We start from the raw sequence: 56,802 nt of genomic DNA on the forward strand, positions 1-56,802 counted from the left end.
GCAGCTGGCGCGCGGGATCGAACTCACACAACTCATCGATCGGGCCAATCGCCCCCAAGCGGGCGTGTCGGAGATTCCCGAGCTCGAAGACCCGGACGGCCAGCCCTGATAGGGCAGTCGTCACTCATCTGGACGGATTGAACGATGGCTTCCCGACGCGGGCAGATGCTCGACGGTGTCCTGTTGCTGGACAAACCGGAGGGCCTCTCCAGTAATCACGCATTGCAGCGTGCCAAAAGAACTGTGGATGCCCGCAAGGCGGGCCACACCGGTACGCTGGATCCTTTTGCCACCGGATTGCTGATTTGTTGCTTTGGTCGTGCGACCAAGATTTCGGCTGCCATGCTGGAGGCCGACAAGGTGTACGACGCCACCATCACCTTTGGTGAAGAAACCGACAGTGGTGACCTGACCGGCCATATCGTGGCGCGATTCGAGCAGACCCCAGCAGTGACCACCACCCAGCTGGAGGACGTTTTGGTGTCTTTCAGGGGAGAAATCCAGCAGATTCCGCCGATGGTGTCTGCCTTGAAACGCGATGGCAAGCCGCTGTACGAATACGCTCGCCAGGGCATCGAGCTTGAACGCCCTCCGCGTCAGATCACGATTCATGCCCTTGACGTGCTGAGTTGCGAAGGCAATCAGGCGCGGGTGCGGGTGCATTGCAGCAAAGGCACGTATGTGCGTACCTTGGCTCAGGATATTGGCCGTCACCTGGGGTGTTTCGGCCATCTGTCAGCCTTGCGTCGCACCGCGATCGGGCCTTTTTCGATCGAGCAGGCCATTGGGCTGGAGGCCTTGCAGGCCATGCCCGCGCCACAGTCGGCGCTGATCCCTTTACACGCCTTGCCTGACGGCCTGCGTCCGGCAAGTGTCACTACCGAGGAAAACATCCTATGAAGCGAGCTTTGCGTAACGTGGCGATTATCGCCCACGTCGACCATGGCAAAACCACTCTTGTCGATCAGCTGCTGCGGCAGTCCGGCACCTTTCGCGACAACCAACAGGTGTCCGAGCGGGTCATGGACTCCGGCGATATCGAACGCGAGCGCGGCATCACCATTTTGGCCAAGAACTGTGCGGTCGAGTACGAAGGGACGCATATCAACATCATCGATACCCCGGGACACGCGGACTTCGGTGGTGAGGTAGAGCGTGTGCTGTCGATGGTTGATGGCGTGTTGCTGCTGGTGGATGCTGTTGAAGGCCCGATGCCGCAAACCCGCTTTGTCACCCGCAAGGCATTGGCCCTGGGCTTGAAGCCGATCGTTGTGGTGAACAAGGTGGATCGCCCGGGCGCGCGTCCCGATTACGTAGTGAATGCCACCTTCGATTTGTTCGATAAGCTGGGCGCTACCGAAGAGCAGCTGGATTTCCCGGTGATCTACGCATCTGGCTTGGCCGGCTATGCAGGCCTGAACAGCGATGTGCGATCGGGCACCATGCGGCCCCTGTTTGACGCGGTCATGCAATATGTGCCTCAGCGTGATGATGATGCCGATGGCCCCTTGCAGTTCCAGATCATTTCTTTGGATTACAGCAGTTACGTGGGCAAGATCGGCGTGGGCCGGATCAACCGTGGCCGCCTGCATGCGGGCCAGGATGTGGTGGGTATGTTTGGTCCGGAGGGTGAGACCTTCAAGGGTCGCATCAACCAGGTACTCAAGTTCAAGGGCCTGGATCGCGAGCTTGTGGATTCCGCCGAAGCTGGCGATATTGTTTTGATCAACGGGATTGAAGAGATCGGGATCGGCTGCACGCTGATGGATCCGGCCAACCCCGAAGTGCTGCCCATGCTGCATATCGATGAGCCTACCTTGACGATGAACTTCATGGTGAATACGTCGCCTTTGGCTGGACGCGAAGGCAAGTTTGTCACCAGCCGCCAGCTGCGTGATCGTCTGGATCGGGAGCTGAAGTCCAATGTGGCCTTGCGGGTAAACGACACAGACGATGACACTGTATTTGAGGTGTGTGGTCGTGGCGAGCTGCATTTGACGATTCTGTTGGAAAACATGCGTCGCGAGGGCTATGAACTGGCCGTGTCGCGCCCGCGCGTGATGTACAAAGAGATCGACGGCGTCAGGTGCGAACCTTATGAGCTCCTGACGGTAGACGTTGAAGACGGCCACCAGGGCGGCGTGATGGAAGAATTGGGCCGTCGTAAAGGTGATTTGCAGGATATGGTGCCGGATGGCCGTGGCCGTACCCGCCTCGAGTACCGAATCCCGGCCCGTGGGTTGATCGGTTTTCAGAGCGAGTTCCTGACCCTGACCCGCGGTACGGGCCTGATGAGCCACATTTTTGATGATTATGCTGCTGTACGCGAAGGTGGTGTCGGCGAACGTCGCAATGGTGTGCTGATCAGCCAGGATGATGGCACGGCAGTGGCCTACGCCTTGTGGAAGCTGCAAGAGCGCGGTCGCATGTTCGTGTCTCCCCAGGATCCTGTGTATGAAGGCATGATCATTGGGATCCACTCGCGTGACAATGATCTGGTGGTCAACCCCATCAAAGAAAAGAAACTCACCAATGTGCGGGCGTCCGGCAAGGACGAACACATCGATCTGGTGCCACCGATTGCGCTTAATCTTGAGTACGCCGTCGAGTTCATCTCTGATGATGAACTGGTTGAAGTCACGCCCAAGTCCATTCGCTTGCGTAAACGCTTCTTGCAAGAACACGAGCGCCGCCGTAGCCAGCGCGAATCGGCCTGACACTGAGATTGGGCGAATCGCCCGGTAGCAGGTTTTAAAATTCCCGGGGCTTGGATGTGTATCCAAGCCCCGGGTTTTTATGTGGATTTCTGTCTGATAGTATTTATCTAATAATCGATAATAGAGAATCAATTTTATCAATATTTAAATCTTGTTTAGACTGCCTGTCAGGGATGGCTCAAACTGAGGGTATGGACTTTGCACTCAAGGCCATGATCAATCTTGTCACCAGGAGAATTCCATGAAGAAACTGACGACAGCCGCCGGTGCGCCGGTGGTCGACAATCAAAACATCCTCACTGCGGGTGCTCGTGGGCCGGCACTGCTGCAGGATGTGTGGTTACTCGAGAAACTCGCGCACTTCGATCGTGAAGTGATCCCCGAGCGCCGGATGCATGCGAAAGGTACGGGCGCCTATGGCACGTTTACTGTCAGCCAGGACATTACCCGCTATACCCGGGCAAAGGTATTCGGGCAGGTCGGCAAGCAAACCCCCGTGTTTGTCCGTTTTTCGACAGTGGCTGGAGAGCGTGGCGCGGCAGATGCCGAGCGTGATATTCGCGGTGTAGCCATGAAGTTCTACACCGAAGAAGGCAACTGGGATCTAGTGGGCAACAACACACCAGTGTTCTTTTTTCGAGACCCGCTCAAGTTCCCTGATCTGAACCACGCAGTGAAACGTGACCCGGGTACTGGCTTGCGTAGTGCCCAAAATAATTGGGAGTTCTGGACAGGCCTGCCTGAGGCCCTGCACCAGATCACCATCGTGATGAGCGATCGCGGTATCCCTGCAGATCACCGTCATATGCATTTATTTGGCAGCCATACCTTCAGTTTTATTAATGCGCAACAAGAGCGCTGTTGGGTAAAGTTTCATTTCAAGTCGCAGCAGGGGATTCGCAACCTGACAGACGCTGAAGCAGCCGAACTGATTGGGCGTGATCGTGAAAGTGCCCAACGTGATTTATATGAAAGCATTGCACGCCAAGAGTTTCCGCGCTGGACACTCTTCGTGCAAATCATGCCCGAGCACGAGGCCAGTGCGTATCATCTCAACCCATTTGATCTCACCAAGGTGTGGCCTCATGGTGATTATCCCCTGATCGAAGTTGGTACTCTCGAGCTTAATCGCAACCCGGAAAATTTCTTTGCAGAGGTTGAGCAGGCCGCCTTTACGCCTGCCAACGTGGCGCCTGGTATCGGGTTCTCGCCCGATCGCATGCTGCAGGCCCGCCTGTTTTCGTATGGAGATGCCCAGCGTTATCGCCTGGGGGTCAATCATCACCAGATCCCGGTCAATGCGCCTCGTTGCCCGTATCACAGCTTTCACCGGGACGGCGCGATGCGGGTGGATGGTAACTATGGCGGCCTGACAGGCAATCAGCCCAATAGCTCGGGCCAGTGGCAGGAACAGCCCGAATTCCAAGAGCCGCCACTCAGCCTTGAGGGGGCAGCAGATCACTGGAACCATCGTGAAGACACCGATTATTTTTCGCAGCCTGGTGATTTGTTTCGCTTGATGACACCAGCGCAGCAGCAAGCGCTTTTTGACAATACCGCCCGAGCCATCGCGGGGGTGACGCCGGAGGTGCAGGCCGTGCATATTCAGCATTGCACCCAGGCAGATCCTGCCTACGGCGCCGGGGTTGCGGCAGCCATCCGTACATTGGGTGTCTGAGGCGATGATTCTTTATTTGCACGGGTTCCGGTCTTCACCAGAGTCCTTTAAATCCAGTTTGCTGGCTGCGGCCCTGGCTGATCGGGGCCTGGCCACGCAGTGGTGCTGCCCGCAGTTGCCGGCCAGCCCGGCCGCCGCCATGCGGCTGGGCCTGGCATTGGCCCGGCAGGCCTTGGCAAATGCCGAGACACTCACCGTCATTGGCTCATCGCTTGGTGGGTTTTATGCCACTTGGCTGGCCGAGCAACTGGGGTGTCGCGCCGTACTGCTAAATCCCGTGGTGCATGCCTCGCGGGATTTGGCCACTCAGGTAGGGTCACATCGTACTTTTCATGGCAACCATGCGTTCGAATTTCTGCCTGAATACGTGGATGAACTGGCTCGGGCAGAAGCAGATATTCCAGAGTTGACGCACCCGGAGCGTTACTTTTTGTTGGCGGCCACCGGAGATGAGGTACTGGATTGGCGTGAGATGCAAGAACGCTTTTCGGGTGCCCGGCAACATGTCATCGAGGGCAGCGATCATGGACTTTCTGATTTTTCCCAATGGCTCCCAGAGGTGCTGGCCTTTAGCCTGACGGGCCCGGCAGTGGCCAGCCAAGAGGGTGCCAGGCCCGGTATGCGAGCCAAGCAGGCACCCGTGGTCATCACCGGCACCTGGAACGAACTCAGCGATATAGCCGGTCCGATTCGCCTTGAAGTCTTTGTGCGCGAGCAAGGCGTCCCCCCGGCAGAAGAGATGGATCTTCAGGATGCACAGTGTGTGCACGCTGTGGCATACGCAGGTGACGGACAGGCGCTGGGTACAGGCCGCTTGCTGCCTGATGGCCATATTGGTCGGATGGCGGTGCGCCGCCCGTGGCGGGGTGCCGGGGTAGGGTCTTTATTACTGAATGCCCTGATGGATGCCGCGCGCCAGCGCGGCGATACCCAAGTGGTGCTGGCCGCACAGCTGCAGGCCCGGCCCTTTTATGCACGCCACGGGTTTGTCGAAGAGGGTGAAACCTTTATGGACGCAGGGATTGAGCATCGGCAGATGCGGCTGCGGTTCTGATCAGGCTCTTTAGGCAGCTCTGACAGGTGAGCTGCCTGAGGGTGGCAAAGGCCCTCGCCTGCCTATTTGAGATTACCTGACAAAAACTGCTGTAAGCGCGGGCTCTGAGGATTGTCGAAGATGTCGGTAGGTGTGCCAGTTTCTTCGGCAACACCCTTATGCAGAAACATCACCTGTGAGGCCAGATTGCGGGCAAATCCCATTTCGTGGGTAACAACCAGCATCGTGCGGCCTTCTTCGGCCAATTTCTGCATAACCTTCAGTACTTCGCCTACCAGCTCCGGATCCAGTGCAGAGGTGGGTTCGTCAAACAGCATCACTTCGGGCTCCATTGCAAGCGCCCGGGCAATGGCAACGCGCTGTTGTTGGCCGCCAGACAAAGAAGATGGGTATTGTGTTTCAGTTCTGGGATCCAGCCCTACCTTGGCCAGGTAGTGTCGGGCGCGTTCGGTGGCTTCTGCGCGGCTCAGTTTAAGCACCTGCATGGGCGCTTCGATGACATTGCCCAGGACATTCATGTGTGCCCACAGATTGAAGTGCTGGAACACCATGGCTAGTTTGGATCGTAGCCTGCGAAGCTGGTCGAGGTCGGCGGCGTGGGGCTCACCGTGCTTGTCATGCACGATTTTCAGCTCTTCGCCGTTAAGGGACACCGAGCCCTTGTTGGGTTTCTCTAGAAAGTTGATACAGCGCAGAAATGTGGATTTTCCCGAGCCACTGGAGCCGAGGATACAGATCACGTCGCCCGCATTGGCCTGCAAGGAAACGCCCTTGAGGACTTCGTTATCGCCGTAGCGCTTGTGGATATTGAGTACGTCGAGTTTGGACATGTTCTTATCGATGGGTAGCCAGATAGGCCAGTGTACGGTGCTCGTACCAGCGGAAGATACCAATCAGGGTAAATGAAAGACCCAGATAAAGCACGGCAGCAATCCCGTACGAAGCAAAGGTTTGATAGGTGGCCGAGTTTGCATCCCGGGCAACCTTGAGGATGTCGGGTACCGTGGCGGTAAACGCCAGCGAGGTGGCATGCAACATCAGGATGACTTCATTGCTGTAGGCGGGCAGGGCCCGGCGCAGGGCGGATGGCAGGATGATGCGGCGATACAGGGCAAAGCGTGTCATGCCGAAGGCCCGGGCAGCTTCGATTTCGCCGGCGTTGGTGGCGCGGATAGCACCAGCGAAGATTTCGGTGGTGTAGGCAACCGTGTTTAAGGTAAGCGCCACCACCAGACAATTAAAGCCGTTTTGGAAAAAAGTGGCCAGTGGTGGCACGCCCTTGACGAAATCCAAGCTGTAAATGCCCACATAAATAAACAGAATCTGGACATACAGCGGAGTGCCGCGGAACACATAGCTGAATATCCACAGAGGCACCGAGAGCCATTTTCGTGAAGAGACCCGGCCTACTGCCAAAAAAATAGAAATGAAAAAGCCCGTGGAGACGGACAGCACCAGCAGCCACAAGGTAATGGCCATGCCTGAGAAGCTGCCGTTACTGCTGAATAGGTAGGCACGCCAAAATTGCTCGAGGACATCCATCATAGGAGGGCCTCGCGAACACCGACGTTATAGCGTTTGTACAACCAGAAAAGCACGCCGTTGGATACGGTCGTGAGCATCAAATAGATCAGGCCCGTGATGCTGATGAACAGAAACACTCGAAACGTGACATTGCCGGCATCCTGGGCCACTTTAACCAGGTCTGTCAGGCCGATCAGGGACACCAGGGCAGTGGATTTCAGGAGCACCTGCCAGTTGTTGCCGATGCCTGGCAAGGCATGGCGCATCATCTGGGGAAACAGTACCCGGCGAAACACCTGGAATTCGCGCATTCCGTAGGCCGTGGCGGCCTCGAGTTGGCCATGCGGTACCGCCATGAATGCACCGCGAAAGGTTTCGGCAAAATAAGCGCCATAGATAAAACCCAGGGTCAGCACACCGGCCCCGAAGGGGTCGATATCGATGGGGTCGGTGCCGAGGAGATCCGTGACGTCATTGAGGTAGATCTGCAGGCTGAAAAAAATCAGCAGCATGAGCACCAGATCAGGTACTCCACGGATCAGCGTGGTGTAGGCGGTAGCCAGTACTCTGGCACCCCAAGCCTCTGACAGTTTTGCCCAGGCACCCAGCAGACCCAGGCCAATGGCAACCAGCAGAGACAGGATCGCCAGCTGGATGGTCACCCAGGTGCCAGCCAGCAAAAGTGGGCCATAGCCGTTTAGAAACATGAAAAGAGGACTTCAGACGGAAATGCCGCCCGGCGTACTCGGCAGGGCAGAGTGACGCTGGGCGGGGGGATTATGCGGCAGGCCGCCAATCCGGTTATTGAGCGGGAAACTGGATCAGGCCTTCGGCAAAGTATTTTTTGGCATAGCCCTGGATGGTGCCGTCTGCCAGCATGGACTTCAGTGCTTTGTCGACCTCGGTCTTGAGCTTGTTGCCCTTGCGCATGCCCATGGCGATGGGGTCGTTGAGGATGGGATCGTCGAGCGTCATTTGGGCGAGTTCGTAGTCAGCACCCTCGGGCTTGCTGAGGAAGCCCTCGACAGCGCTCTGTGCCTCTTGGAAGGTGGCATCCAGGCGGCCTGCTGTGACGTCGACGTAAGCATTGGTATAGCTGGGGTACGAAACCACCTTGACGCCCTTGGGTGCCCAATATTTGCGTGCGTAGGTTTCCATGGTGGTACCTTGCTGCACACCGACGCGCTTACCCTTGAGGGATTCGGCGGTGGGCTCGAGGCCGCTGCCCTTTTTGACCATCAGCTTGACGGGCACGATATACAGGGGGGTGGTGAAGTCGATGACCTTCTTGCGTGCTTCTGTGGCCGTCATGGTGGAGTTGGCCAGATCAAACTTGCGGGCCTGCAGGCCGGGGATCAGACCATCGAAGGATTGGTCGATCCAGACACACTGGCGCTGCATGCGTTTGCAGAGTTCGTTGCCGATATCGATGTCGAAGCCTTCAAGCTGCCCGTTTGGGTTTCGGTATTCGAATGGCGGGTAGCCGGCTTCGGTTGCAATTTTGAGTTCGGCGGCGTGGGCGGTTGAACCCACCGCAGGGATCAGCCCGGCTGCGATCAGCAGCGCGGCGCCCAGGAATGTCGGTTTCATCGAATAGTTCTCCTGTGGGGCTGGCCTGCCATACGGCCAGCCAGCGGTAACAAGGCGTGATGTTAACCCAGGTCTTTATCAGGCCGCATCAAGCATTACCCGTAGAAGTGCTTATTCGGGCAAGGCGGGTTCGCGATTAGGCTCGATCTGCAGCGACTGCTGAATAAGGCTGATCACTTCGTCAAGGTTGTCGGTGACCGTGATCAGATCGACATCGAAGGGGCTGACCGTGCCATTGGGTACTAGTTGGTCACGAACCCAGTCGATCAGGCCAGACCAAAATGTTGTACCCACCAAAATGATGGGCGCAGGTGGTTGCTTGAGCGTTTGTATCAGGGTGACCGCTTCGAAGAGTTCATCGAGCGTGCCAAAGCCGCCGGGCAGCACGACGTACGCCAGGCTGTGCATGAAAAATGAAGCTTTGCGTGAATTGAAGTACTCGAAGTGCAGGCTATCGGTTTGGTAGGGATTGTCTATGTTTTCGCGCGGCAGGCGGATATTGAGCCCGATGCTGCGGCCGCCGGCTTCGAAGGCGCCACGATTGGCGGCCTCCATCAGGCCTGGGCCACCGCCTGCGATGACTGGTACGCCCAGCTGGGCCAGGCGGTGGCCAAGCTCGCGACCCATCTCATAGAAAGGATGGCCGCGCGGGATGCGGGCACTACCGAAAACGCTGACACCCAGGCCGATTTTTTGAAAAGCCACGGCGGCGTCGTGCATCTCTGCAATAATCGTAGGAATCTGTTGTTCTGCCGATACACGTTTTGTTTTATTGTCTGTCATGAAAAAAACCTTGTTGCTTGTCGATGGTTCTAGCTACTTATACCGGGCATATCATGCCATGCCTGATTTGCGCAATGCGCAGCAAGAGCCCACCGGTGCCCTGTACGGCGTCATATCCATGTTACGGAGGCTCATGCAGGATTACAAGGATGCTGCGCAATACGGGGCTTGTGTCTTTGATGCGCCGGGTGGCTCGTTTCGAGAGCAAATGTACCCTGAGTACAAGGCCAATCGTCCCTCGATGCCGGATGATTTGAGGCGTCAGATTGCACCCATCCACGAGGCGGTGGCCGCCCTGGGCTGGACGGTAATTTGTGAGCCCGATGTCGAGGCAGATGATGTGATTGGCACTTTGGCCACTCAGGCCGCCAAAGAGGGCTTTTATACCATTATTTCCACGGGCGACAAGGATTTGGCGCAACTGGTCAACGATGACGTCGAGCTCATAAACACCATGACCAATGATCGCCAGGATCACGATGGGGTAGTGCGCAAATTTGGTGTGCCCCCCGAGCGCATCATCGATTACCTGATGCTGACTGGCGATACTGTGGACAACGTGCCCGGGGTGGATAAGGTGGGGCCCAAGACAGCGGCCAAATGGCTTGCCGAGTATGGCAGCATCGAAGCCATCATCGAGCATGCGCACGAGATCAAAGGGGTAGCGGGGGCCAATTTGCGGGCGGCAGTGCCTCAGTTTGCAATGACACGCGACCTCCTGACGATTCGCGTTGATTGTGACCTGGGCGGCCGGTTTGGCGTACCCAGCCTGCAACTGCGCCAGCCCGATACGCCGGCACTCACGCGTTTATACGAACATTACGGGTTTCGCTCGTGGCTGCGTGAGATCACCAGAGACCCCGGCCGCATCCCTGAGCAAGATGCCCGGGCGGCACAAGCAGACGCCGCCCCCGCGGCGCCGGCAGGAATCAAATACGAAACCATCCTCGACAAGCAGCATTTTGCAAGCTGGTTGAAGCGGCTTGAGTCTGCCCCCCTGGTGGCGCTGGATACCGAAACCACCAGCCTTGACCCCATGGTGGCGCGCCTGATTGGCTTATCAGTATCAATAGAGCCCGGCCATGCGGCGTATATCCCGGTGGGGCATCGTGCGCCGGGTACGCCCGAGCAACTGGATCGTGCCTGGGTATTGGAGCAACTACGCCCCTGGATCGAGAATCCAGCAGCCGCCAAACTGCTGCACCATGCCAAGTATGATGCGCATGTACTAGCCAACGAGGGCTTGCATCTATGCGGTATCCGGCACGACACCATGCTGCAGGCGTATGTATTGCAGTCTCACCGGCGAGTCAATCTGCAAGATCTCTGCATTCAGTGGCTGGGTGTTACCGGCACCACCTACGAAGACCTCTGTGGCAAAGGTGCCCGGCAGATCGGCTTTGATGAAGTCGATCTCGAGCGTGCTGCCCACTATGCGGCAGAAGATGCTGATTTCACCCTCCGCCTGCATCAGGTGCTGTGGCCCCGCGTGCAGGCTGGGGCCGGGTTCAAGCGGATTTACCAGCTTGAAATCCAGACGTCCGAGGTACTGACGCGCATCGAGCGTAACGGTGTAGCCCTGGATGTGAATGTGCTGGCGCGCCAAAGCCACGAGCTGGGCGAACAAATGATTGCGCTTGAGGCGCAGGCCCATGTGCTGGCGGGACAACCCTTTAATTTGAATTCACCCAAGCAGCTGGGCGAAATCCTGTTTACGCAGATGCAGTTGCCGGTGGTGCGCAAAACGGCCAGTGGTGCCCCGTCCACAGACGAAGAAGTTCTTACCCGCTTGGCGGCAGATTATCCCTTGCCGCGCCTGCTGCTGGATTATCGCGGGATCGCCAAGCTGAAATCCACCTACACCGACAAGCTACCGCGGATGATTGATGCCCGGACTGGGCGTGTCCATACGCGCTATGCGCAAGCTGCCGTGGTGACTGGGCGGCTGGCTTCATCCGACCCCAATTTACAAAATATCCCGGTGCGTACCGCTGAAGGCCGGCGTGTGCGCGCTGCCTTTGTGTCCAGTCTTGGCAAGATTCTGTCAGCTGATTATTCTCAAATCGAGTTGCGGGTGATGGCGCATGTGTCTGGCGACGAAAATCTGCGTCAGGCATTTGCCCACGGGCAAGACATCCACCGGGCTACTGCGGCCGAAGTCTTTGGCGTAGCGCCCGATCAGGTGGATGCCGAGCACCGGCGTGCCGCCAAGGCGATCAATTTCGGGCTGATCTACGGGATGGGCGAATTTGGCCTGGCAACCAATCTGGGTATTACCCGTGCTGCGGCCAGGGCTTATATCGATCGCTATTTCATGCGTTATCCCGGGGTGGCCGATTACATGGATCGCATCCGTCGCCAGGCGCGCGAGCAAGGCTATGTCGAAACCGTCTTTGGTCGCCGCCTGCATTTTCCCGATCTTGCCGGCGTAAAGGGACCCCGGGCGGCAGCGGCCGAGCGCGCAGCCATCAACGCCCCCATGCAAGGCACCGCGGCCGATCTCATCAAGATGGCCATGGTGGCCGTCCAGCAATGGATGCAGGAAAAGCAGCTGGCCAGCCTGATGGTGATGCAGGTGCACGATGAGCTGGTTTTTGACGTGACGCCAGACGAAGTGGAATTATTGCGCGCCGAGGTGCCTCGTCTGATGGCGGGTGTGGCAGAACTGGCCGTGCCGCTGATTGCTGAAGTGGGGGTTGGCAACGATTGGGGTCAGGCTCATTAAGGGTAGTGCCTAGGCCGCGGGGTGCTGGTGATATGGGGGTATCAAAGCAAGGTTACCTTGTTTACCCCCGATTGCTGCAGATCAGTCGGATTCACGAAGCCGGTTGGGTAAGAGCTCGCCGTAATGGGCCAAAATAGGGTAGGCCGCAGCGTTTACCAAGTAGGCGCTGACACCACCCGCATCACGCAAGACCTCCAGATAAAACGCACCCACATCGGCCGCCTCGATCTGGCCTGTTTTGATGCGCTCAAGGTGGCGGTCGGCTGCTTCGGCCTCGAGCGTTCGAAAATAGTCTTTCTCAAACGCCAGGGTGCGCGCCACATGGCGATCTCCGGACACAAACAGGGAGGCTGCCTGACGCAGATTGCGTTGCAGGCGATCCATCGTTTGCTGTAGTTCTTGCTGTTGCCCGCTTTCCAGTACCCAGTGTTTTTTTTGCAGCCGGCTGGCGTGCCCCAGCAATCCCATGCCTGAGACACTGGCTGCGTGTGCAATGTTTGTGGAAAATGCCAGAATCGTTTTCAGGTATTTTTCGTCTTCGGCGCTCAGGCTTTCCTGGTCTTGGGTGGCCAGGTACGCCGTGATGGATTGGTCGAGCTGGCTGATGGCTCCGTTAAGGTAACGGGCGCGCCCGATAGCCGGGGTGTCTTCGTGCAGCAGTGCGCGTTCGGTCAGTTGCAGGGATTCGCGCAGGAGGTCAATGAGGCGCAGCGCTTCGCGTGCAGCCTGCCCCAGGGCGACAGCCGGAACCTCGCGGGCTGAGTCGTCCAGGTAACGGGGGCGGGCGGGGTCGTCTGGATTGATGCGCTGAGGCAGGAACCGCTGCAGCAGATTGGCATATGGCCGCACTATCGGCATAAAGCATGCCGCCACCACCAGATTGAAGGCCAGATGAAAATTGGCTACCCCATGGGCGGAATCCTGGCCCAGCACTGTCATGATCTCGTTTGCCCATGGCAGCAGGGCCATCCCGAGCAGACATCCCACCACCCGTGTGCCCAGATTGCCTACCGGCAGCCGGCGGGAGGCGGGGTTGTCGTCGTAGCCGCCTTCGAGAACGGGGTTGATGGCGGTGCCCAAGTTGGCGCCCAGCACCAGGGTATAGGCCAGTGTGGGGTCTGCCAGCCCGTGGTGTGCCAATGACATGATCAGCACAACCACGGCCACGCTGGAGTGTGAGGCCCAGGTAAGCGCGGTGCTGGCCAATAGCGCGAGCAAGGGAGCGGCACCCAGTGCATCCAATGCCGTACCCAGCATTGGGGCGTTTTTGAGTGGCTCGAACATGGTGACGAGCTCGTTTAGCGACAACAACACCAGCCCGAGGCCGATAAACGCGCGCCCGAGATCCCGTGCGCGCCCAGGCGCGTAGTGGCGAAACATCCAGACCCCGATCAACACCAGCCCCGGCGCAAGCGCGGTGGGATTGAAGGACAGGGCCTGTACGATCAGGGTGGTACCTACGTTGGCGCCCAACATGGCGGCCAGCCCGGGCACTAGCGATACCAGGCCATCCATGGCAAAACCAGTGATCATCAGACCTGTGGCCGTGCTGCTTTGAATGGCTGCCGTGATGATCAGGCCCGTGCCAAAGGCCCGGGGCAGGGAGCCCATTGCGCGGCCCATCCAGACCCCCAGCGTTTTGCCAAAGGCCCGCTGGACTCCGGTTTGCACCATATGCACGCCCCACAGCAGCAGGGCGATAAAGCCACTGAAGGCGATGATGACCTGGAGTTCGCGCATGTGTCAGCCGTGTCAGGCTTGCTGGCGCAAGGCGTTGATGCGCTGCTCGATGGGGGGGTGGGAGGCGAACAAGGCGCCCAATGCTTTACCGGCGATGCCCGAAGCCTGGAACGTTTTTGGCAACTCGCCGGCATCCACGCCGCCCAGACGGGCCAGGGCATGAATCATGGGGTCTCGGGACCCCAGCAGACGTGCCGAGCCGGCATCCGCCCGGAATTCACGTTGGCGGGAAAACCAGGCCACGATAATGGATGCCAGGACGCCAAAAAGGATCTCGCACACGAAGACGCTGATGTAATACCCCATGCCGACACCGCGTTCGTTCTTGAGAATGGCGCGATCAATGAAGTAGCCCACAATGCGCGACAGGAAGATGACGAACGTGTTGACGACGCCCTGGATCAGAGTAAGTGTGACCATATCGCCGTTTGAAACGTGAGTGATTTCGTGTCCCAGCACTGCGGTGACTTCTTCTTCTGTCATTGACGATAACAGGCCCGTGGAGACGGCCACGAGTGCGTTGTTGCGGAAGGCTCCGGTGGCAAATGCGTTGGGTGCGCCTTCGTAGATGGCGACTTCAGGATGACCGATGCCTGCGCGGTCGGCCAGTTGGTGCACGGTATCCACTAGCCAGGCTTCGCGCGCATTACGGGGTGCCTGGGGGTCTATGACATGAGCACCTGTGCTGGTTTTGGCCATCCATTTGCTGATCAGCAACGAGATAAACGCGCCGCCAAAACCAATGACGGCAGCAAAGACCAGCAAGGCGCCGGGATTGATGCCGTTGGCGGTGAGATAGCGCCCGACGCCCAGCAGGTTCATTGTGATGCTGAGGATCGCAACGACGGCAAGGTTGGTGAGAAGAAACAGGATGATGCGCTTCATAAGAGAGACGGCTCCGGGAGTCGTGTACAAATTGGGGATGTGCCCAAAGTGTATAGTATCGGCTCTGTAAACTGTATCCCCGTGTGGCAGGTATTTTGGGCCCCGGGCCCTTGCTCTGTGCGCGAAGACACGCTTGCTACACGCCAGGATGTTTTCACCCAGGAGGTTCAGCGCCATGTCCGATTTATTGATTCAGGCGGATGAGTTAAAGGCACGCTTACAACGGCCCGGTTGTCTGGTCTTCGATGTGCGCCATGATCTGGCCAAGCCCAATGCCGGGCGCGAGGCCTATCGGCAAGGACATATTCCGCACGCTCTTTACCTCGACCACGAGATGCAGTTGTGCGCCCCGTGCACAGGCCAAAATGGTCGCCACCCCTTGCCGGATCGCGCCGATTTTGCTGCCTTGATGCGGGCGCAAGGCCTTACGGCACGTTCGGATGTGGTGGTATACGATGCGGGCAACAGTATGTTTGCCGCCCATCTGTGGTGGATGTTGCGTTGGCTGGGCCACGAATCCGTTGCCGTGCTGGACGGCGGCTGGGCGGCGTGGCTGGCTACGGATGGGCCCGTAGAATCGGGCCTGCGCGAAGCATCCATCAGCGAAGCCCAAGCCTTGCAGGGCCTGGTACAAACGCGTCAGCCATCAATGCCAACAGTGGACGCCCGTGCCGTGTTGGGCAATCTGGACGAGCCGCGATTTACTGTGCTGGATGCCCGTGCCCCCGAGCGCTTCAGCGGCCAGGTTGAGCCCATGGATCCGGTGGGTGGTCATATCCCGGGTGCGCTCAATCGTCCGTTTGTGCAAAACGTGCAGGCCGATGGCCGCTTCAAGCCGGCATCGCAACTGCGGGCCGAGTTCGAATCTTTGCTGGGCGACCGCCTGGATCGCGGGATTGTGCACCAGTGTGGCTCGGGTATTACGGCTTGCCACAATCTGTTTGCAATGGAGCTGGCGGGCTTTAGGGGTTCTGCCTTGTATCCGGGCTCCTGGAGCGAATGGTGCAGCGACCCCGATCGTCCGGTGGCCCGCGGCGTGGCGCCTAACCGCCCGCAAGGGGCGCGTGCAGATAGCCAGCGTCCGAGCATTGCACTCCAAAATCTGGATATTGAGATATTACGCAGTACGTACGAGGCGAAGCAAGTTGCCCATTGGATCTATCAGGAATGGGCGCGGTTTGAAACGGATGCGGTATGGCAAAAGAACCGCCAGGATCTCGATAGATCCTTGAACGAGGCGCTATCGATCCCTAAATTCTTTGTGGCACGCCAGGCCGGTCAGTTGATCGGGATGGCCAGTATTGTTGAAAATGATTTACCTAGCCATCCCGAACTGCACCCTTGGCTGGCCAATGTGTATGTGTCACCGGAATGGCGGAGCCGCGGTGTCGGTAGCAGATTGATCCGGCGGGCGATGGATTGGTCCAGTACATTGGTCTCCACCGTTTACCTTTACACCACCAGCCAGGTGGAACTCTATCTGCACCTGGGCTGGGAAATCCTCCAGGAGGATCTCTATAACGACCGCAGAATTACGCTGATGTGTTGTCGTGCGGCTGCGATGACAAAGGATCGTACCGTGTGATCCACGCGTTGGATCCTACCTCGGTCTTGGCCCCTTCGGACAGAATGACGAGCAGTTCGTGGGAATAGCGGTAGCCTTCATTTTCCTTGCGCAGGAATTCCTGCATGGTGGGACAGCGGTTATAGAGCCCCTGCATGTAGATTTTCCAGACGCGGTAGGTTTCGTCGTCTAGCGCATTGACATGCAGGACGATGTTTTCCATGTGATCGCAGATTAGTTCGTTGACTGCCAATATCGTGCTGCGTAGCGGCTCGTCCGGCGGCAGTGGTTTGTTTTCGTAGAAATATGGCCGGCACTCCGGGTGGTTCACGAACGTCTGTAGTACCGCCGCCCCAACGTTATAGATTTGCCAGCTCGTTTGTGTTTCCAGGGTCTGCCGATCTGCACTGAGCTGCCGGATGACCAGAATAAAGCCCACTATTGTGACGACGGGGCCCAGCCAAGTGCCGATGGTTGCCCAAAAGGTAAGGTTGCTGGTGATGTCTGGCATGCTGATCTTCAGAAAGGTCTGGATGAGTAGCCTGAATTCTAACTTGGTTAGGCCGATTGTCTGGATTTGGGAGATGGGCCGAGTACATGTCTTCAGTTCTCGTACAATTCAGTCTGGAACTAGATAACAGAATCCCATGGCCAAGGAAAAAACCACAGTGCGCCCAGAGCCGTCAAAGGCCGGGCCGGCATTGCCACAAGACTTCGAAACCGCATTGTCCGAACTCGAGTCCATTGCCTCGCGTATGAGTGATGGCGATTTGGGGCTTGATGAGTCGATTGCGCTGTATCAGCGGGGGGTTGCGCTGGCTCGGGTTTGTCAGCAACGTCTAGAAGCTGCCGAGCAGCAAGTGCAGGTTTTGCAGGGACAACTGCTTGAGCCTTTGGATGACCACGCCGGGCAGGATGAGCAATAATGTCCGCGACAGGCTGTTTTGATCAGTGGTTGCAGGATGCTGTCGGCCGTATTGGTGGGGTGCTCTCCGAGCTGCTTCCCGAGGCTGACGAAAGCCCTGTGCGCCTGCATGAAGCGATGCGCTATGCCGTGTTGGGTCCGGGAAAACGGGTGCGGGCTGCCCTGGTGTACGCCGCGGGTGAAGCCAGCTGTTCCTCAGGTGGCGTTTCTTCTGCCCAGGGCCTGGCTCTGGATGGTGCGGCCGCTGCGGTAGAGCTTGTGCACGCGTATTCCCTCATCCACGATGATCTTCCGTGCATGGATAATGATGATTTGCGACGTGGTCGGCCTACGGTGCATCGGCAATTCGACGATGAAGCCTTGGCAATGCTGGCGGGAGATGCCTTGCAACCCTTGGCGTTTGATTGTCTGGCACAGATGCCGATCGCTCCGGCATTGGTGGTACAGGCTGTGCAATTATTGGCACGGGCGGCGGGTGCTGACGGCATGGTGGGCGGACAGGCCATCGATTGTGCCAGCGTGGGTCATGCCCTCACTATCGATGCACTGCAACGCATGCATCGCATGAAAACCGGAGCCATGCTCGAAGCCAGCGTGTTGCTGGGCGGGGTCGTGGCGGGTGCCAGCTCGACGGCGCGTAATGGGCTGGAGTCCTATGCGGCCGCGATGGGGCTGGCGTTTCAGATTGTGGATGATATTCTGGACGTTACGGCAGATTCGGCTACTCTGGGGAAAACGGCAGGCAAGGATGCTGCACAGGGCAAACCTACCTATGTCTCGATTCTCGGCCTGGACGCTTCGCACAGTTTGCTCAACGACCTTCGAGAGCAGGCTCACGAGGCGCTGTTGCCTTTGGGCCCGTCGGCCTGCCGCCTGCGCGAGCTTGCGGATTACATCATTGGCCGAACGCACTGATATAGCCAGACCCAGGACACCAGAAGCACAAGATGACGATATTGGACACCATTGATTCTCCTGCGCAATTGCGTAAGCTGGATCGTCGGACACTCAAAGAGCTGGCGACAGAGCTACGCAGTTTTCTCGTGCAGTCGGTTGCTCAAACGGGCGGGCATTTGTCCTCCAATCTGGGCACGGTCGAGCTCACGCTCGCTTTGCATTATGTCTTTAACACGCCCCAGGATCGTCTGGTCTGGGACGTCGGCCATCAATCGTATCCGCACAAGATCCTGACGGGCCGGCGCGAGGGTATGGCAGGCTTGCGTCAACAAGGCGGTATTTCAGGGTTCCCCAAACGCTCCGAGTCTCCCTACGATGCCTTTGGCACTGCACACTCGTCCACCTCGATCTCTGCAGCATTGGGCATGGCCGTGGCTGCGCGCAATGCGGGCATCGATCGCCAGCATATTGCCGTGATTGGCGATGGGGCCATGACGGCCGGCATGGCCTTCGAAGCGCTTAATAATGCAGGTGTGACACCAGACGTTAATTTGCTGGTGATCCTGAACGACAACGACATGTCGATTTCGCCGCCGGTTGGGGCGCTTAACTACTACTTTGCCCGTCTTCTGTCTGGTCAATTTTATGCGCGTGCCAAAACCATGGGGAGGGCCATGCTGCAGCACGTGCCTCCGGCATTGGCGCTGGCGCGCAAACTCGAGGGCCATGCCAAGGGCATGCTGTCGCCTTCTACGCTCTTCGAAGAGCTGGGCTTCAACTACATGGGCCCCATCGATGGTCACGACCTCGAAGCGCTGCTGCCCACCCTCGAAAATATCCGGGCATTAAAGGGTTTGCAGTTTCTGCATGTGGTTACCCGCAAGGGGCAGGGCTACAAATTGGCGGAGGCCGACCCCGTCCTTTATCACGGGCCTGGCAGGTTTGACCCCTTGGTGGGCATCCAGAAGCCTGCCCAGCCTGGACGGCAGTCGTTCTCACAAATCTTCGGCCAGTGGTTGTGCGATATGGCTGGGGCCGATGACAAGCTTATTGGCATTACGCCTGCCATGCGCGAGGGCAGTGGCCTGGTTGCCTTCGAGCGTGCGTTTCCACAGCGTTACTTTGATGTGGGCATTGCCGAGCAGCATGCGGTTACTTTCGCGGCGGGGCTGGCTTGCGAGGGCTATAAACCCGTGCTGGCCATTTACTCTACATTTTTACAGCGTGGCTACGATCAGCTGATCCATGATGTGGCATTGCAAAATCTGGATGTCACTTTCGCGCTGGATCGTGCCGGCATTGTGGGTGCTGATGGTGCCACACACGCGGGTAACTATGATATTGCCTATCTGCGCTGTGTGCCCAATATGGTGGTGGCCACACCCTCCGACGAACACGAGGCGCGCCTATTGCTGAACACCTGCTATCGTCATCCTGGGCCTGCTTCGGTACGATATCCTCGTGGCCCGGGCTGTGGTGCCCCGCCTGGCGATACACTCGATACGGTCGATATTGGTCGTGCCGTGGTGCGCAGGCAAGGGCAAGCTATTGCCATTCTGGCGTTTGGCACGCTGTTGCAGTCCGCCATGCAGGCTGCTGAGGCGCTGGACGCCACGCTGGTGGATATGCGCTTTGTGAAGCCGCTGGATGAATCCCTGTTATCGCAATTGGCAACTAGCCATCAGCTGTTTGTCACCCTCGAAGAAGCGGCCATCATGGGCGGGGCGGGCAGTGCGGTTACCGAATACTTTCATCGGGAGGCGATCATGCGCTCGGTTCTTCAGCTTGGGCTGCCGGACGAATTCATCGATCACGGGGACCAAAAGGCGATCCTGGCAAGCTTAGGCCTGGATGCTCAAGGGATCGAGGCGTCAATACGCCAGCGTTTGCAAGGAAATCATTCATGAACACGGTGCTCGACCCGGTGTTGGTAGCCATGCCGGATGTGCAAAGTAGTGCGGATACACGCCATATTGCCATCCAGCGTGTTGGGGTTCGGGGGGTGCGTCACCCGTTGCTGGTTGCCACGGCAGCACAGCCACAGGCCACGATTGCCCAATGGGAAATGACAGTTGCGCTGCCTGCCGAAGAGAAAGGCACGCATATGTCGCGCTTTATTGCGCTGCTCGAGGCTCGGCGGGCTCAGGCCCTCAGCCCGGCAGGTCTTGCGCAGATGGCTACCGACATGCTGGATCAGTTGCAGGCAGATGCGGGCGATCTGTCCGCACGGTTTCCGTATTTCCTCGAAAAATCCGCGCCCGTCACTGAAGTCCGCAGCCTGATGGATTACCAGGTGTGCTGGACGATCCGGACACGGCGCCAGCGGGCAAGTCAGTTTTCTCTCGAGGTTCAGGTGCCTGTAACCAGCCTGTGCCCGTGCTCCAAGGCCATCTCGGAATACGGTGCGCATAACCAGCGCTCACACGTTACGGTGCGGCTCGAGTGTCCGGCTGCGCAGGCGCCAGCGCTGGATACGCTGATTCCCGCCATCGAGGCCCAAGCCTCGTGCCAGTTGTGGGGATTGCTCAAGCGGGCAGACGAAAAATACGTCACCGAGCATGCCTATGAAAATCCAAAATTTGTCGAAGATCTTGTCCGCGATGTGGCCGTCATGCTGCAGCAACAGCCGGGCGTCCAGTGGTTTGAAGTCGAGGCTGAAAACTTTGAATCCATACACAATCATTCGGCCTATGCAGTGGTGCGTAGCGCCTGAATCTCCCGGCATATCTGCTGTAGTCATCGCTCTTGCCAGGCGCAAGCACCCTGTGTTGCGTCTGGTTTCTGCTTTCTGATTTGTGCTAGAATGCCGGGTTACTTGCCCGACCGTCCCTGGTTTTTCAGTGGTGGCGGGCTGTCTGTCAATCGCAGATATCCTCAAGGAGTCATTTATGCGTCACTACGAAGTAGTGTTCATTGTGCACCCCGATCAAAGCGAGCAAGTGCCCGCCATGATCGAGCGCTATCAAACCATGGTCACCACTAATGGCGGCCAGATTCATCGCGTCGAAGATTGGGGCCGCCGCCAGTTGGCTTATCCAATCCAAAAGCTTGTTAAAGCGCATTACGTCTGCTTTAACATCGAATGCGGTCAAACGGCACTCGACGAACTCGAGCACTCGTTCCGCTACAACGACGCCATCCTGCGTCACCTGTTCATCAAGACCAAGCACGCCCACACCGAGCCTTCTCTCATGATGAAGTCAGTCGAACGCGAAGAGGCCCGCAAGGCTTCTGCCGAGACTTCGAACTCCTGATCCGGCGCTCGCGCGATCCGTGAACCAGGTCAAGCTGGCTGCGAACCTTCTGGAGATTCAGCCGCTGCGTCATACCCCGGCAGGTTTGCCGGTTGTCAGATTGCAGATGGCGCATGAGTCCCGGGTAATCGAAGCAGGCCTGTCCCGTCAGGTGTCCATGACACTCAAGGCGGTCGCTCTGGGGGACATCGCACTGCAGTTGGCCAATACCCCTGTGGGGTCGGCCATTCAGGTAGTTGGGTTTCTCGCACCGCAGCGGCAGGGATCGGATCGGCTGGTATTGCATATCCAGCAGCTAGTGCAGGCAAATTGAATGAACCCACCGGGCCTTGCCCGGTATCAGACAAAGGTTAACATCATGGCTTACTTCAAGAAGTCGAAAGAAAAACGTAAATTCGGGCAACAAAACCCGCTGTTCAAACGGCGCAAATTCTGCCGCTTCACCGTCGCCAAAGTCGAGGAAATCGACTACAAGGATCTTGACACCCTGCGTGATTTCATCCAGGAAAACGGCAAGATCATCCCGGCACGCCTCACCGGCACCAAAGCGCACTATCAGCGTCAGCTGGACACCGCCATCAAGCGTGCACGCTTCCTGGCTCTGTTGCCGTACACCGACAACCATAACTAATCCGAGGTCCCCGTCATGCAAGTCATTCTGCTTGAAAAAGTCGTCAATCTCGGGAACCTAGGTGATGTGGTGCGTGTGCGTGATGGCTACGCCCGCAACTACCTGATTCCCCAGAAAATCGCGCGTCGGGCAACCGACGCAGCTCTGAAAGAATTCGAAGTCCGCCGCGCCGAGCTCGAAAAACATCAGGCCGAGAAACTGGCCGCCGCTGAGGCGCTCTCCGAGAAGCTGCACGGTTTTGCCCTGATCATCAGCCAAAAGGCGGGTGTTGATGGCCGTCTGTTTGGCTCGGTTACCAATATGGACGTTGCCAAGGCTTTGCAAGATGCCGGCTTCAGCGATGTGCACAAAGGGCAGGTTCGCATGCCCGACGGCGCCATCAAAGCAGTGGGCGAGTTCCCCCTGCAGGTTGCGCTGCACGCAGATGTCGTGGCCGATGTCACACTGACCGTGCAAGGCGAAATGGCCTGATGCCATTTGCCGGCCGTGCTACATTTCTTCCATGAAGAAGTAGCAGGGCGAGCACCAAGGCCGGCTCGATGCCGGCCTTTTTTTATTGGATCAAGGATCACGTGGTGGATATCGAAACCGACAATCAACTGGATTACCTGCGCGTCCCACCGCACTCCATCGAGGCCGAACAATCGGTTTTGGGTGGCTTGCTGCTGGATAATGCCGCATTTGATCGTATTGCCGATGTTCTGGTCGAAGATGATTTCTATCGTTTTGACCACCGCCTGATCTGGCAGCACATTACCCGTCTGGTGGGTCTGGCGCGCCCGGCCGATGTCATTACGGTACACGAATCCCTGGCCACCGCCGGCAAGGCCGATGACTGCGGCGGCTTGCCCTATCTCAATGCGCTGGCGCACAACACGCCCTCGGCGGCCAATATCCGACGCTATGCCGAGATCGTGCGCGAGCGTTCCATGCTGCGCAAGCTGGTGTCGATTGCCGACGAGATCTCTGCGACTGCCTTCAACCCTCAGGGCAAAGAAGCCCGGCAGATTCTCGACGAAGCAGAATCCCGTGTGTTTCAGATTGCGCAAGAGGGTGCCCGCGGGATGGCCGGGTTTCAGGAGATCCGGCCCTTGCTGGCGCAGGTTGTCGAGCGTATCGACGAGCTGTACCACCGCGAGGGAGATTCTGATGTTACCGGCGTGCCCACGGGCTTTGATGATCTCGATCGCATGACATCCGGCCTGCAGCCGGGTGATCTTGTTATCGTTGCCGGGCGTCCATCCATGGGTAAAACCTCGTTCTCGATGAATATCGGTGAGCACGTCGCGATCGAGCAAGGTCTTCCGGTGGCCGTGTTTTCCATGGAAATGGGTGCGGTGCAGCTGGCCATGCGCATGATTGGTTCCGTTGGCATGCTCGATCAGCACCGGATGAGAACCGGGAAGCTCAACCAGGATGACTGGCCCCGCCTGACACATGCGGTGCAAAAGGTTGAGCAGGCACAAATCTATATCGATGAAACGCCAGCGCTCACCTCGATGGAGGTACGGGCGCGCGCCCGCCGTCTGTCGCGGCAGTGCGGGCAGCTGGGAATGGTGATCATCGACTACATCCAGCTGATGTCAGCCAATGGCGGGGGTGAGAACCGCGCCACCGAGATTTCCGAGATCAGCCGTTCGCTCAAGGCCCTGGCTAAAGAACTCAATTGCCCGCTGGTGGCTTTGTCACAGCTAAACCGCAGCCTCGAGCAGCGCCCCAACAAGCGGCCGGTCATGAGCGACCTACGTGAGTCGGGGGCTATCGAGCAGGATGCGGACGTGATCATCTTTATTTACCGGGATGAGGTCTATAACCCTGATTCTCCCGATAAAGGCACCGCCGAAATCATTATCGGCAAGCAGCGTAACGGCCCGATTGGCACGGTGAGGCTGACATTTCAGGGTGCCAGCACGCGGTTCCTTAATTTCTCTGCTGCGCCGGGTTACTAAGCCTGGTCAGTGTGTGCGTGGGCGGTCATTTGCAGGGCCATATCAAAGGCTGCCCTTAAAGAGGCAGGATCGGCGATCCCCTTGCCGGCGATGTCAAAGGCTGTGCCGTGATCAACGCTGGTACGCACAAACGGCAGGCCCACCGTGACATTGACGCCTTCATCCAGCCCCAGATACTTTACCGGGATGAGCCCCTGGTCGTGGTATTGGGCTACCACGATGTCAAACTCGCCTTTTCGGGCCCGCATAAAGATGGTGTCGCCCGGCCAGGGGCCTGAGACATCCAGCCCCTGTGCCTTGGCCGCCTGGATGGCGGGCAGGATATGGCGGGATTCTTCTGTGCCAAATGCACCGCCTTCGCCAGCATGGGGATTGAGCCCCGCCACGGCAATGCGTGGCTGTCGGATACCAGCTTGCCGGCACGCCAGCTGGGCCAGGGTAATGGCACGGTGCTCGGCCTCCTGGTTGATGGCTTGGGGAACATCAGCCAGCGCCATATGGATGGTAACCAGCAGGACGCGCAGCTCGTGGTTGGCCAGCATCATGGCGTAATCGGTGGTGGCGGTACGCTCTGCCAGGATTTCGGTGTGTCCAGGGAAATTTATGCCTGCCGCATGCAAGGCTTCTTTGTGCAGTGGTGCGGTAACCACAGCACGCAAATGGCCGCCCTGGGCATCATCGATTGCGTGGCACAGGTACTCGTAGGCACCTCGCCCTGCGCGGGCGTCTACACGCCCGTAGGGCAGGTCTGGCGGTAGGCTGTCCCATCGATTCAGCACACCGATGACGTTCTTGCAGGAACCTGCGCCAGGGGTTTTCAGTGGCTGAATCCTGATTTGGTCTTCGAGGCCCAGTGCTGTACAGGCCCGGGCGAGAATCCCTGCATCGCCATACACCACGGCGGGGTGGGGCAGCCCCTGGTGAAACAGCTTGACGATAAGCTCGGGGCCAACCCCTGCGGCATCCCCCAGGGTGAAACCAAGAGGCAAGTGGCTTCGTTGCATGTTGACAGACTCAGAGCGCATCGCTGGCGTAGTCTGCCAGACGGGAACGCTCTCCGCGTTGCAAGGTGACATGGCCTGCGTGCGGCCAGCCCTTGAAGCGGTCGACCACGTACGTAAGCCCCGAGCTGCCTTCGGTGAGGTAAGGCGTGTCGATTTGCGCAATATTGCCCAGGCAAACGATTTTGGTGCCCGGGCCCGCCCGAGTAATCAACGTCTTCATCTGTTTGGGTGTCAGATTCTGCGCTTCGTCGATGATCAGGAACTTATTGAGGAAAGTGCGCCCCCGCATGAAATTAAGGGATTTGACCTTGATGCGTGAGCGGATCAGGTCCATGGCGGGTGTTTTGCTCCAGTCGGGGTTGCCTGAGCTGGGGGTGCTGGTGATGGCGTTGCCGGCCCCCTGGTGCAAGACTTCGAGGTTGTCTTCCAGGGCACCCATCCAGGGCAGCATTTTTTCTTCTTCGGTGCCAGGTAAAAACCCGATGTCATCGCCTACGGGCACCGTGGCGCGCGTGATGATGATTTCGGTGTAGCGTTTGGTTTCGAAGGCTTGTGATAACGCGCTGGCCAGGGTGAGCAGTGTTTTACCGGTGCCCGCTTGTCCCAGCAACGATACAAAGTCGATGTCGGGGTTCATCAGCAAGTTAAGGGCGAAATTTTGTTCGCGGTTGCGTGCCGTAATGCCCCAGACGCTGTTTTTGCCATGGCTGAAATCGCGTAAGGTGGCCAGAACCGCACTTTTGCCGGTAACCTCGCGCACCTGTGCCGACAAAGGCATGTCGCCTTCGTAGTAGACAAATTCGTTGACGCTGAACTGGCTGCATAGCGGCCCACGCACCCGATACCAGGTAAGGCCGTTTTGCTGCCAGGATTCGATGTCTTTGCCGTGCTTGTTCCAGAAGTTTTCGGGTAGCGGCAGGATGCCGTCGTAGAGCAGATCAGAATCGTCGAGGACGTGATCGTTGAGGTAGTCTTCGGCGGGCAGCCCCAGTGCGCGGGCCTTCAGCCGCATATTGATGTCTTTGGACACCAGGACGATCTCGCGCTTGGGTGAGGCCTCACGCAATCCGTGGACAATGCTGAGGATGACGTTGTCGGCCTTGCCCATGGGCAGCTCGATGGGCAGTCGTGCGTCGGTGGGCCGTGTCTGGAAATACAGGGCTCCTCTGGCTTCTTTGTTGCCAGAGCCGTCCAGCAATACCCCCTTGTTGAGGTCTTCGGTATTGCCGATGAGCTCGTCGAGCGAGCGGCTGACCTGGCGTGCGTTACGGGCGACTTCGGACATGCCTTTTTTCTGGTGATCAAGCTCTTCGAGCACAATCATGGGCAGAAAGACATCATGCTCTGCAAAGCGGAACAGCGAGCTGGGATCGTGCAGCAGCACGTTGGTATCAAGCACAAACAGCTTGCGCTGGCTGGCCGGCAGGCGCTTGGCCGGCCCCTTGCTGCTTTTGGCGGAGGGAGCAGGCTGTGTGTTGGATGCCAAAGCAGGTGGGTTGCCGGGTTTGGCAGCCTGGCGTGAGGCGATGGCCGAAACTGCGGGGGCTGCCGTATTTGATTTGGTTGAGCCGGATGCTGTTTTAGGTGTTGTGGCAGGCTCGGTTGTTGCTGTGCTTGGCGAACGGGTTGATTTTGTAAGAATCGCCGCGACCGCCGGCTTGTTGCGTGGTTTTCTGGGTGTGTCTGGTGTCGTGTCGGATACCTCGGTGTTGCCCGGTGGTGTAGCAGCGAGGGCTGATACGGTAGCAGACGGGTCGACCGTAGCACCAAGCTTGGTCGGCGGTTTCGGAAGCGGCATGGAGTCTCCGGAAAGTGGGATTTTTAGGCAGTCAGCTTGCGCACGGCCTGCAAGACTTCGTCTGCGTGGCCTGGCACACGAACGCCACGCCATTCCTGCACCAGCGTACCGTGTTGATCAACCAGAAAGGTGCTGCGTTCGATGCCGCGCACCTGTTTGCCATACATGTTTTTCTGTTTCATGACGTCAAAGAGCTGACACAGGGTTTCATCTGGGTCGGATACTAGCGCGAAGGGCAGGCTTTGCTGGTCGGTGAAGTTTTCGTGTGATTTGATGGAATCCCGGGAGATGCCAAACACCGGGCAATCCAGCGACTGAAATTGCGGGTGGAGATCGCGGAAATTTTGTGACTCTGTGGTGCAGCCCGGTGTGTTGTCCTTAGGATAAAAATAAAGAACAAAGGGTTTGCCTTGAAGTGCAGCCGAATCAAATGCACCGTGGGTGGATTCTGCGGTCAAGGGGGGCAAGGGTTTGCCGATTGCGACAGGGGTCATGGGGTAGGGTCTCCGGGTAACAAAAGCGCCAGGACGCGGCGTTCTTCGGACATCAAAATGTTGTATGTCCGGGCTGCGGCCTGGGTGGTCATGGTTTCGACACCAATGCCCAGCTGCAACAGCGGGCGAAGGGTTTCGGTGGGTAAGAAGGTTTGGCGGGTGCCCGTGCCGATCAGCAACACTTCGGGGGCATCGTCCGGCAGGCGGCTGGGGGCGTCGTCAAGAAACGCCATGGGATCGTCCGAGGCCTTGTCAAGCCCGATAAGCGCCTTCAAAAACGATGCATTGATCTCATTGACGCGGCTGATTTCTACCGTACGCACGGGGCCTTCAGGCCCAAAGCAGATGGCGTTTTCGTAGCGCACCTGATTGATCTCCAGGTGGTGCTCGCCGTATGCCGTTACGGTATTCAGTGCTGGATTAAGGTCTTTTTGCAATAACACGGCATGCTCCAGAGTTCCTGTGATGATAGCGCAGTGCGCCCCCGCCGACAGGCAGGCTGATTTGCGAGTCGCACACGCATGCGCTAGATTATCGGATTTGCTGCACTGCATCTACTTGCCGCCAGAATTTTGTTTCAGCCCTGCCGAGGATCATCATGACCACCTTTCCGCGTATCGAGCGCCTGCCACCCTATGTGTTCAACATTACGGGAGAGCTCAAGATGGCTGCCCGGCACCGGGGCGAGGACATTATTGATATGTCCATGGGCAATCCGGATGGCCCGACCCCACCGCATATCGTGGCCAAGCTGGTTGAGGTTGCCGAGCGGGAAAACACCCATGGGTATTCGGTATCCAAGGGCATTCCGCGTCTGCGCCGAGCCATTACGCAGTGGTACGAGCGCCGTTACGGCGTGCAGTTTGATCCCGATACCGAGGCGATTGTGACGATCGGCTCAAAAGAGGGCCTGGCCCACCTGATGCTGGCGACACTGGATCGTGGCGATACGGTGCTGGTGCCCAACCCCAGCTATCCGATTCACATCTACGGGGCGGTAATTGCAGGGGCTAATATCCGTTCTGTACCTATGATTCCAGGTCTGGATTTCTTTGAGGAAATCGAGCGTGCAGTGCGCGAGACCATCCCCAGGCCCAAGATGATGATTTTGGGCTTTCCCAGCAATCCCACCGCCCAGTGCGTGGATTTGTCGTTCTTCGAACGCGTGGTGGCACTAGCCAAAGAGCATGGCATTTTGGTGGTGCACGATCTCGCCTATGCCGACATTACGTTTGATGGCTATGTGGCGCCCTCCATCATGCAGGTGCCCGGTGCGCGTGATGTGGCTGTCGAATTCTTCACCATGAGCAAAAGCTACAACATGGCAGGGTGGCGTATTGGTTTCATGGTGGGCAACCGCGAGCTGGTCAATGCGCTGGCACGCATCAAGAGCTATCACGATTACGGCACCTTTACGCCTTTGCAGGTGGCTGCCATCGCGGCGCTTGAGGGCCCGCAAGATTGCGTGGCCGAAGTGGTCGAGCAGTATCGCCGCCGCCGCGACGTGTTGGCCAAGGGCTTGCACGAGGCAGGGTGGCCGGTGGATATCCCCAAGGCGTCGATGTACATCTGGGCGCACATCCCCGAGCCCTATCGGGCGACGGGTTCTCTCGAGTTCTCCAAGCGCTTGTTGTCGGAAGCCAAGGTGGCGGTTTCACCAGGGATTGGCTTTGGCGAGTACGGCGACGAATACGTGCGCTTTGCCCTGATCGAAAACGAGCAACGTACCCGCCAGGCGGTGCGCGGCATCAAGGATATGTTTCGCAAGGACGGGTTCCTGAAATGAAACCAGTTCGAATCGGCTTGTTAGGCCTGGGTGTTGTGGGTGGGGGTGTCTGGACAGTGCTGGCGCAAAACAGCAGCGAAATCGCGCGTCGTGCAGGGCGGTCCATCGAAGTCACTGCCGTGGCTGTGCGTGATGTCGCCAAGGCGCGGGCGCTGGTTGGGCCTGACGTCCGCATTGCGAGCGATGCGCATGAGCTTGTGAACGATCCAGATATCGACGTCGTCGTCGAACTCATGGGCGGTGATACGTTTGCCAAAGACTGCATTCTTCAGGCGATCGAGCACGGCAAGCATGTGGTCACGGCCAACAAGGCTTTGCTGGCCGTGCATGGTAACGAGATTTTCGCGGCAGCCCAGGCCCGCGGGGTGATGGTGGCTTTCGAGGCGGCGGTTGCCGGCGGAATTCCGATCATCAAGGCGATCCGCGAAGGCCTGACAGCCAATCGTATCCAGTGGGTAGCCGGCATTATCAATGGCACCACCAACTTTATTCTCTCCGAAATGCGTCAGCGTGGGCTGCCCTTCGAAACCGTACTGGCCGAGGCCCAGCGGTTAGGATATGCCGAAGCCGACCCAACCTTCGACATTGAAGGCGTGGATGCCGCACACAAGCTTACCTTGCTGGCGTCGCTCGCCTTTGGTATCCCGGTGCAGTTTGACAAAGCCACCACTGAGGGTATCTCCCATCTGGCTTCCGAAGATATCGTGCACGCCGAGCGTCTGGGGTATCGCATCAAGCTGCTGGGTATCACCCGCCGGCGCCCGGATGGCATCGAGCTTCGGGTGCATCCAACGCTGGTGCCGGCCGATTGCCTTCTGGCCAATGTCGAAGGCGCGATGAATGCTGTGTTGGTCAGGGGTGATGTTGTCGGTTTGTCCATGTACTATGGGCAAGGGGCTGGGGCCTTGCCTACGGCATCAGCCGTCGTGGCCGATCTGGTCGACGTTGCGCGTTTGCAAATGGCCGATCCCGAGCACCAGGTTCCCTATCTGGCTTTCCAGCCGGAGGCTGTGGTGGATATTCCTGTGCTGCCGATGGCAGAAGTGCGTTCCAGCTTTTATCTGCGCTTGCGCGTGGATGATGTGCCGGGAGTGCTGGCCGATTTGGCACGGATTCTGTCTGGTGCGGGGATTTCTGTGGGATCGATGTTCCAGCAGCCGCATGGCGATCAGCAGGCTGATATTATTTTCCTCACCCACGAAGCCCGTGAAGGCGATGTGGACGCCGCCTTGCAAGTGATGCAAAACCAGTCTTTTGTCCGCTCTGATGTCACCCGTCTGCGCGTGGAGAATTTCTCTTGAAATATCAGTCTACCCGGGGCGGTATGGCCCCTGTGCCATTTTGCGACATCCTGCTTGAAGGCCTGGCACCTGATGGTGGTCTGGCTTTGCCGGTCTCCCTGCCGCAAATCTCCAAGGCACAGCTTGAATCCTGGCGCGGCCTGTCCTATGCCGAGCTTGCCGCCCAGGTACTGGGTTTGTTCATCGACGACATTCCCACCAATGACTTGCAGCGCCTCACGCAAGCCGCCTATGCCCCCGAGGTATTTCCCCGGATTGCGCCATTAAAGCCATTGCGCCCCGGCGTATCGTTGTTGGGCTTGTCCGAGGGCCCTACGTTGGCGTTCAAGGACATGGCCATGCAGTTTCTGGGGCAGGTGTTCGAGTACGTGCTGGCGCAGCGTGGTCAAACCCTCAATGTGCTGGGTGCCACCTCTGGAGATACCGGATCTGCTGCCGAATACGCCTTGCGTGGCAAGCGTGGTGTGGCGGTGTTCATGCTGTCGCCTCATGGGCGCATGAGCGCCTTTCAGCGTGCACAGATGTATTCGCTGCAAGACGCCAATATCCACAATATTGCGGTACGGGGTGTGTTTGACGAATGCCAGGATATTGTCAAGGCACTCGCTGGCGATCTCGGCTTCAAGAACCGCCATAACCTGGGTGCCGTCAATTCCATCAACTGGGCCCGCATCGCCGCACAGATTGTTTATTACGTCTGGGGTTGGCTGCGTGCCACCACAGAGCCCGGCCAAAAAGTCTCATTTGCGGTACCGTCGGGCAACTTCGGCAATATCCTGGCCGGCCATCTGGCGCGTCAGATGGGGGTACCCATTCATCGTCTGGTTCTGGCCAGCAACGAAAACAACGTCCTCGAAGAATTCTTCCGCACTGGGGTGTATCGGCCACGGCCGGCCAGCCAGACGTATGCCACGTCCAGCCCCTCGATGGATATTTCACGGGCCTCCAATTTCGAGCGTTTTGTGTTTGATCTGGTGGCACAGGATCCAGCTCGGGTTCGCGGCCTGATGTCCGACCTGAAGCAAGACGGCCAGTTTGATCTCTCCGATCTCAAACCGCAGCTTGCGGATCGCTACGGCTTTGTTGCGGGCACCAGTACACATGCTGATCGTTTGTCCACCATCCGGGCGGTGTACCAGGAGTCTGGCTTGCTGATCGATCCGCATACGGCAGACGGCGTGCATGTAGCCTTGTCGCACCTTGATCCTGGCATCCCAATGCTGGTGCTCGAAACAGCACTACCGGCCAAGTTCTCTGAAACCATTCTTGAGGCAACCGGCCGGCAGCCCGAGATTCCTGTAGCACTGCAAGATTTGCAGCAGCAACCGCAGCGCTTTGAAATCATGGATTGCGACGCCAGCCTGGTGGCCGATTATCTTCGCCGGCACGCCTTGTAGCGTGGGTGGGTTGTCTTACGTAGTGGCCTGTTGTGCCGCTTTCAAGCCACTGCGTACGGCGCCTTCCAGTACCGCCGGGAAACCCGTGTCCGTCCAGTCACCGGCAAGATAAAGGCCTGGCCACGGGGTCTTGGTGCCTGGGCGCTTCAGGCCTGGCACCACATCAAAAGTCGCGTGCTTTTCAGTAATCAGAGACCACTGCACGACGGCAGGTAGGGGGTGTTTGGCCTGCTCCCGAATCTGCCGCAGCACGCCGTTAAAAATCGTCTCTGGGACTGTGTCGGCGTAGCGCTGGGCCCGTCCGATCACAATGTGCACCATGGATCTGGCTTCGGCCGTATGTGCATAGGCACTGGCGTCAAACATCCATTGTCCCCAAGCCTGAAGGGCTGGTTTGTCTTGCAGCAGCTGCATGGCGTGGCCCGAGTTCCACGGTTGGTTCAGACGCAGGGTCAGTGTGCCGATGGCTGCCATTTGGGGCAGGGGCCAGGTGCCCAGCCAGGTATTGGCGCCGGGTAGGGAAGACAGTAGCCGCCGGGCTTCGCGCGCGGACGTTGCAACAATCACCCGATCATGGCATTTGTCGTTCAAATGCCAGGTGTTTGCCGGGCCAGCTTGCAATTGCGTGATGCGTTCGCGGCTCAGTCGGTCGCCCAGCTGCTCGCAGGCCTGACGAGGCCACAGATCGTGGAGATGACCTCGCGGGATCAGCAGATCGCTGTCGCCGGGATGGGCACCCAGGCTCTTGGCCAGCAAATGTGCCAGCAAGCGGGCATCTGTGTGCTCCAGGGCGGTATTGGTGGCAGCCAGGCAAAGCGGTGTCCACAAGACGTTTTGCAGCCGGGGTGGGCACCCCAGTTGTTGCAGCCAGAGGGCTGCATTCATGTCTGCGGGAATCACCGGATTGTCCAGAGACTGCAGAACCCGCTTCAGATGCAGGCGGCCGCGCCAGCCTTGCAAGCCTTTGCTGCCAAACATCACCCCGAGTTGATGAAAAGGCGCTGGCAAAGGCCAGAATGAGAGTCTCAGGCTTTGGTCTGCCGACTGAAGATTCAGAGGGCAACGGTAAAAGGCAGATCGAGGATCGACGCCCAGTTGGGCCATCATGCCAAGAATAGCGTGATAGGCACCCAGCAAAATATGCTGCCCGTTATCTGTAGCCGTGGCCAGTGCCGGATTACGGATGTTTCGTGCGCGCCCGCCGGCAGCGGCGGCCGCCTCGTAGACATGAACGTCATGCCCTTGCTGCAGCGCATGGATTGCAGCGGCCAAGCCAGCCCAACCGGCGCCAATGACGGCAAGCTTCATGCAGACAGACGGCGTATCAGGCCCGCGCCGCCGCCCACCCACACCTTCCAGGCCAGCCAGAACTTCCGGATGGGCGTAAGGGTGATGCGCTGGTTCAGGACATGCCAGCCGTCGCGTTCGATTTCACCCAGCAGGGTGTGATAGATGGCTGCCATCATGAGCCCGGGCCGCTGGGCGCGCCGGTCGGCTTCTGGCAGCAAACGCATGGCGTCCCGATATAGGGATTGTGCACGTTGCGTCTGTTGCCGCATCAAGGCTTCGAACGCTGCCGTGTGGTGGCTGTCCAGGATGTCGTCTACGGTAACGCCGTGCTGTTGCATCTCATCGGCCGGCAGGTAAATCCGTCCGCGCCGGGCGTCATCGCCCACGTCCCTGATGATGTTGGTCATCTGAAACGCCAGCCCCAGGGTTTCGGCATATTGCAGGGTGCGCGCATCGGTGTATCCAAAAATACGGGCAGACAAATCTCCCACCACACCTGCGGCGCGCCAACAGTATTCTTTCAAGGCGTTCCAGTCGTCGTAGCGAAACTGGTCCAGATCCATCTCCATGCCTTCGATTATGGCGTAGAACGGGGCAGACTCAAGCCCAAAGGTTTTGATATGAGGCGCTAGTGCGATGGCCACCGGGTGGTCTGGCGCACCATCAAACATCAGATCCACCTGGCCGCGCCACCAGGCCAGTTTCATTCGTGCCACTGAGGCTTCCTCGGCGTCATCCACAATGTCATCCACTTCACGGCAAAAGGCGTACAGCGCCGTGATGGCGCGCCGTTGCTGCGTGGGCAGGAACAAAAATGAGTAATAAAAGCTCGAGCCGCTTTGGGCGGCCTTTTGCTGGCAGTAATCGTCAGGTGTCATGGTTTAAGGGTAAGGCAGTGTCTTGTGCCGGGCGGGGCCGGCCGAATGCGCGCCAGCATAGCAGGAAGCTATCCCGCCGACCCACGATGGGCCGATTGGCATAAGGGTTGTAACCACCGGCAGCCAGCTTTTCGAGGATACGTAATCCTCCCAGTACCACCAGACGCAACTCCCAGCCTATACGCCCGGGCAGGCGCCAGGCCAGGGGGCTGCCGGCGAGCAAGGCTTGCTGTGCCTGCTGGGCCTGTTCGCGCAACACCGCCCGCCAGGCTTGGGGCGCTTGCGCGGGTGGGTTCTGGCAAAGATCAGCCAGCGCAGGCAGGGTGACATGATGCCGTGCCAGGCAATCCAGAGGGATATAACAGCGGCCTTTGGCCTGGTCGATTGCCACGTCCTGGCAAAAATTGACACGTTGCAGCCCGGTGCAGATTGCGTCCGATTGCTCGATGTCTTGCGGGCTGGTGGCGCCAAACAGGTGCAGCATCAGCCGGCCCACAGGATTGGCCGAGCGCCGGCAGTAGTCTTTCAAGGCAGTCTCGTCAGGATAGTGGGTCACGTCCAGATCCTGAATAAAGGCGGACAGCAGATCCAGCAGAGGCTGAATCGGTAATTGATGTTTTGCGAGGGTCAGACGCAGGCGCTCGAAGATTGCGCTGTCTTCGGCAGACAGGGCGACGCGAACAGTCTGGTGGGTGCCCAGATCCTGCACGGCCAGGCGCCAGCGCTCAAGCGCCTCCCGGCGCGTTGCGGTATCTGCGTCACCTTCGTCAGCCAGATCGTCTGCGCCGCGTGCAAATGCGTACAGGGTTTGCACGGCAGGGCGCAGCCTGGCTGGCAACAGAAGTGATGCGACAGGGAAGTTTTCGTAGTGATCGATGGCCATTAAGCGGCAGTATACTGATCCCCGGTTGGCGAGGCGCGTATGCCCCGCTTTTCTGTTTCATGAGGATCCCATGCCACGTCCAATCCTGGTGACGGTCGATACGGGGGCGTTGTCCCATAATTTGCAGCAAGTGGCCCAACGCCTGTCACAGGATGCGCCAGATGCGGCGCCCTTTGTGTGGGCGGTCATGAAATCCCGGGGCTACGGTCACGGGGTAGCCGCAGCCCTAAACGGGTTTGCCCAAGCAGATGGTCTGGCGATGCTCGATCTCGACGAAGCCATTCAGTGCCGTGAAGCCGGCTGGACAGGGCCCTTGTTGCTGCTTGAGGGGTTTTTTGAGCCCGCCGATCTGGAGATCCTTTCGCATTACTGCATCCAGACCACCGTTCATTGCGCCGAGCAGCTCGAAATGCTTGAGAGTGCCCTGTTGCGCACACCGCTGGATGCCTTGGTGAAACTGAATAGCGGCATGAATCGCTTGGGTTTCCAGCCAGAGCAATACCGTGCAGCGTTTGCCCGGGCGCAGGCACTGCAAACCAGTGGTGTGTTGGGGTCTGTCGGCAAAATGACGCACTTTGCGCGGGCTGACGACGACATGGCTGTCACGCGGGCACAGATGGACCGCTTTATTCAGGCTACCCAAGGTTTACCCGGCCCGGTCAGTGTGTGTAACTCTGCTGCTACGTTGACGCCCGGCTTTGCCGCCGCGGTTGGTGGCACCAGCCAGTGGGTACGCCCGGGCATTTGTCTTTATGGGGCGTCACCGTTTGCAGATAAGCCTGCCAGCCATTTTGGTTTGTTGCCGGCCATGACGCTCAGTGCGCACCTCATCAGTACACATGTTGTGCCGGCAGGAGAAGCTGTTGGCTATGGGCAAACCTTTCGTGCGCCTGAGGCCATGAAAATAGGGATCGTGGCTTGTGGGTACGCGGATGGTTATCCACGGCACGCCCCCACAGGCACCCCGGTTACCGTAGATGGGATTGAAACCCGTCTCGTTGGCCGCGTGTCCATGGATATGTTGGCGGTCGACCTCCAGCCGATACCCGATGCACATGTCGGCTCCAGTGTTGTACTGTGGGGCCAGGGTGGGCCTTCGGTGGATGCGGTTGCCCAGGCCTGTGGCACCATAGGCTACGAACTCCTTTGTGCCGTGGCGCCTCGTGTGCCACGGCGCGAGATCTAACTCCAGGGATCCCCATGAAAAACAGTTGCGTCCTCGTCACGGGTGCCACCAAAGGTATCGGTTGGGCCGTCAGCCAGCGCTTGGCCGACCAAGGCTGTCATGTCGTGGGCTTGGCCCGACATACCGCCGATATCGATTTTCCCGGATATCTGTATGCGTGCGACTTGGCCAACGCCGGCGAAACTGAAGAGCTTCTGCGGGTGATTCGCGAAAAATATCCGGTGGATGCTGTGGTCAACTGTGTGGGCCCGGCCATGGCTGAACCCCTCGGAGAAGTTGATCTGGCTTCCCTATATCAGGCCTTTGATCTCAACGTGCGTGTGGCCGTTCAGGCCGTGCAGGCATTTGTCCCGGGGATGAAGGCCCGCAAGGCCGGACGTATTGTCAATCTCTGCAGCCGTGCAGTGCATGGTGCCGCCGGCCATACCAGTTACTCGGCTGCGAAAAGCGCCTTGCTGGGGTGCACACGCACCTGGGCACTCGAGCTTGCACCATACGGTGTAACGGTCAATGCAGTGTCTCCCGGCCCGGTCGAGACTCTCCAATTTCGCTCCGAATGTCCAGTGGGCAGCGATGCCGAGCGTGCGGTGTTGTCTACCATTCCGCTGGGGCGTCTGGCGCAGGCCGACGAGGTTGCTGCAGCCGTGGTGTTTCTGCTAAGCGACGAAGCTGCATTTATCACCGGACAAGAATTAGGGGTAGATGGGGGCGGCAGCCTGGCGGGCCGCTAATGGCCAAAGCAAAAGCCCGATCCCTGTTTCTGTGTACCGAGTGTGGTGGCACCACGGCCAAGTGGGAAGGCCGTTGCCCGCACTGCGGTGCATGGAACACCCTGCAAGAATCCCGCGAGCCTACCGCTTCGGCGGCCCATCGGTTTGCACCTCTGGCAGCCTCGGCCCCCGTGCGCCGGCTGGCCGACATCGAGGCGCGTGAACACACGCGTAACCCCACAGGCATCGAAGAGTTCGACCGTGTATTGGGCGGTGGCTTGGTCGCTGGTGCGGTTGTCCTGATCGGTGGCGACCCCGGTATCGGGAAATCCACGCTACTGTTGCAGGCGCTTGCCAGCCTGTCTGCCCAACGGCCTGTGTTGTATGTCACAGGCGAAGAATCAGCCGAGCAAGTGGCGCTACGGGCGCAACGCCTGGGCGTATCCGGTGATTCAGTCGATCTGTTGGCTGAAATCCAGCTCGAGCAGATCACGCATGCCCTGCTAGAGCGCAAGCCCGAAGTGGCAGTGATTGATTCCATCCAGACGCTGTACTCGGGAGAACTCACTGCCGCGCCCGGCTCGGTGTCCCAGGTTCGGGAGTGTGCTGCGCAGCTTACCCGTGTGGCCAAGCAAACAGGCATCACCCTTATCCTGATCGGGCATGTCACCAAGGATGGTGCACTGGCCGGCCCCCGGGTGCTTGAACACATCGTAGATACCGTCCTGTATTTCGAAGGTGATACCCATTCTTCATTTCGCCTGGTGCGGGCCATCAAAAATCGCTTCGGTGCAGTCAATGAACTCGGCGTCTTTGCGATGACTGATCGTGGCCTGAAAGGCGTCAGCAATCCGTCGGCACTGTTTTTGGCTGGCCATGCGCGCCAAGTGTCGGGGTCTTGCGTCATGGCTACTCAAGAAGGCACCCGGCCGCTGCTGGTTGAGGTGCAGGCTTTGGTGGATACCGCGCACGTGCCCAATCCCCGCCGGCTTTCGGTAGGCCTTGAAAGCAGCCGGTTGGCAATGTTGCTGGCCGTCTTGCATCGTCACGCGGGGGTGGCCACCTTTGATCAGGATGTCTTTGTAAACGCCGTGGGAGGGGTTCGCATCATCGAGCCTGCGGCCGATCTCGCTGTCGCGTTGGCCATTTTGTCTTCTATGCGTGATCAGGCCTTGCCCGAGGGCCTTCTGGCGTTTGGCGAAATTGGCCTGGCGGGTGAGATCCGCCCGGCGCCTCGTGGGCAGGAAAGGCTGCGCGAAGCTGCCAAATTGGGGTTTACTCAGGCGGTTGTGCCGCGTGCCAATCTGCCGCGTCAGGCCATCGAAGGCCTGGAAATCCGAGCAGTCGACCGCATCGAAGATGTCTTGAGTGTGTTGCGTTAAGGATTGATCTGGATGTTCGAGAGTATGTGGTTGATTCCCAGCTGTCTGCTGGTTGGCGGGATTATCGGGTTTTCAGGAGGGGTTCTGGGCATCGGCGGTGGCCTGTTTGCAATTCCTTTGCTTGGCCTGGTGTTGGGCTATGAGCAACAAGCGGCACAGGGGACAGCCCTGATCATGGTGCTGCCGGCGGTGCTGCTGACCGTGCGCAAATATCATCAGCGTTCGCCAATTAATCTGCGCTCGGCAGGTGCCGGGGCGGCAGGATCGATCATCTTTACCTGGATTGGTGCGCAGATCGCCCTTGGCATTGATCCGTGGCTGTTGCGTCGCGTCTATGCCGGTTTTGTTTTTCTCATTGCGTTGTTTTATTTTCGCGAAAGCCTGGGCCGTGGGGCTAGAACGCGGCCGGAAAGTCACTATCATGACGTGGGTGAAGTTCGGCAGCTTTGGTATTTTCTAGTGGGTATTTTTGCAGGACTTACCGGCGGTATCTTTGGTGTGGGGGGCTCCGTGCTGGCTGTGCCTGTCATGACAACGTTATTTCATTTGCGCCAGACCGCAGCGCAAGGTCTTGCACTGACCATGATTGTGCCGGGCACTGTGGTGGCGCTGGCAACCTATGCGTGGCATGGGCAGGCGCATGGGTTGGTGGGTATTCCCTTGGCCTTGGGCAGTCTTTTGTGTGTGCCCTACGGGGTTCGTCTGGCCTATTCGTTGCCAGAGGCCAGGCTGAAACTGATCTTTGCCTGCATGTTGCTGGTGATCATGGCGCTTTTGCTGGCGCGAGGCCCGGCATGAGGCCCGTTCCTCCCGGCTGGGTGGTGCGGGCGTTGCCGTCTGGCGCATTATGTGTCCCGCAGGCGCTGGCCGATCGGGCCTCGGCAGGTTGGTTTGATCCGCATCAGCCGGGTGCGCAGGCAGTTACCCAGGGTGGCCGGCAAGCGGCCTGGTTTGTCGATGGCGATCATGGCCCTGCCGTCTTGCGGCAATACCGGCGTGGTGGCTTGCTGGCGCGGCTGCGGCGCGATACATATTGCTGGTTGGGGGCTGCACGCGTAAGGGCCTGGGCCGAGGTTCGCGTGCTGGCCCACTTGCAGGCGGCTCGGGTGGCTGTTCCCCAGCCCTTGGCGGCGGCGTACTGGCGCACAGGCTTCAGCTATCGCAATACCATTTTGGTGGGGCGCATTTTTGGGGCCATGCCCCTGGCCCAGTTGCTGGATCGTGCTTCTCCATTGTCTGTGGCAAATGCAATCCGCACCATGCATGACGCCGGCGTCTGGCATGCCGATTTAAACGCCTACAATATTTTGCTGGATCCGGACGATACCGTCTGGCTGATCGATTTTGATCGGGCCACGATTGGCCATGTCTCAAGCCGCCAGCGGCACAATAATCTGCAGCGCCTGCGTCGGTCCTTGCTCAAGGTGGCCGGGCCACAAGGGGCGGCCTGGGCCGACCAGCTAGAGGCGTGCTACTGAACCTGCTATTGGCAGGCACTAAAATACACTTGTCAATATCCAATTTTTGCAGGAACCCCCGCGTATGCGCACTCAGGACGAACTCAAGCAACAGGCAGCCCAGGCGGCCCTGGATATTGTGCTGCCTCAATTGCAGCCAGAAAGCATTCTAGGGGTGGGCACCGGTTCTACCGTTGACCGTTTCATTGATCTGCTGGCAGCCCATCGCGAGGCGTTTCGCGCCGCAGTGTCCAGTTCAGAGCGCAGTACCCAGCGCCTTCAGGCAGCGGGTATCCAGGTGCTTGATCTCAATGAGGTCTCCTCGCTCACCTTGTATGTCGATGGGGCGGATGAACTTGATCACCAGCTCAATATGATCAAGGGCGGGGGGGGGGCACTGACCCGCGAAAAAATCGTGGCGTCGGTGGCCGACCGCTTTGTCTGCATTGTTGATGAGAGCAAGCTGGTGCAGCAGCTGGGCAGGTTTGCATTACCCATAGAGGTCATCCCGTTGGCGCGTGAGGCCGTTGCCCGCGAGGTTCGACAACTGGGAGGCCAGCCAGTGTTGCGGGCTGGGTTTACCACCGATAATGGCAATCAGATTCTGGATGTCAGCGGTTTGCAGTATGACGACCCTGCCGAATTCGAAGCCATGCTGAACAATATTCCAGGGGTGGTCTGCTGCGGTTTGTTTGCAATTTCCGGGGCACATCTGGCATTGGTGGCAGGGCAGGATGGCGTGTCCCTGCTCGAGCTCCAGGAAAGCTAAACTCAACATACCTCAGGCGGTCATGTGGTTGTCATGTTTGCCTGCTATGCTGGGTTTCTTTTCAAGTGGCAAGCGTGATGGTACGCTTGCCCTCCTTGCACTCTAGTGTGTCACAAGCAGTCAGAGGCTTCCGATGCTGGAACATACCAATAAACAATTTCACGGCGAACTCGAAACCACACGATCCATGTTTCTGCAGATGGGGGGGCTGGTCGAGTCCATGGTGCTCGACGGCATTCATGCCCTGTCCGAGGGGCAACTGCAATTGGTCGACCGCGTCCGCGAACACGAGCGTCAGGTCAATCAGTTTGAGGTCGATATCGACGAGCGCATCAGCCAGTTGATTGCCCGTAATCAGCCGACTGCAGTTGATTTGCGGTTGTTGCTGTCAATCTCCAAAATGCTGACCGACATGGAACGCTGCGGCGACGAAGCAGAAAAAATCGCTAAAGTGGCACGCCGCTTGCATGAGTCGGATTCGTCCTACGAACCCGTGGTAGAGCTGCGTCACATGGCCGATGGCGTGGCCAGCATGATCCGTGCCGCGCTGGATGCTTTTGCCCGCGAGGATCCCGTGGCGGCTGCGCAGGTCGTGCGCAACGACAAGGACGTCGACAAAGAATGGAAAGCGTCGCTGCGCCACATCATTACCTACATGATCGAAGATCCGCGCACCATTTCGCGTTCGATAGATCTCATCTTCATTGCCCGTGCGCTAGAGCGTATCGGCGACCACGCCAAGAATATGGCCGAGCGGGTGATTTACATGGTGCGTGGGGATGATGTTCGCCATCTGGGTGTTAACAACACCGAGCGCATGGCGCGCGGCGAACCCCCAGAGCCCCGCGGCTGACAGCTTGAGCAGACGATCCTGACTCGGCTGGTACAGCCTGTTTTCCTGTGTCGGGCAGGCTGTGTGTTGTGTTTGTTTGGTAATCAGGGGGCGGGGGGCGTATAGCCTTGTGCCTCGACGTCCTGGTCGTCAAACAAAAAAGCTTTCATGCGCTCGGCTAAAAATTTCCGGGCCTCAGGTTCTGCCAGGCTTAAGTGGTTTTCGTTTACCAGCCGGGTCTGGATATCCAGCCATTTGGCCCATGCGTCCCGCGAAATCTCGCGCCAGATCCTGGCCCCAAGCTCTCCTGGATAAGGTGGGTAATCAAGGCCTGCTGCCTCGCGGTTTAGTTTGTGGCAATGGATCATGCGGGCCATGTTTTGCGCTCCTGCGGCTTCAACAGGCCACCATTGTAGCGGCCTAATTTGTGCCCGGTTTGGTGTGCAGGGTTTGCAGTACCTGCGCCAGGCCCAGGCGCCAATCTCTTTCGACAGGGCCCAGCAAGGCTTCAATGCGCGAGCAATCCAGCCGGCTGTTGGCGGGGCGGGGCTCGGGAGAGGGCCATTGGCTTGCACTGACCGGCTGCACGGTGGGTATGCCTGCAAGCATTTTGCTTGCCTGTGCCTGACGGAAAATCTCTTCTGCGAAACCCTTCCAGCTGACCGTCGGTGTTCCGCAAAAATGATAGATTCTGTTGAACGCATCCACACCATCTGTTATCGGTGCGGTACTTGTCGGCGTGGATGTCCGGTGTGTGGAAGCCTGAGTCGCTTCGTCAGAGGTTATGACGTGCAGCGCCAGGCGATGCAAAGCCTGGGCCAGGTGCCCGGCCCACGTCGGGTTGCCGATCTGGTCGTCGACCACTCGCAAAGAGGTTTGGCGGCTGGCAAGGTTGAGCATGGTCCGCACAAAGTTGGCGCCCCAGGCACTGAATACCCAGCTGGTACGTACCACGATGGCGCGGCTGTCAGCAGCCATCACGGCCTGTTCACCTTCCCATTTGCTGCGCCCGTAGGTATTTAACGGCGCCGGCGTGTCGGTTTCCTGGTATGGGCGGTACAGTTGGCCGTCAAAGACGTAGTCGGTAGACACGTGCAGCAGCCGGGTGTGACGGGCAGCACATTGTTGTGCCAGCCACTGCGGGCCTTGTGCATTGATGGCCGTGGCCTGCTCGGGGTGGCTGGCCGCCTGATCCACAGCGGTGTATGCGGCGGCGTTGATCAGGCAATCTGCCGGATGCTGATCCAGAAAACGTACGATGGATGCTTCATTGCCCAGATCCATGTGCTGACGGGTGGCAAAGACATAATGGGCGGCTAAGGGCTGTTGTTTGGCCAGTGCTTGCAGCGATCTGCCCAATTGGCCGTCTGCACCGGTGACAAGAATGACGGGTACGCGCATTGTGTCGTCCGGCTTGATCACTGCCCGATGCCGCTAAGGCCCAGGCGCTGGCCTTGGCTGCGGGCGTCCTGAAGGCTGTCCAGCCATTGCGGATTGGACAGATACCATTGCACGGTTTTACGCAGGCCACTGGAGAATGTCTCCCGGGGGGCCCAGCCCAGTTGCGTCTGGATCTTGGATGCATCGATCGCGTAGCGCAGATCATGGCCTGGGCGGTCGGTGACGTGTGTAATCAAATCTGCATAGCGGGTAACCCCGGCTGGGTGCTTTGGCGCGAGTGCCTCGAGCAAGTCACAGATGGCGTGCACCACGTCGATATTGCGTTGTTCGTTGTGGCCGCCAATGTTGTAGGTTTCTCCGGGTGTGCCGGCTTCAATCACGCGCTGAAGTGCTCTGGCATGGTCTTCTACATACAGCCAGTCGCGAATCTGTTCGCCTTGGCCGTACACCGGCAAGGGCTTGCCGGCCAGTGCGCCAAGAATAATCAGCGGGATGAGTTTTTCGGGAAAGTGATAAGGCCCGTAGTTGTTGGAGCAGTTGGTGATCAGGACAGGCAGGCCGTAGGTGCGGTGCCAGGCGCGTACCAGGTGATCGGCGCCTGCCTTGCTGGCAGAATACGGCGAACTGGGGGCGTAGGGGGTACGCTCTGTAAACAGATCCTCGGTATTGGCAAGATCGCCATAGACTTCGTCGGTTGAAATATGGTGGAACCGAAAGCCGGATTGATCTTCTTTGGACAGGCGGGCCCAGTATTGGCGTGCGGTTTCCAGCAGGGTATAGGTGCCAACCAGATTGGTGTGCACAAAAGCAGCCGGGCCATCAATTGATCGGTCGACGTGGGTTTCGGCAGCCAGGTGCATGACCGCTTGGGGCTGGTGCTGCGCAAAGATGCGCTCCAGTGCGGCTGCGTTGCAAATGTCCTGGTGTTCAAACACGTATCGCGGGCTGGCGCTGACCGAATCCAGAGAGGTGAGGTTGCCGGCATACGTCAGCTTGTCGACATTGACGACGGAGTGCCCGGTAGACTGGATCAAATGGCGAACCAGCGCCGAGCCAATAAAGCCGGCGCCTCCGGTGACGAGGATTTTCATGTACTGTCAGGCCTATAACCGCTTGATAAATACCAGGCTGTTGCGAGAGTGGTTGTAGTGCGCGCGCTTTTCGTGGGGCAGGTCGGATACCCCGCCTTGCACGAAGCCGCGTTTCAGAAACCAGTGGGATGTACGGGTGGTCAGTACAAACAGGCGCCGAGCCCCGTGGGCGCGGGCTGTAGCTTCGGCGTGGCGCAGAAGCTTTTCGCCATCACCTGCGCCTTGCCACTCGGGATGGACAATCAGGCAGGCCATTTCAGCCATGCCGTCAGACAGGTATGGAATCACCGAGACACAGCCGTAGATCACGCCGTCGTGCTCCAGCACCGTGAATTTCTCGACGTCCCGTTCTATCACGGCACGGCCACGGGGCACCAACGTGCCGTCGGATTCAAGGGGTTCAATCAGCTGCACAATGGCCCCGACGTCATCGGCGACTGCGGGGCGAAGGTCTTCGAGCGTGTCTTCGACCACCATGGTGCCTACGCCGTCGTGGGTAAAGATCTCGAGCAGGATGCTGCCGTCCAGCGTGTAGGGCACCAGGTGTGCACGTGCCACGCCGCGCTTGACTGCCAGTGAGGCGTGGCCCAAAAACGCGCTGGTGTCTTCATCGAGTACGCCCTGGGCCAGGAGCTCGTCTGCGTCTTTGCGGGCCAGCTCCGTATCCACAGAACCGTCGGTTTCGGTAACGGTGCGGTTTTGCGTCAGAAAAATCAGTTTCTCAGCCCGCAGTGCCACAGCAGCATTGGTGGCAAGGTCTTCCATTGCCAGGTTGAAGGCTTCGCCCGTGGGAGAAAAACCCAGGGGTGACAGCAAAACAATGGCGCCCTGGCTGATGATATTGTGCATGGCATCGATATCCAGCTTGCGGACTGTGCCTGCGCGGCGGTAATCAATGCCGTTGATGACGCCAACGGGCCGTGCCGTGACGAAGTTGCCGGAAATCACGCGAATCTTTGCATGGGACATGGGCGTGTTGGGAAGGCCCTGGCTGAAGGCCGCTTCGATGTCCAGGCGGATTTCACCAGCGGCTTCTTTGGCGCACTCGAGTGCTTCGGGGCTGGTGGGCTCGGTGCCCCGCCCAAATTGGGTGGTGTAGCCTTTTAGCCTCAGTTGCTCATTGACCTGCGGGCGCGAGCCGTGCACCAGCACCAGCTTGACACCCAGCGCCGATAACAGGGACAGATCAGCGACGAGAGACTCAAGACCTTCGTCCTCGATGAGTTCCCCGCCAAAGGCCACCACAAATGTTTTGCCTCTGAAGTCGTGCACGTAGGGTGCCACCTCGCGAAACCAGCGGACAAACTGCGCGGCTGCGAATTCAGGGGCATCCTGTGCGGAATAGGTGTCGATTTCGGCTGAGCTCATGGCAAGTTGGGGTGGGATCGCAAGAGGGAGACCTCGAAATTATAATGACGGATTACCCTTAAGGGCATGGAAGGTCTCTGAGTGGGGCTTTAAGCCTAAGCCGGATGGGCCCGTTGCTGGCACCCGGCCACGCCTCAAGGGCAGCTTTTCTGTGGAAACCAAACTTTTGCCAGACCAGACACCTCCGCCACGTCATCCAACGCTGCAACAAGCCCCAGCCACCCGGCGCCCGCGCAAGCGACGCCCGCAGGCGTCGCCCCCCGGTGCCGGGGCTGGCGATCGGCCCTTGCCGCTGATTCAGTACCCGGAAGACCTCCCTGTCAGTGCGTGCCGTCGGGAGATCGCTCGGGCGATCACGGATAATCAGGTGGTTGTGATCTGTGGTGAAACGGGGTCTGGCAAGACCACGCAGTTGCCCAAAATATGCCTGGAGCTCGGCCGCGGCCGCCAGGGCATGATCGGCCATACGCAACCTCGCCGGCTTGCGGCTACTTCTGTGGCACAACGGGTGGCGCAAGAGCTGCACACCGAGTTGGGCGATTGGGTTGGCTATCAGATCCGCTTTGGCGAGCGTACCAGCCAAGGGACGGCCATCAAGCTGATGACGGACGGCATCTTGCTGGCAGAGACGCAGCGTGATCCATGGCTGCGTCGCTACGATACGATCATTATCGACGAGGCCCATGAGCGCAGCCTCAATATCGATTTTCTGTTGGGTTTTCTCAAGCGCCTGCTGGCTCGACGCGATGATCTGAAACTGATCATCACTTCAGCCACCATCGATGCGCAGCGCTTTGCGCAGCATTTCGGGCAGGGCGATAAGCCAGCCCCGGTGATTCAGGTGTCCGGTCGTCTGTTTCCGGTTGAGTTGCGTTACCGGCCGGTGCGGGCAGAGCAGCCGGCGTCAGAGATCGGCCGTGCTGACGAAGAACGGGATCTGGTAGACGCCGTGGTCGATGGTGTGGCCGAGTGTGCGCGTCATGGTGCAGGGGATGTGCTGGTTTTTTTACCTGGAGAACGCGAAATTCGGGAATGTGCCGAGGCCTTGCGCAAGCAGCATCCGGCAGGCGTATTGGTGCTGCCGCTGTATGCGCGATTGTCGCGGGCAGAGCAAGAGCAGATCTTTCACCCGCGTAGCAATCTCAGGCGGGTGGTGCTGGCCACCAACGTGGCGGAAACCTCTCTCACAGTGCCCGGAATCCGCTATGTCGTGGATAGCGGCCTGGCCCGGATCAAGCGATATTCCTGGCGCAGCAAGGTCGAGCAGCTGCGGATAGAACCCATCAGCCAGGCATCGGCCAACCAGCGCGCAGGCCGCTGCGGCCGGCTGGGTCCGGGGGTGTGCGTCCGTCTGTATGCCGAAGAAGATTTCACGCAGCGTCCGCCGTTTACCGATCCGGAAATCCTGCGTTCGTCTCTGGCTGCCGTTATTTTGCGTATGAAAGCGTTGCGGTTGGATGATGTCGAAGCGTTTCCGTTTGTTGAGCCGCCCACGGGCAGGGCGATTGCCGATGGCTATCAACTGCTGCAGGAACTCGGTGCGCTGGATGAGCAGAACCATCTCAGCGCAGTGGGCAAATCCCTGGCCAAGCTGCCTGTTGATCCGCGTGTTGCGCGGATGATCTTTGCCGCCCACGAGCAACAATGCCTGACCGAAATCCTCGTCATCGCCTCGGCGCTGTCGATTCAGGATCCGCGCGATCGGCCCATGCAGGCGCGCGATGCGGCGGATCAGGCGCACGCGCTTTTTCGGGACAAGCAGTCAGAGTTTTTGGCCTGGCTGAAACTATGGGAGTGGTACCGGGATCAGGTGGCGCACAAGGCCTCTCAGCGCAAGTTGGTCGAGCAATTGCGTGCAAAATTTTTGTCACCAGTGCGCATGCGCGAGTGGCACGACACACATGTTCAGCTGCTGACGCTGGCACGAGAGCAAGGCTGGCGCCTGAACCAGACACCAGCCACCCGGGAGCAGATACATCTGGCCTTGTTGGCGGGGTTGCTGGGCAATATCGGTATGAAGTCCGATGATGCCAACCTCTATCAGGGGGCGCGAGACATCCGGTTTGCCATTCACCCTGGCTCGGCGCTGCAAAAAAAGGCAGGCCGCTGGGTGCTGGCCGCCGAACTGGTGGAAACCACGCGTTTGTATGCACGCTGCGTGGCACAGATCGATCCTGTCTGGGTCGAGAAAGCAGGCGTCCATTTGTTGAAAAAGGCCTGGTCTGATCCCCGGTGGGAGAAAAAAGCCGGGCAGGTGGTCGCCAACGAGCGTGGCACTGTGTACGGCCTGCCGGTGTATACCGGGAGGCGGGTGCATTTTGGGCGCATTGATCCCAAGGCTGCACGCGAAATCTTTATTCGGGATGCGCTCGTACCGGGCGATATTGATAGCAAGCTTGCATTTATTGCGCATAATCGCCGGCTGATCGCCTCCATCGAGCGCCTCGAACATCAGAGCCGGCGGCCTGACATCCTGGTCGATGATGCATTGATCTATGCCTTTTACGATCAGCAGATTCCGCTGGAAATTTGCCAGACAGCCTCTCTTGAGGCCTGGGTGGGGGCACTTGGGCGCGAGCAGGCCGAACGCCTGAAGCTGAGTCGTGATGATCTGATGCAGCATGATGCTTCGGGGGTGACAACCGAAGTGTTTCCCCGACGTCTGTCGTGGGCAGGCACCGACCTGGCGGTTGATTATCATTTTGAACCAGGGTCTCCGCGCGATGGGATGACGCTGACCGTACCCTTGTTTGCCCTCAATCAGCTGGATGCCGGCCGGTGCGAGTGGCTGGTGCCGGGGATGCTGAAGGACAAGGTGCATCTGTTACTTAAATCCTTGCCGCAAAAGTTGCGCCGGCGGTGCGTGCCTTTGCCGGATTACGCGGCAGGATTCCACGAGCGCTGGTTCGAGCGTGCCGCAGACCCTGGCATGAGTCTGACTGAAGCCCTGATTCAGGATATTTGGGAGCAACAGCAGGTACGGGTGTCAGCGACGGATTTCAAGCTGGAAACCTTGCCGGCGCATCTGTTCATGAATTTCAAGGTGGTGGATGAGCATGGCCGCATGTTGTCTGGTGGTCGCAGCCTGGATCAGTTGCGCGCCGAGCACGGTCGCGAGGCCCAGGCCTCATTTCAACAATTGGCAGCACGGGACCGGGATGCAGCGCAGGTGCTTGAGCATGAGGGCCTGACCGCATGGACGTTTGGCCCCTTGCCAGAGCTGCTTGAAATTCGTCGTGGCGGGCAGTCTCTGATCGGATATCCGGCCTTGCGTGATCGTGGGGAGTCGTGTGACCTGGATGTGTTCGATGATCCGCAGCAGGCCCGCCGTGTGCATGCCGCCGGGCTTCGCCGCTTGTTTCGGCTGGCGTTGCGTGAACAAGTCCGTTACCTGGAAAAAAATCTGCCGGATCTCACCCGTATGGCTATGTTGTACATGGATTTGGGTAGCCAGCAAGAATTGCGCGACCAACTGATTGATGCCGCCATCGGCCAGTCGTGCTTGGGCGAGCCCTGGCCGGAAAACAGCGATGCGTTCGATCAGCGTTGCCAGGATGCGCGGGCCAGGCTGACACTGTTGGCTCAGGAGCTTGCCCGGCTGACTTTGCTGATCTTGCAGGAGCGGGCGCAATTGCTGAAAAAACTGCCTCAAGCCAAGCCGTGGCCCGAGGCACAGCAAGATATCCGCCAGCAGCTGCTTGCACTGGTGGGCCCGCGATTTATTCAAGATACGCCTGCAGAGCAGTTAAAACATTTTCCGCGCTATCTCAAGGCGGCGCAGGTGCGGATCGACAAACTGCGTGAAGACCCCGCCAGGGATGCCAAGCTGATGGCCGAGTTCTCAACGCTGATGGTGCCCTGGCAACGTGCGCGGGCTGCGCTCAAGGGGGCGCCAGATGCGTATCTGGATGTGTTTCGCTGGCAACTCGAGGAATTGCGGGTGGCCTTGTTTGCACAGGCGCTGCGCACGCCGTTTCCGGTATCCGTCAAACGTTTGCAGAAGGCCTGGCAAGCCATGCCGCGCTAGGCGCCTCTGGCGTCCCGCCTTCAGTACAATCCTCGCATGACAATGTCTTCTGCTTCTCCCTCTTTTGTACACTTGCGCAGCCACTCAGAATTCTCGGTGGTGGACGGTATTGCGCGTATCCCCGATCTGGTAAAAACAGCCAAGTCGTTTGGGCAGCCGGCTCTGGCTCTCACCGACTTATGCAATCTGTTTGGCTGGATCAAGTTTTATAAGGCCGCACGCAAGGCGGGGATCAAGCCTATTGCCGGGGCCGATGTCTGGCTTGGCAACCCCGACGATCCCGACAAGCCGTTTCGGCTTGTCCTGCTGGCAACCAGTCATGCGGCCTACCTGGATTTATGCGGTCTACTCAGCCGTGCCTGGACAGAAAACAGCCAGCGCGGGCGGGCCGAGATCAGCCGTGAGTGGCTGTCTGGCCGTGCGGGCCTGATTGCTTTGTCGGGTGGTCGGGCCGGAGACATCGGGCATGCGCTTGAGGCAGGGCGGGCCGATGAAGCCCGTCGTCTGGCCCGGCAGTGGGTTGCGGATTTCCCTGGCAGTTATTTCATCGAGCTGCAACGAGCCGGTTTTGAGGGTGATGAGGCTTACGTGCAGGCAGCGCTGCAACTGGCCTCCGAAACAGACGTGCCGGTAGTAGCCACGCATCCTATTCAGTTCATTGCGCCGTCTGATTTCCGGGCCCATGAGGCCCGTGTCTGCATTGCTGAAGGCGAGCTGCTGGGCAACTCGCGACGCCCCCGGCGGTTTACCGCCGAACAATACATGCCGGATTCTGCCGAAATGGCGCGGCGCTTTGCGGATGTTCCATCTGCGTTGGCCAACACGGTGCAGATTGCCCGTCGTTGTAACCTCACGCTTACTTTGGGTCACCCTGAGCTGCCCCTGTTTCCCACGCCTGATGGCGTCACGCTGGATGATTACCTGGTGCAGCTGGCCAATGATGGGTTGCAGCGCCGGATGCGCCAGTTATATCCAGACGAGCAAGAACGCACGCACCAGATGCCTGTCTATCAAGAGCGGCTGGATCGCGAGTGCCAGACCATCGTTGGTATGGGATTCCCAGGTTATTTTTTGATCGTTCAGGACTTCATCAACTGGGGCAAACACCATGGAGTGCCTGTGGGCCCAGGCCGTGGATCGGGGGCCGGCTCTTTGGTGGCCTACAGCCTCGGGATCACGGATCTGGATCCGCTGCGATACGACTTGCTGTTCGAGCGCTTTCTCAATCCGGAGCGCGTGTCCATGCCCGACTTTGACGTCGATTTCTGCCAGGACAACCGCGAGCGGGTAATCGAGTACGTCAAAGAGAAGTATGGCCGTGATGCGGTCAGCCAGATCGCCACTTTTGGTACATTGGGGGCCAAAGCCGTGGTGCGAGATGTCGGGCGTGTGCTCGAGATGCCCTACAGCGTGTGCGACAACCTCTCCAAAATGATTCCGTTCAATCCGGCAGACCCCTGGTCGCTGGAGCGCACGCTGGAAAACGAGCCGGCATTTAAAGAACGTTACGATTCTGATGAAGAAATCCGGGCGCTGATTGATCTGGCTCGGCCGCTTGAGGGATTGACCCGAAATATCGGCATGCACGCGGGTGGCGTGATCATCGCCAGGGGCAAACTAACGGATTACACCCCCCTGTATTGTCAGCCTGGCAGTGAAACAAGCGTTGTCTCGCAGTACGACAAAGGTGATGTCGAAGACGTCGGCCTGGTGAAATTCGACTTCCTGGGCTTGCGTAACCTGACGATTCTGGATTGGGCGGTGCGCTATGTGCGCGAATTCAATCCGCAGATGCATGATTTTGACATCATGGATCTGCCGCTGGATGATGCGGAAACCTACGCCTTGCTGTCGTCCGCCAACACAACGGCTGTGTTTCAGCTTGAGTCGCGAGGGATGAAAGAGCTGCTGAAAAGCATGCAGCCCAACACCTTCGAAGACGTCATCGCCTTGCTGGCTTTGTTTCGGCCAGGTCCACTCGAATCCGGCATGGTGGTGGATTTTGTCAATCGTAAGCATGGCCGTGCAGAAGTCGATTATTTCCACCCCGACCTCGAACCCGTCCTGAAAAGCACCTATGGTGTGATTGTGTATCAAGAGCAGGTGATGCTGATCTCCCAGATCATCGGCGGATACTCGCTGGGCGGCGCCGATCTGCTGCGCCGGGCCATGGGCAAGAAAAAGGCCGAGGAGATGGCCAAGCACCGCGCAATCTTCCAGGAGGGCGCGGTCAAGAAAGGCTATGACGCCGATCTTGCGGCGCACTTGTTCGATCTGATGGAGAAGTTTGCCGGCTATGGTTTCAATAAAAGTCACTCTGCAGCCTATGCCCTGATCTCCTACCAGACTGCCTGGCTCAAGCGCTATCATCCCGCCGAATTTCTCGCGGCCACCATGCTGTCGGACATGGATGACACCGACAAGGTGCAGATCTTTTGGCGGGATGCCCTGGATAACGGCGTTGCAGTGTTGCCACCCGACGTCAATGCCTCAGGGTTTCGGTTTGCCCCGGTGGCCGATGCGTACACCGCACAGGGTCAACCGCCGCGCACCATCCGCTATGGTCTGGGCGGGGTCAAAGGCACCGGGCAATCGGCTGTCGAAGCCATCCTGGCGGCACGCCAGGCCGATGGCCCATTTGCCAGCCTGTTTGATTTCTGTGCGCGGGTGGATCGCCATGCCGTCAACCGGCGTACCATCGAAGCGCTGATCCGTGCCGGCGCCTTCGATACTCTCGAAGAAAACCGTGCCGCCTTGCTGGAAACGTTGGGTAGTGCAATCGATGCTGCAGAGCAGGCCGAGCGCAATGCCAATCAGGCCTCCTTGTTTGCCGACGAATCCGACCAACTGGTGGCGGGTGAGTTGGCCCGGGTAACGCCCTGGGATCTGCAGACCCGGCTCACAGAAGAGAAATCAGCGCTGGGCTTTTATTTTAGTGGCCATCTCTTTGAGGCGTGGCGCGATGAGATCCGTCGAGTGGCCCCTACGCCGCTGGCGCGTCTGGCGCCTGCGCGCGGCCAGCAGTGGCTGGCAGGCGTGCTTGCCGCCGTGCGTCCCCGCATGACGCGTCGTGGGAAAATGCTTTATGCCTTGCTGGATGACGGTAGCGCACAGGTCGAGATCGCCATTTTCAACGAGTTGTTCGAGCAATATCGCAACAGCCTCAAAGAAGATCGGCCGCTGGTTATCCAGGGCCGCGTCAGCCACGACGAATACTCCGGTGGCTTGCGGGTTTCTGCCGATGACCTTTACGATCTGCAGCGCATCCGTGAAACCCGTGCCCGCAGCTTACGGCTGGTGGTGCCGGCCAAGGTTGATCCGGCAAGCCTGCAGCAATTGCTCGAGCCCTGGCGGTCTGCGGAAGCAGGCGTGCCCGTCGAGTTGCGTCTGCAAGACCCGGCTTTCTCCTGCCTGCTGCGCCTGGGCGATACCTGGCGCGTCCGCATGGACGATGCTTTGCTGACAAGTGCCCGACAGTGGCTTTCCTATGACAACGTCGAGGTAAATTACGGATGAAGATGTTGCCTGCTGCCTTTTCAGGGTGGATGTCTCTGGTGGCTAGGTTGATGCTGTGGTGCGCGCAGCGATGAGGCCGCTGCGCATTGTCCATGCCGAGGCGGCTACCGGTTTTGGGGGCCAGGAGCGTTATATTTACCGGCTGATGCTCGCATTACGCGCGCGGGGCCATCATGTGCAGGCGATTTGCCAGCCTCACGCCCGCTTGACTACCCAGCTGCGTGAAGCCGGTTTTGCAGTTGAAACCCTGGCCATGGATGGGCCCTGGAACCATCTCAAAGGTTTGCCCCGCTTGGTGCGTTTTCTCAAGGCAGGGCGGTTTGATGTGCTCAACACCCATAGCCGTCGTGAGACGTTGCTGGTGGGGGCAGCCGGCCGGCTGGCGGGCGTGCCGCTTGTGGTACGCACACGTCATCTGGCCAAGCCTGTGGGGTCGCTGTTGGCTTACACCCGCGTCCCCAAGCGGGTAATTACACCTAGCGAGTTCGTTCGTCAGCATCTCATACAAAGAGGCGTCAAGCCCGAACACGTGGCCGTGGTGCCGCCTGCTGTGGATTTTCCGGATCCCATGCCCCAGCCCGTCTTGCGTACTGAACTCGGCCTGGATGGTCAGGCGCTGATTGTTGGTAGCGTGGGTGTCCTGCGTGCGGAAAAAGGTCATGAACAGCTGCTGGCGGCCATGGCCCCTTTGTTACAACGCTATGCACAATTGCACTTTGTCGTGGTGGGCGGCGGCGAGGCCGCTCGCACAAAGTTGGCCTCACAGGCCCAGGCTGCAGGTGTAGCGGATAAGGTACATCTGCTGGGGGCCCGTATGGATGTGCCGGCTCTCTTGCCAGATTTTGATATCTTTGCACTGGCTACCCATATCGAAGCGGCTGGGGCTGTTTTTATTGAAGCGGGGGCAGCAGGTTTACCGGTGGTAGGTACCCGGGTGGGGGGCGTACCTGAGATGATGCGCGAGGGCGAAACAGGCCTTTTGGTACCCGTTTTTGATATCCCAGCCTTGAGTACCGCGATTGAGCGCCTGATTCTCGATCCGGCCCTGCGCCGGCAGATGGGCGAAGCCGGACGCAAATTCTGTCTCGGTGACGGCCGTTTTACGCGCGCTGCCCTGGGCCAACGCACCGAGCAGTGCTATCAGCGCTGGCTACAGGAGATCAATGCATCATGACGCGTCAGATTGTGCCCGTGCTCATGTATCACCATGTCCACCCGGGGGGCGGTATGATCACCACTACACCAGAGCACTTTGAAGATCAGTTGCGTTGGTTATCGCGGCAGGGTTACCACACGCTCAGCACGACAGAATTCACCCATTTTCTAAACCATGGCCAAGCGCCTTCCAAGGCGGTGTTGCTGACGTTTGATGATGGTTACCTGGATAATTGGGTTTATGCAGCACCGCTGCTTCGGCGCTACGGGATGCGGGCCACTGTGTTTATCGTCACAGGCTGGATTGGAGACGGGCCACAGCGCCCGTGTCTGTCTGACGGTGCCTCATTGCCCGAAACCCCCGATCACCACGAGTGTGAACGACGCATTGCGCACGGTGCCGCAGACGAGGTGATGTTGCGCTGGTCTGAAATCGGTACGCTGATTGAGCAGGGGGTGATGGAATTTCATACCCATACCCATACCCATACGCGATGGGATAAACAGGCGGTCGATAAAAACGCCCATATGCACGAAGAACTGTCACAATCCAGGCAGACACTGGTGCAGCGTCTGGGTTCTGTGTCTGATCACTTGTGCTGGCCTCAAGGCTACTTCGACCCCGATTACGTCAGGATTGCACAAGAGCTGGGGTTCAAGTATCTGTACACCACGCGCGCCTTTGGTCGCAACCGGCCAGGGATGGATCCCGCGTCGATTTTCCGTTTTGCGGTTCGTGATACGACAGGCGCGTCTCTGGGACGCCGGGTGCAGGTGGCCGGCAGCCCGGTACTGGCGCCTCCCTTCAACGCCTGGAAGCGCTGGAAAAAAAGCCAGCACTACAAAGACTAAGCGCTTATGCCAACTTGCCATTCAAGATGCCGCTCATGAGCCTCTCTGTCATTGTCATCACAAAAAACGAGGCGGCCCGGATCGCGTCGTGTCTGGAGTCGGTCAGCTTTGCCGATGAAATCATCGTGCTGGATTCTGGCAGCACGGATAACACGTGTGACATTGCACGCCGCCTGGGGGCGCTTGTGCACAGCAGCCCTGATTGGCCCGGATTTGGTCCGCAAAAGAATAGGGCACTTGCCTTGGCAACCGGTGATTGGGTGTTATCCATTGATGCGGATGAACAGCTGAGCCCTGAGCTGGCTGCCGCGGTTCGTGCGGCCATTCAGGCACCTCAGGCAGATGCTTACCAGATGGCACGCCTGTCAAAATTTTGCGGCAAACCCATCTGGCATAGCGGCTGGTGGCCAGATTATGTGCTGCGTCTGTTTCGACGCGAAGCTGGCCGTTTTACAGATGCGGCCGTGCATGAAAGCGTGCAGGTTGTTGGGCAAACCGCCACACTGCCTGGGCACTTTTTGCATGATCCCTATGCCAGCCTGGAAATATTCATCGACAAGATCAATCGGTACTCCACCGAGGCCGCGCTGCAGGCGTACCACAAGGGGCGGCGCACCACGCTGTTGGGCCCCTTTGGGCATGCGTTCTGGACATTCCTTCGCCATTATTTTTTTCGGCGCGGGTTTCTCGATGGCTGGCGCGGGCTTGTGCTGGCCGGAATGGCGGCAACCGGCAGTTTCTATCGTTATGTCAAACTGTTTTGGCTGGGCCGCCAGTCGCCATCCTGATCTGTTTGTGCCTGGTGGCCGGTTATTGTGACAACCCCTTATTCTTATAATTCGCGCATGATTCCCATCCTGATGTATCACCAGATTGGCGAGCCCAATCCCAAAGGCACTCCTTACCGGGGGCTGACGGTGCACCCGCGCGACTTCCGGCGGCAAATGGTCTGGTTGCGCCGCCTGGGGTATCGTGGTTTGTCGATGGCGCAATTGATGCCTTATCTGCAAGGTAAGAAAACAGGCAAGGTATTTGGCCTGACCTTTGATGATGGCTATCAAAATGTCCTGGAGCACGCCTTGCCTGTCCTCGAAGACTGCGGCTTTCATGCCACCAATTATTTTGTGGTGCGTATGTTGGGCAAGACCAATACCTGGGATCGTGCCGAAGGGGTACCCGCTGCTGCGCTCATGGATGTGCAGGGGCTCAGAGAGTGGTTTGCCGCAGGCCACGAGGTGGGGTCTCATACCCTCAATCATCCGGTTTTGCCAGGTTTGTCGCCAGAATTGGCACTTAACGAAATCCGCGATTCACGCGAGGCACTGGAGCAAATCACAGGCGCGCCGGTCAAGGCGTTTTGTTATCCCTATGGCAAGTTCACGCCCGAGCTGGCTGCCTGTGTACGTAATGCCGGCTACGAAACTGCCACCACCACCGCCGGTGGGCTGGTGCGCCGCTCCGATGACCCCTTTGCCTTGCCCCGGGTGGCTGTGATGCGCTCAACCCTGCTGGTTCGCTTCCTGCAGAAATGCCTCACACCCCTTGAAGATCGCAAGCGTATCCGTCAAGAACAGAGGCTGACGTGATAGTGCCCAATGGTTCCCCGGTTCCATCGCCCGCACCGGATAGCCAGCCTTTGTCGATCGCCTTTGTGGTGGATCGTTTTGGCAATCGTTTCGGTGGAGCTGAAGCCTATGGGGTGGCCCTGATGCGCGAGTTGTCTGCCGCGGGTCACCAGATCACAGTATTTGCTCGCGAGTACGATCCGGCCTGCGACCTACGATTGCCCTATCGTGCCATTCGCGTCAGTACTCGCTGGCCAGGCTGGGTACGAGCTTGGCTGTTTGCCCGCCGGGCTGCGCGGGCAACGCAGGCGGGTTTTGATATCGTTCATTCACACTGCAATGGCTGGTGCGGGGATGTTGAGGTCGTGCACGTCACGCCGGTGCGCTATCGGTGGCGTGTTCAACCCATGGCCCGGCTCAAGCGCTGTCTGTCCTATCCCAGCCTTCGGGTGCAAACATATCTTGATCTCGAGCGGCGCCGGATGGCTGCGCGCCCCGGTCATCGAGTGGTGGCTGTTTCCCAGTTGATCGCTTATCAGCTCGATCAGGCATACGGGCCGTTTGCATGTCCGTTACCGGTGGTTCCGCCAGGCGTATCGGTGGCGCCCGCCGGTGCGGCAGAGGCGCGTGTTCGTGCCCGTGAGTCCCTCGGGTTGGATTCACACCTGACGCTATGCCTGCTGGTGGCCCGCAACCCTATGCGTAAGGGGTTGCCAACGGTACTGCAGGCCCTTGGTCAGTTGC

The 56,802-nt window shown here is 58.7% G+C and carries 51 protein-coding genes and 3 pseudogenes (2 of these 54 running past the window's edge); 35 read left to right on the forward strand and 19 right to left on the reverse strand.

Features of this window, described 5'->3' with window-relative positions:
• From rbfA to WA928_RS06995, 6 genes and pseudogenes are all read left to right on the forward strand, one after another.
• Positions 1–109, forward strand: the final stretch of a protein-coding gene (gene rbfA / locus WA928_RS06970; protein ID WP_424301399.1) for a 30S ribosome-binding factor RbfA. The gene continues 302 nt to the left of window position 1, outside the view; only the last 109 of its 411 coding nucleotides appear in the window; its start codon lies beyond the left edge, outside the window; it ends in the stop codon at positions 107–109.
• A gap of 35 nt (positions 110–144) precedes the next feature.
• Positions 145–900 (forward strand): tRNA pseudouridine(55) synthase TruB, encoded by a 756-nt coding sequence (gene truB, locus WA928_RS06975; RefSeq protein WP_424301402.1) that lies wholly within the window; start codon positions 145–147, stop codon positions 898–900.
• On the forward strand, positions 897–2,717 hold the full coding sequence (gene typA, locus WA928_RS06980) for a translational GTPase TypA (protein WP_424301405.1): 1,821 nt from the start codon (positions 897–899) through the stop codon (positions 2,715–2,717). The genes truB and typA overlap by 4 nt, the downstream gene beginning before the upstream one ends.
• Positions 2,718–2,958: 241 nt before the next feature.
• Positions 2,959–4,395: a catalase gene (locus WA928_RS06985; RefSeq protein WP_424301408.1), complete on the forward strand. Its 1,437-nt coding sequence runs from the start codon at positions 2,959–2,961 to the stop codon at positions 4,393–4,395.
• 4 nt (positions 4,396–4,399) lie between these two features.
• Positions 4,400–4,981 (forward strand): annotated as a pseudogene (locus tag WA928_RS06990) (YqiA/YcfP family alpha/beta fold hydrolase); the annotation flags it as partial.
• Between the two features lie 153 nt (positions 4,982–5,134).
• Positions 5,135–5,449 carry a GNAT family N-acetyltransferase gene (locus WA928_RS06995; protein ID WP_424301563.1) on the forward strand — a complete coding sequence of 105 codons (315 nt, stop codon included), beginning with the start codon at positions 5,135–5,137 and terminating at the stop codon, positions 5,447–5,449.
• A 62-nt stretch (positions 5,450–5,511) separates the two neighbouring features.
• Here WA928_RS06995 and WA928_RS07000 read toward each other — a convergent pair whose 3' ends face one another.
• From WA928_RS07000 to WA928_RS07020, 5 genes are all read right to left on the reverse strand, one after another.
• Positions 5,512–6,279 (reverse strand): ABC transporter ATP-binding protein, encoded by a 768-nt coding sequence (locus WA928_RS07000; RefSeq protein ID WP_424301411.1) that lies wholly within the window; start codon positions 6,277–6,279, stop codon positions 5,512–5,514.
• A gap of 4 nt (positions 6,280–6,283) precedes the next feature.
• A complete protein-coding gene (gene hisM / locus WA928_RS07005) occupies positions 6,284–6,994 on the reverse strand; it encodes a histidine ABC transporter permease HisM (protein WP_424301414.1) in 711 nt (236 codons plus the stop codon).
• A complete protein-coding gene (locus WA928_RS07010; RefSeq protein WP_424301417.1) occupies positions 6,991–7,680 on the reverse strand; it encodes an ABC transporter permease in 690 nt (229 codons plus the stop codon). Before WA928_RS07010 ends, hisM begins: the two co-directional genes overlap by 4 nt.
• Before the next feature lie 94 nt (positions 7,681–7,774).
• On the reverse strand, positions 7,775–8,563 hold the full coding sequence (locus WA928_RS07015) for a transporter substrate-binding domain-containing protein (protein WP_424301420.1): 789 nt from the start codon (positions 8,561–8,563) through the stop codon (positions 7,775–7,777).
• Between the two features lie 111 nt (positions 8,564–8,674).
• Positions 8,675–9,346 (reverse strand): TIGR00730 family Rossman fold protein, encoded by a 672-nt coding sequence (locus WA928_RS07020; RefSeq protein WP_424301423.1) that lies wholly within the window; start codon positions 9,344–9,346, stop codon positions 8,675–8,677.
• On the opposite strand from WA928_RS07020, the gene polA reads away from it, so the two are divergent.
• Complete coding sequence (gene polA / locus WA928_RS07025) at positions 9,345–12,071, forward strand: DNA polymerase I (protein WP_424301426.1); 2,727 nt, start codon at positions 9,345–9,347, stop codon at positions 12,069–12,071. The two genes, WA928_RS07020 and polA, sit on opposite strands and share 2 nt — an antisense overlap.
• 81 nt (positions 12,072–12,152) lie before the next feature.
• Here the strand turns inward: polA and WA928_RS07030 are convergent, their stop codons facing one another.
• Positions 12,153–13,811: a Na/Pi cotransporter family protein gene (locus tag WA928_RS07030; RefSeq protein ID WP_424301429.1), complete on the reverse strand. Its 1,659-nt coding sequence runs from the start codon at positions 13,809–13,811 to the stop codon at positions 12,153–12,155.
• A 12-nt stretch (positions 13,812–13,823) separates the two neighbouring features.
• The gene (gene htpX / locus WA928_RS07035; RefSeq protein WP_424301432.1) at positions 13,824–14,696 is read right to left on the reverse strand and encodes a protease HtpX; all 873 of its coding nucleotides are present in this window, start codon (positions 14,694–14,696) and stop codon (positions 13,824–13,826) included.
• Between the two features lie 175 nt (positions 14,697–14,871).
• Here htpX and WA928_RS07040 point away from each other — a divergent pair.
• Both WA928_RS07040 and WA928_RS07045 read left to right on the forward strand, forming a co-directional pair.
• Positions 14,872–15,732: pseudogene (locus tag WA928_RS07040) on the forward strand (sulfurtransferase); the annotation flags it as partial.
• A gap of 138 nt (positions 15,733–15,870) precedes the next feature.
• Positions 15,871–16,281, forward strand: a pseudogene (locus WA928_RS07045) (GNAT family N-acetyltransferase); the annotation flags it as partial.
• Here WA928_RS07045 and WA928_RS07050 read toward each other — a convergent pair.
• Positions 16,229–16,771 carry a hypothetical protein gene (locus WA928_RS07050; protein WP_424301435.1) on the reverse strand — a complete coding sequence of 181 codons (543 nt, stop codon included), beginning with the start codon at positions 16,769–16,771 and terminating at the stop codon, positions 16,229–16,231. The pseudogene WA928_RS07045 and the gene WA928_RS07050 overlap by 53 nt on opposite strands.
• Positions 16,772–16,907: 136 nt before the next feature.
• On the opposite strand from WA928_RS07050, the gene WA928_RS07055 reads away from it, so the two are divergent.
• From WA928_RS07055 to WA928_RS07095, 9 genes are all read left to right on the forward strand, one after another.
• A complete protein-coding gene (locus WA928_RS07055; protein WP_424301438.1) occupies positions 16,908–17,186 on the forward strand; it encodes an exodeoxyribonuclease VII small subunit in 279 nt (92 codons plus the stop codon).
• Positions 17,186–18,100, forward strand: a complete 915-nt coding sequence (locus WA928_RS07060) for a polyprenyl synthetase family protein (RefSeq protein WP_424301441.1) — start codon at positions 17,186–17,188, stop codon at positions 18,098–18,100. Before WA928_RS07055 ends, WA928_RS07060 begins: the two co-directional genes overlap by 1 nt.
• A gap of 32 nt (positions 18,101–18,132) precedes the next feature.
• Positions 18,133–19,989 carry a 1-deoxy-D-xylulose-5-phosphate synthase gene (gene dxs, locus WA928_RS07065; protein ID WP_424301444.1) on the forward strand — a complete coding sequence of 619 codons (1,857 nt, stop codon included), beginning with the start codon at positions 18,133–18,135 and terminating at the stop codon, positions 19,987–19,989.
• On the forward strand, positions 19,986–20,795 hold the full coding sequence (folE2, locus tag WA928_RS07070) for a GTP cyclohydrolase FolE2 (protein WP_424301447.1): 810 nt from the start codon (positions 19,986–19,988) through the stop codon (positions 20,793–20,795). Before dxs ends, folE2 begins: the two co-directional genes overlap by 4 nt.
• Before the next feature lie 175 nt (positions 20,796–20,970).
• Positions 20,971–21,336 (forward strand): 30S ribosomal protein S6, encoded by a 366-nt coding sequence (gene rpsF / locus WA928_RS07075; RefSeq protein ID WP_350380783.1) that lies wholly within the window; start codon positions 20,971–20,973, stop codon positions 21,334–21,336.
• 19 nt (positions 21,337–21,355) lie between these two features.
• Positions 21,356–21,649, forward strand: a complete 294-nt coding sequence (gene priB, locus WA928_RS07080; RefSeq protein WP_424301451.1) for a primosomal replication protein N — start codon at positions 21,356–21,358, stop codon at positions 21,647–21,649.
• A 45-nt stretch (positions 21,650–21,694) separates the two neighbouring features.
• On the forward strand, positions 21,695–21,967 hold the full coding sequence (rpsR, locus tag WA928_RS07085) for a 30S ribosomal protein S18 (protein ID WP_066456389.1): 273 nt from the start codon (positions 21,695–21,697) through the stop codon (positions 21,965–21,967).
• Between the two features lie 15 nt (positions 21,968–21,982).
• On the forward strand, positions 21,983–22,438 hold the full coding sequence (rplI, locus tag WA928_RS07090; protein ID WP_424301454.1) for a 50S ribosomal protein L9: 456 nt from the start codon (positions 21,983–21,985) through the stop codon (positions 22,436–22,438).
• A 68-nt stretch (positions 22,439–22,506) separates the two neighbouring features.
• Positions 22,507–23,916, forward strand: a complete 1,410-nt coding sequence (locus tag WA928_RS07095; protein ID WP_424301457.1) for a replicative DNA helicase — start codon at positions 22,507–22,509, stop codon at positions 23,914–23,916.
• Here the strand turns inward: WA928_RS07095 and pdxA are convergent.
• The 4 genes from pdxA to WA928_RS07115 are packed head-to-tail and all read right to left on the reverse strand — an operon-like array spanning position 23,913 to position 27,655.
• A complete protein-coding gene (pdxA, locus tag WA928_RS07100) occupies positions 23,913–24,920 on the reverse strand; it encodes a 4-hydroxythreonine-4-phosphate dehydrogenase PdxA (RefSeq protein WP_424301460.1) in 1,008 nt (335 codons plus the stop codon). The two genes, WA928_RS07095 and pdxA, sit on opposite strands and share 4 nt — an antisense overlap.
• A 10-nt stretch (positions 24,921–24,930) precedes the next feature.
• Positions 24,931–26,718 carry a PhoH family protein gene (locus WA928_RS07105; RefSeq protein WP_424301463.1) on the reverse strand — a complete coding sequence of 596 codons (1,788 nt, stop codon included), beginning with the start codon at positions 26,716–26,718 and terminating at the stop codon, positions 24,931–24,933.
• A 23-nt stretch (positions 26,719–26,741) separates the two neighbouring features.
• Positions 26,742–27,212 (reverse strand): peroxiredoxin, encoded by a 471-nt coding sequence (locus WA928_RS07110; protein ID WP_424301466.1) that lies wholly within the window; start codon positions 27,210–27,212, stop codon positions 26,742–26,744.
• Complete coding sequence (locus WA928_RS07115) at positions 27,209–27,655, reverse strand: Mth938-like domain-containing protein (protein ID WP_424301469.1); 447 nt, start codon at positions 27,653–27,655, stop codon at positions 27,209–27,211. Before WA928_RS07115 ends, WA928_RS07110 begins: the two co-directional genes overlap by 4 nt.
• Before the next feature lie 155 nt (positions 27,656–27,810).
• On the opposite strand from WA928_RS07115, the gene alaC reads away from it, so the two are divergent.
• From alaC to thrC, 3 genes are read left to right on the forward strand one after another with little or no spacing between them, the layout of a single operon-like run.
• Positions 27,811–28,998, forward strand: coding sequence for an alanine transaminase (gene alaC, locus WA928_RS07120; RefSeq protein WP_424301472.1), 1,188 nt, complete (start codon positions 27,811–27,813; stop codon positions 28,996–28,998).
• Positions 28,995–30,299, forward strand: coding sequence for a homoserine dehydrogenase (locus WA928_RS07125; protein ID WP_424301475.1), 1,305 nt, complete (start codon positions 28,995–28,997; stop codon positions 30,297–30,299). Before alaC ends, WA928_RS07125 begins: the two co-directional genes overlap by 4 nt.
• Positions 30,296–31,696, forward strand: coding sequence for a threonine synthase (thrC, locus tag WA928_RS07130; protein WP_424301478.1), 1,401 nt, complete (start codon positions 30,296–30,298; stop codon positions 31,694–31,696). Before WA928_RS07125 ends, thrC begins: the two co-directional genes overlap by 4 nt.
• A 15-nt stretch (positions 31,697–31,711) precedes the next feature.
• Here thrC and hpnE read toward each other — a convergent pair whose 3' ends face one another.
• Genes hpnE through hpnC form a run of 3 tightly spaced genes read right to left on the reverse strand, consistent with a single transcriptional unit; the run spans position 31,712 to position 34,747 of the window.
• Complete coding sequence (gene hpnE / locus WA928_RS07135) at positions 31,712–33,004, reverse strand: hydroxysqualene dehydroxylase HpnE (protein WP_424301481.1); 1,293 nt, start codon at positions 33,002–33,004, stop codon at positions 31,712–31,714.
• Positions 33,001–33,864, reverse strand: a complete 864-nt coding sequence (gene hpnD / locus WA928_RS07140; RefSeq protein WP_424301484.1) for a presqualene diphosphate synthase HpnD — start codon at positions 33,862–33,864, stop codon at positions 33,001–33,003. Before hpnD ends, hpnE begins: the two co-directional genes overlap by 4 nt.
• On the reverse strand, positions 33,854–34,747 hold the full coding sequence (hpnC, locus tag WA928_RS07145; protein WP_424301487.1) for a squalene synthase HpnC: 894 nt from the start codon (positions 34,745–34,747) through the stop codon (positions 33,854–33,856). The genes hpnD and hpnC overlap by 11 nt, the downstream gene beginning before the upstream one ends.
• A 70-nt stretch (positions 34,748–34,817) precedes the next feature.
• Here hpnC and alr point away from each other — a divergent pair, with 70 nt between their 5' ends.
• From alr to phoU, 7 genes are all read left to right on the forward strand, one after another.
• Positions 34,818–35,933: an alanine racemase gene (gene alr / locus WA928_RS07150; RefSeq protein WP_424301490.1), complete on the forward strand. Its 1,116-nt coding sequence runs from the start codon at positions 34,818–34,820 to the stop codon at positions 35,931–35,933.
• Between the two features lie 14 nt (positions 35,934–35,947).
• Positions 35,948–36,664: an SDR family oxidoreductase gene (locus tag WA928_RS07155; protein ID WP_350380809.1), complete on the forward strand. Its 717-nt coding sequence runs from the start codon at positions 35,948–35,950 to the stop codon at positions 36,662–36,664.
• Complete coding sequence (gene radA / locus WA928_RS07160) at positions 36,664–38,025, forward strand: DNA repair protein RadA (protein ID WP_424301494.1); 1,362 nt, start codon at positions 36,664–36,666, stop codon at positions 38,023–38,025. Before WA928_RS07155 ends, radA begins: the two co-directional genes overlap by 1 nt.
• A gap of 12 nt (positions 38,026–38,037) precedes the next feature.
• Positions 38,038–38,823, forward strand: coding sequence for a sulfite exporter TauE/SafE family protein (locus WA928_RS07165; protein WP_424301497.1), 786 nt, complete (start codon positions 38,038–38,040; stop codon positions 38,821–38,823).
• On the forward strand, positions 38,820–39,503 hold the full coding sequence (locus WA928_RS07170) for a 3-deoxy-D-manno-octulosonic acid kinase (RefSeq protein ID WP_424301500.1): 684 nt from the start codon (positions 38,820–38,822) through the stop codon (positions 39,501–39,503). The genes WA928_RS07165 and WA928_RS07170 overlap by 4 nt, the downstream gene beginning before the upstream one ends.
• Before the next feature lie 64 nt (positions 39,504–39,567).
• Positions 39,568–40,251, forward strand: coding sequence for a ribose-5-phosphate isomerase RpiA (gene rpiA / locus WA928_RS07175; protein WP_424301503.1), 684 nt, complete (start codon positions 39,568–39,570; stop codon positions 40,249–40,251).
• Positions 40,252–40,384: 133 nt separating this feature from the next.
• Positions 40,385–41,104 (forward strand): phosphate signaling complex protein PhoU, encoded by a 720-nt coding sequence (gene phoU, locus WA928_RS07180; RefSeq protein WP_424301506.1) that lies wholly within the window; start codon positions 40,385–40,387, stop codon positions 41,102–41,104.
• 83 nt (positions 41,105–41,187) lie between these two features.
• Here the strand turns inward: phoU and WA928_RS07185 are convergent, their stop codons facing one another.
• Genes WA928_RS07185 through argA form a run of 4 tightly spaced genes read right to left on the reverse strand, consistent with a single transcriptional unit; the run spans position 41,188 to position 44,943 of the window.
• Positions 41,188–41,460 (reverse strand): oxidative damage protection protein, encoded by a 273-nt coding sequence (locus WA928_RS07185; RefSeq protein WP_417251545.1) that lies wholly within the window; start codon positions 41,458–41,460, stop codon positions 41,188–41,190.
• A gap of 43 nt (positions 41,461–41,503) precedes the next feature.
• Entirely contained in the window at positions 41,504–42,484 is a 981-nt protein-coding gene (rfbD, locus tag WA928_RS07190; protein ID WP_424301510.1) for a dTDP-4-dehydrorhamnose reductase, read from the reverse strand.
• 17 nt (positions 42,485–42,501) lie between these two features.
• A complete protein-coding gene (gene rfbB, locus WA928_RS07195) occupies positions 42,502–43,575 on the reverse strand; it encodes a dTDP-glucose 4,6-dehydratase (protein WP_424301513.1) in 1,074 nt (357 codons plus the stop codon).
• A gap of 12 nt (positions 43,576–43,587) precedes the next feature.
• Positions 43,588–44,943, reverse strand: coding sequence for an amino-acid N-acetyltransferase (gene argA / locus WA928_RS07200; RefSeq protein ID WP_424301516.1), 1,356 nt, complete (start codon positions 44,941–44,943; stop codon positions 43,588–43,590).
• A gap of 202 nt (positions 44,944–45,145) precedes the next feature.
• Between argA and hrpA the strand changes: the two genes are divergently transcribed.
• From hrpA to WA928_RS07235, 7 genes are all read left to right on the forward strand, one after another.
• The gene (gene hrpA / locus WA928_RS07205; protein WP_424301566.1) at positions 45,146–48,970 is read left to right on the forward strand and encodes an ATP-dependent RNA helicase HrpA; all 3,825 of its coding nucleotides are present in this window, start codon (positions 45,146–45,148) and stop codon (positions 48,968–48,970) included.
• Positions 48,971–49,006: 36 nt separating this feature from the next.
• A complete protein-coding gene (gene dnaE / locus WA928_RS07210) occupies positions 49,007–52,486 on the forward strand; it encodes a DNA polymerase III subunit alpha (protein ID WP_424301519.1) in 3,480 nt (1,159 codons plus the stop codon).
• 70 nt (positions 52,487–52,556) lie between these two features.
• Positions 52,557–53,660, forward strand: a complete 1,104-nt coding sequence (locus tag WA928_RS07215; protein ID WP_424301522.1) for a glycosyltransferase family 4 protein — start codon at positions 52,557–52,559, stop codon at positions 53,658–53,660.
• Positions 53,657–54,493 (forward strand): polysaccharide deacetylase family protein, encoded by an 837-nt coding sequence (locus WA928_RS07220; protein ID WP_424301525.1) that lies wholly within the window; start codon positions 53,657–53,659, stop codon positions 54,491–54,493. The genes WA928_RS07215 and WA928_RS07220 overlap by 4 nt, the downstream gene beginning before the upstream one ends.
• A 35-nt stretch (positions 54,494–54,528) precedes the next feature.
• Positions 54,529–55,281 carry a glycosyltransferase family 2 protein gene (locus WA928_RS07225; protein WP_424301528.1) on the forward strand — a complete coding sequence of 251 codons (753 nt, stop codon included), beginning with the start codon at positions 54,529–54,531 and terminating at the stop codon, positions 55,279–55,281.
• 57 nt (positions 55,282–55,338) lie between these two features.
• Complete coding sequence (locus WA928_RS07230; RefSeq protein WP_424301531.1) at positions 55,339–56,079, forward strand: polysaccharide deacetylase family protein; 741 nt, start codon at positions 55,339–55,341, stop codon at positions 56,077–56,079.
• Positions 56,080–56,129: 50 nt separating this feature from the next.
• Positions 56,130–56,802 carry the 5' portion of a glycosyltransferase family 4 protein gene (locus tag WA928_RS07235; protein ID WP_424301533.1) on the forward strand. Its footprint extends 467 nt past the window's final position, so the window shows 673 of its 1,140 coding nt (coding positions 1–673); its start codon is at positions 56,130–56,132; the stop codon falls past the right edge of the window.

Origin of the sequence: Castellaniella sp. (genome assembly GCF_049651205.1) — a bacterium.
In the GTDB taxonomy this organism is placed as follows: Bacteria; Pseudomonadota; Gammaproteobacteria; order Burkholderiales; family Burkholderiaceae_B; genus Castellaniella.

What these genes read in the sequence shown, in the direction of transcription:
- WA928_RS07185 (WP_417251545.1), bottom strand. Translation starts at nt 41,460, where the DNA reads ATGGCCCGCATGATCCATTGCCACAAACTAAACCGCGAGGCAGCAGGC.
- rplI (WP_424301454.1), top strand. Translation starts at nt 21,983, where the DNA reads ATGCAAGTCATTCTGCTTGAAAAAGTCGTCAATCTCGGGAACCTAGGT.
- WA928_RS06985 (WP_424301408.1), top strand. Translation starts at nt 2,959, where the DNA reads ATGAAGAAACTGACGACAGCCGCCGGTGCGCCGGTGGTCGACAATCAA.
- WA928_RS07010 (WP_424301417.1), bottom strand. Translation starts at nt 7,680, where the DNA reads ATGTTTCTAAACGGCTATGGCCCACTTTTGCTGGCTGGCACCTGGGTG.
- WA928_RS07015 (WP_424301420.1), bottom strand. Translation starts at nt 8,563, where the DNA reads ATGAAACCGACATTCCTGGGCGCCGCGCTGCTGATCGCAGCCGGGCTG.
- dxs (WP_424301444.1), top strand. Translation starts at nt 18,133, where the DNA reads ATGACGATATTGGACACCATTGATTCTCCTGCGCAATTGCGTAAGCTG.
- truB (WP_424301402.1), top strand. Translation starts at nt 145, where the DNA reads ATGGCTTCCCGACGCGGGCAGATGCTCGACGGTGTCCTGTTGCTGGAC.
- radA (WP_424301494.1), top strand. Translation starts at nt 36,664, where the DNA reads ATGGCCAAAGCAAAAGCCCGATCCCTGTTTCTGTGTACCGAGTGTGGT.
- WA928_RS07125 (WP_424301475.1), top strand. Translation starts at nt 28,995, where the DNA reads ATGAAACCAGTTCGAATCGGCTTGTTAGGCCTGGGTGTTGTGGGTGGG.
- rpsR (WP_066456389.1), top strand. Translation starts at nt 21,695, where the DNA reads ATGGCTTACTTCAAGAAGTCGAAAGAAAAACGTAAATTCGGGCAACAA.
- folE2 (WP_424301447.1), top strand. Translation starts at nt 19,986, where the DNA reads ATGAACACGGTGCTCGACCCGGTGTTGGTAGCCATGCCGGATGTGCAA.
- WA928_RS07105 (WP_424301463.1), bottom strand. Translation starts at nt 26,718, where the DNA reads ATGCCGCTTCCGAAACCGCCGACCAAGCTTGGTGCTACGGTCGACCCG.
- hisM (WP_424301414.1), bottom strand. Translation starts at nt 6,994, where the DNA reads ATGATGGATGTCCTCGAGCAATTTTGGCGTGCCTACCTATTCAGCAGT.
- WA928_RS07060 (WP_424301441.1), top strand. Translation starts at nt 17,186, where the DNA reads ATGTCCGCGACAGGCTGTTTTGATCAGTGGTTGCAGGATGCTGTCGGC.
- dnaE (WP_424301519.1), top strand. Translation starts at nt 49,007, where the DNA reads ATGACAATGTCTTCTGCTTCTCCCTCTTTTGTACACTTGCGCAGCCAC.
- typA (WP_424301405.1), top strand. Translation starts at nt 897, where the DNA reads ATGAAGCGAGCTTTGCGTAACGTGGCGATTATCGCCCACGTCGACCAT.
- rpsF (WP_350380783.1), top strand. Translation starts at nt 20,971, where the DNA reads ATGCGTCACTACGAAGTAGTGTTCATTGTGCACCCCGATCAAAGCGAG.
- hpnD (WP_424301484.1), bottom strand. Translation starts at nt 33,864, where the DNA reads ATGACACCTGACGATTACTGCCAGCAAAAGGCCGCCCAAAGCGGCTCG.
- WA928_RS07155 (WP_350380809.1), top strand. Translation starts at nt 35,948, where the DNA reads ATGAAAAACAGTTGCGTCCTCGTCACGGGTGCCACCAAAGGTATCGGT.
- phoU (WP_424301506.1), top strand. Translation starts at nt 40,385, where the DNA reads ATGCTGGAACATACCAATAAACAATTTCACGGCGAACTCGAAACCACA.
- alaC (WP_424301472.1), top strand. Translation starts at nt 27,811, where the DNA reads ATGACCACCTTTCCGCGTATCGAGCGCCTGCCACCCTATGTGTTCAAC.
- WA928_RS07050 (WP_424301435.1), bottom strand. Translation starts at nt 16,771, where the DNA reads ATGCCAGACATCACCAGCAACCTTACCTTTTGGGCAACCATCGGCACT.
- rfbB (WP_424301513.1), bottom strand. Translation starts at nt 43,575, where the DNA reads ATGAAAATCCTCGTCACCGGAGGCGCCGGCTTTATTGGCTCGGCGCTG.
- pdxA (WP_424301460.1), bottom strand. Translation starts at nt 24,920, where the DNA reads ATGCAACGAAGCCACTTGCCTCTTGGTTTCACCCTGGGGGATGCCGCA.
- WA928_RS07225 (WP_424301528.1), top strand. Translation starts at nt 54,529, where the DNA reads ATGAGCCTCTCTGTCATTGTCATCACAAAAAACGAGGCGGCCCGGATC.
- WA928_RS07030 (WP_424301429.1), bottom strand. Translation starts at nt 13,811, where the DNA reads ATGCGCGAACTCCAGGTCATCATCGCCTTCAGTGGCTTTATCGCCCTG.
- hpnE (WP_424301481.1), bottom strand. Translation starts at nt 33,004, where the DNA reads ATGAAGCTTGCCGTCATTGGCGCCGGTTGGGCTGGCTTGGCCGCTGCA.
- WA928_RS07170 (WP_424301500.1), top strand. Translation starts at nt 38,820, where the DNA reads ATGAGGCCCGTTCCTCCCGGCTGGGTGGTGCGGGCGTTGCCGTCTGGC.
- WA928_RS07110 (WP_424301466.1), bottom strand. Translation starts at nt 27,212, where the DNA reads ATGACCCCTGTCGCAATCGGCAAACCCTTGCCCCCCTTGACCGCAGAA.
- WA928_RS07055 (WP_424301438.1), top strand. Translation starts at nt 16,908, where the DNA reads ATGGCCAAGGAAAAAACCACAGTGCGCCCAGAGCCGTCAAAGGCCGGG.
- rfbD (WP_424301510.1), bottom strand. Translation starts at nt 42,484, where the DNA reads ATGCGCGTACCCGTCATTCTTGTCACCGGTGCAGACGGCCAATTGGGC.
- WA928_RS07220 (WP_424301525.1), top strand. Translation starts at nt 53,657, where the DNA reads ATGACGCGTCAGATTGTGCCCGTGCTCATGTATCACCATGTCCACCCG.
- alr (WP_424301490.1), top strand. Translation starts at nt 34,818, where the DNA reads ATGCCACGTCCAATCCTGGTGACGGTCGATACGGGGGCGTTGTCCCAT.
- polA (WP_424301426.1), top strand. Translation starts at nt 9,345, where the DNA reads ATGAAAAAAACCTTGTTGCTTGTCGATGGTTCTAGCTACTTATACCGG.
- htpX (WP_424301432.1), bottom strand. Translation starts at nt 14,696, where the DNA reads ATGAAGCGCATCATCCTGTTTCTTCTCACCAACCTTGCCGTCGTTGCG.
- WA928_RS07095 (WP_424301457.1), top strand. Translation starts at nt 22,507, where the DNA reads ATGCCGGCCTTTTTTTATTGGATCAAGGATCACGTGGTGGATATCGAA.
- WA928_RS07215 (WP_424301522.1), top strand. Translation starts at nt 52,557, where the DNA reads ATGAGGCCGCTGCGCATTGTCCATGCCGAGGCGGCTACCGGTTTTGGG.
- WA928_RS07230 (WP_424301531.1), top strand. Translation starts at nt 55,339, where the DNA reads ATGATTCCCATCCTGATGTATCACCAGATTGGCGAGCCCAATCCCAAA.
- WA928_RS07020 (WP_424301423.1), bottom strand. Translation starts at nt 9,346, where the DNA reads ATGACAGACAATAAAACAAAACGTGTATCGGCAGAACAACAGATTCCT.
- rpiA (WP_424301503.1), top strand. Translation starts at nt 39,568, where the DNA reads ATGCGCACTCAGGACGAACTCAAGCAACAGGCAGCCCAGGCGGCCCTG.
- WA928_RS07000 (WP_424301411.1), bottom strand. Translation starts at nt 6,279, where the DNA reads ATGTCCAAACTCGACGTACTCAATATCCACAAGCGCTACGGCGATAAC.
- argA (WP_424301516.1), bottom strand. Translation starts at nt 44,943, where the DNA reads ATGAGCTCAGCCGAAATCGACACCTATTCCGCACAGGATGCCCCTGAA.
- hpnC (WP_424301487.1), bottom strand. Translation starts at nt 34,747, where the DNA reads ATGGCCATCGATCACTACGAAAACTTCCCTGTCGCATCACTTCTGTTG.
- WA928_RS07165 (WP_424301497.1), top strand. Translation starts at nt 38,038, where the DNA reads ATGTTCGAGAGTATGTGGTTGATTCCCAGCTGTCTGCTGGTTGGCGGG.
- WA928_RS06995 (WP_424301563.1), top strand. Translation starts at nt 5,135, where the DNA reads ATGGATCTTCAGGATGCACAGTGTGTGCACGCTGTGGCATACGCAGGT.